At 64.2% G+C, this 45,857-nt stretch carries 30 protein-coding genes and 1 tRNA gene; 13 read left to right on the top strand and 18 right to left on the bottom strand.

The features are described from left to right. Window positions 1–237 precede the first annotated feature (237 nt). From EN804_RS33035 to EN804_RS33050, 4 genes are read right to left on the bottom strand one after another with little or no spacing between them, the layout of a single operon-like run. Entirely contained in the window at window positions 238–1,404 is a 1,167-nt protein-coding gene (locus EN804_RS33035) for an FAD-binding oxidoreductase (protein ID WP_135922175.1), read from the bottom strand. 27 nt (window positions 1,405–1,431) lie between these two features. After that, window positions 1,432–3,048 (bottom strand): ATP-binding protein, encoded by a 1,617-nt coding sequence (locus EN804_RS33040; RefSeq protein ID WP_135922176.1) that lies wholly within the window; start codon window positions 3,046–3,048, stop codon window positions 1,432–1,434. Next, window positions 3,039–3,731 (bottom strand): response regulator transcription factor, encoded by a 693-nt coding sequence (locus EN804_RS33045; protein WP_127276548.1) that lies wholly within the window; start codon window positions 3,729–3,731, stop codon window positions 3,039–3,041. Before EN804_RS33045 ends, EN804_RS33040 begins: the two co-directional genes overlap by 10 nt. A 3-nt stretch (window positions 3,732–3,734) precedes the next feature. Beyond that, complete coding sequence (locus tag EN804_RS33050) at window positions 3,735–5,279, bottom strand: DUF4173 domain-containing protein (protein WP_135922177.1); 1,545 nt, start codon at window positions 5,277–5,279, stop codon at window positions 3,735–3,737. A 651-nt stretch (window positions 5,280–5,930) separates the two neighbouring features. On the opposite strand from EN804_RS33050, the gene EN804_RS33055 reads away from it, so the two are divergent. Both EN804_RS33055 and EN804_RS33060 read left to right on the top strand, forming a co-directional pair. Beyond that, complete coding sequence (locus tag EN804_RS33055) at window positions 5,931–6,821, top strand: CoA ester lyase (protein WP_127280998.1); 891 nt, start codon at window positions 5,931–5,933, stop codon at window positions 6,819–6,821. A 37-nt stretch (window positions 6,822–6,858) separates the two neighbouring features. Then, window positions 6,859–7,065: a DUF1737 domain-containing protein gene (locus tag EN804_RS33060; protein ID WP_027145959.1), complete on the top strand. Its 207-nt coding sequence runs from the start codon at window positions 6,859–6,861 to the stop codon at window positions 7,063–7,065. Between the two features lie 94 nt (window positions 7,066–7,159). Here the strand turns inward: EN804_RS33060 and EN804_RS33065 are convergent, their stop codons facing one another. Continuing rightward, the gene (locus EN804_RS33065) at window positions 7,160–7,582 is read right to left on the bottom strand and encodes a metallopeptidase family protein (protein WP_127280999.1); all 423 of its coding nucleotides are present in this window, start codon (window positions 7,580–7,582) and stop codon (window positions 7,160–7,162) included. A 177-nt stretch (window positions 7,583–7,759) separates the two neighbouring features. Between EN804_RS33065 and EN804_RS38350 the strand changes: the two genes are divergently transcribed. Genes EN804_RS38350 through EN804_RS33080 form a run of 3 tightly spaced genes read left to right on the top strand, consistent with a single transcriptional unit; the run spans window position 7,760 to window position 13,570 of the window. After that, window positions 7,760–8,803 (top strand): hypothetical protein, encoded by a 1,044-nt coding sequence (locus EN804_RS38350; protein ID WP_135922178.1) that lies wholly within the window; start codon window positions 7,760–7,762, stop codon window positions 8,801–8,803. Beyond that, entirely contained in the window at window positions 8,745–10,223 is a 1,479-nt protein-coding gene (locus EN804_RS33075) for a DUF6504 family protein (RefSeq protein WP_127872757.1), read from the top strand. Before EN804_RS38350 ends, EN804_RS33075 begins: the two co-directional genes overlap by 59 nt. Continuing rightward, a complete protein-coding gene (locus EN804_RS33080) occupies window positions 10,220–13,570 on the top strand; it encodes an error-prone DNA polymerase (protein WP_135922179.1) in 3,351 nt (1,116 codons plus the stop codon). The genes EN804_RS33075 and EN804_RS33080 overlap by 4 nt, the downstream gene beginning before the upstream one ends. Before the next feature lie 235 nt (window positions 13,571–13,805). Here the strand turns inward: EN804_RS33080 and EN804_RS33085 are convergent, their stop codons facing one another. From EN804_RS33085 to EN804_RS33100, 4 genes are all read right to left on the bottom strand, one after another. After that, entirely contained in the window at window positions 13,806–14,048 is a 243-nt protein-coding gene (locus tag EN804_RS33085; RefSeq protein ID WP_135922191.1) for a Trm112 family protein, read from the bottom strand. 71 nt (window positions 14,049–14,119) lie between these two features. Next, a complete protein-coding gene (locus EN804_RS33090; RefSeq protein ID WP_127281055.1) occupies window positions 14,120–14,791 on the bottom strand; it encodes an LON peptidase substrate-binding domain-containing protein in 672 nt (223 codons plus the stop codon). A gap of 107 nt (window positions 14,792–14,898) precedes the next feature. Continuing rightward, the gene (gene trxA, locus EN804_RS33095) at window positions 14,899–15,906 is read right to left on the bottom strand and encodes a thioredoxin (RefSeq protein WP_135922180.1); all 1,008 of its coding nucleotides are present in this window, start codon (window positions 15,904–15,906) and stop codon (window positions 14,899–14,901) included. An 84-nt stretch (window positions 15,907–15,990) separates the two neighbouring features. Then, window positions 15,991–16,488, bottom strand: a complete 498-nt coding sequence (locus tag EN804_RS33100) for a prolyl-tRNA synthetase associated domain-containing protein (RefSeq protein WP_127281199.1) — start codon at window positions 16,486–16,488, stop codon at window positions 15,991–15,993. Window positions 16,489–16,804: 316 nt separating this feature from the next. On the opposite strand from EN804_RS33100, the gene EN804_RS33105 reads away from it, so the two are divergent. After that, a tRNA-Gly gene (locus tag EN804_RS33105) sits at window positions 16,805–16,879 on the top strand. Window positions 16,880–17,361: 482 nt separating this feature from the next. On the opposite strand, the gene EN804_RS33110 is transcribed toward EN804_RS33105, so the two are convergent. After that, window positions 17,362–18,891 carry a lytic transglycosylase F gene (locus EN804_RS33110; protein ID WP_135922181.1) on the bottom strand — a complete coding sequence of 510 codons (1,530 nt, stop codon included), beginning with the start codon at window positions 18,889–18,891 and terminating at the stop codon, window positions 17,362–17,364. A 902-nt stretch (window positions 18,892–19,793) separates the two neighbouring features. Here EN804_RS33110 and EN804_RS33115 point away from each other — a divergent pair. The 4 genes from EN804_RS33115 to EN804_RS33130 all read left to right on the top strand — a co-directional run bounded on the left by EN804_RS33115 (window position 19,794) and on the right by EN804_RS33130 (window position 24,186). Then, window positions 19,794–21,671, top strand: coding sequence for an adenylate/guanylate cyclase domain-containing protein (locus EN804_RS33115; protein WP_135922192.1), 1,878 nt, complete (start codon window positions 19,794–19,796; stop codon window positions 21,669–21,671). A 139-nt stretch (window positions 21,672–21,810) separates the two neighbouring features. Continuing rightward, window positions 21,811–23,142 carry a hypothetical protein gene (locus EN804_RS33120; protein ID WP_135922182.1) on the top strand — a complete coding sequence of 444 codons (1,332 nt, stop codon included), beginning with the start codon at window positions 21,811–21,813 and terminating at the stop codon, window positions 23,140–23,142. A 27-nt stretch (window positions 23,143–23,169) separates the two neighbouring features. Next, complete coding sequence (locus EN804_RS33125) at window positions 23,170–23,766, top strand: hypothetical protein (protein ID WP_127276719.1); 597 nt, start codon at window positions 23,170–23,172, stop codon at window positions 23,764–23,766. A gap of 42 nt (window positions 23,767–23,808) precedes the next feature. Continuing rightward, the gene (locus EN804_RS33130) at window positions 23,809–24,186 is read left to right on the top strand and encodes a hypothetical protein (RefSeq protein WP_135922183.1); all 378 of its coding nucleotides are present in this window, start codon (window positions 23,809–23,811) and stop codon (window positions 24,184–24,186) included. 226 nt (window positions 24,187–24,412) lie between these two features. Here EN804_RS33130 and EN804_RS33135 read toward each other — a convergent pair whose 3' ends face one another. Further along, window positions 24,413–25,219: a SapC family protein gene (locus EN804_RS33135; protein WP_135918067.1), complete on the bottom strand. Its 807-nt coding sequence runs from the start codon at window positions 25,217–25,219 to the stop codon at window positions 24,413–24,415. 321 nt (window positions 25,220–25,540) lie between these two features. Between EN804_RS33135 and EN804_RS33140 the strand changes: the two genes are divergently transcribed. After that, window positions 25,541–25,816 (top strand): hypothetical protein, encoded by a 276-nt coding sequence (locus EN804_RS33140; protein WP_135922184.1) that lies wholly within the window; start codon window positions 25,541–25,543, stop codon window positions 25,814–25,816. Between the two features lie 229 nt (window positions 25,817–26,045). On the opposite strand, the gene EN804_RS33145 is transcribed toward EN804_RS33140, so the two are convergent. The 6 genes from EN804_RS33145 to EN804_RS33170 form a co-directional block, all read right to left on the bottom strand. Next, window positions 26,046–26,564 carry a GNAT family N-acetyltransferase gene (locus EN804_RS33145; RefSeq protein ID WP_246693520.1) on the bottom strand — a complete coding sequence of 173 codons (519 nt, stop codon included), beginning with the start codon at window positions 26,562–26,564 and terminating at the stop codon, window positions 26,046–26,048. Window positions 26,565–26,581: 17 nt separating this feature from the next. Beyond that, the gene (locus EN804_RS33150) at window positions 26,582–27,820 is read right to left on the bottom strand and encodes a hypothetical protein (protein WP_189524609.1); all 1,239 of its coding nucleotides are present in this window, start codon (window positions 27,818–27,820) and stop codon (window positions 26,582–26,584) included. Window positions 27,821–27,850: 30 nt separating this feature from the next. Further along, window positions 27,851–28,384, bottom strand: coding sequence for a tail fiber protein (locus EN804_RS33155; protein ID WP_135867719.1), 534 nt, complete (start codon window positions 28,382–28,384; stop codon window positions 27,851–27,853). 10 nt (window positions 28,385–28,394) lie between these two features. Continuing rightward, window positions 28,395–28,904, bottom strand: a complete 510-nt coding sequence (locus EN804_RS33160; RefSeq protein ID WP_135867720.1) for a tail fiber protein — start codon at window positions 28,902–28,904, stop codon at window positions 28,395–28,397. 12 nt (window positions 28,905–28,916) lie between these two features. Then, window positions 28,917–29,414 carry a tail fiber protein gene (locus EN804_RS33165; RefSeq protein ID WP_135922186.1) on the bottom strand — a complete coding sequence of 166 codons (498 nt, stop codon included), beginning with the start codon at window positions 29,412–29,414 and terminating at the stop codon, window positions 28,917–28,919. 193 nt (window positions 29,415–29,607) lie between these two features. Next, window positions 29,608–41,871, bottom strand: a complete 12,264-nt coding sequence (locus EN804_RS33170) for a hypothetical protein (RefSeq protein ID WP_189524610.1) — start codon at window positions 41,869–41,871, stop codon at window positions 29,608–29,610. A 307-nt stretch (window positions 41,872–42,178) separates the two neighbouring features. Here EN804_RS33170 and EN804_RS33175 point away from each other — a divergent pair, with 307 nt between their 5' ends. After that, entirely contained in the window at window positions 42,179–42,709 is a 531-nt protein-coding gene (locus EN804_RS33175) for an invasion associated locus B family protein (RefSeq protein WP_246693521.1), read from the top strand. 70 nt (window positions 42,710–42,779) lie between these two features. Further along, on the top strand, window positions 42,780–44,024 hold the full coding sequence (locus tag EN804_RS33180) for a Xaa-Pro peptidase family protein (protein ID WP_135922188.1): 1,245 nt from the start codon (window positions 42,780–42,782) through the stop codon (window positions 44,022–44,024). A 226-nt stretch (window positions 44,025–44,250) separates the two neighbouring features. Here EN804_RS33180 and EN804_RS33190 read toward each other — a convergent pair whose 3' ends face one another. Continuing rightward, window positions 44,251–45,687, bottom strand: coding sequence for an amidase (locus tag EN804_RS33190; RefSeq protein ID WP_135922190.1), 1,437 nt, complete (start codon window positions 45,685–45,687; stop codon window positions 44,251–44,253). Window positions 45,688–45,857 lie beyond the last annotated feature (170 nt).

Genomic DNA, 45,857 nt, shown 5'->3' on the forward strand with positions numbered 1-45,857 from the left:
CCAGCTCATCCACGGTTTAAGCCACCTGAGGGGTGACGGGCTCTCGACCGCCGCCACGGATCAGGCAAGCACCTGGTCCGTGGCACCTCAACAATGCACGATTCCAAACACACAAGGGGTGTTCCAGCTTGGCAAGGACGGAGATCTGTCACGCACCCCTCAACCGTCTCGGCGCTGCGCGCCGATCCACCTTCTCCCACAAGGGGAGAAGGGAGAGGCAGGCCCAGGCCAGGCGCCTCAAATCACATTCAATTCCCGGAACGCCCGGCCCTCGGCCACCCGTTCGTAGCCAAACGCCGAGCAATCGATCGTCCGGTAGCCGCCATGCACGATCAGTTCCGCCAGCGCCTTGCCGACCGCCGGCGCTTGCTGCAGGCCGTGGCCGGAAAATCCGTTGGCGAAGAGGAAATTCGTCACTTCGGGGTGCGGGCCGATCACCGCGTTCTGGTCGAGCGTGTTATAGTCATAATGCCCGGCCCAGGCACGCGTCGGCTTGATCGCCTCGAAGGCCGGGATGCGGGTTGCCAGCACCGGCCAGATCACCTCTTCGAACAGCGGCCAGTCGACGTCGAAATCGCCGGGATCGGCCGGGCCGTCGCCCTCTTCCGGTTCGGCGCCGCCGGTCAGGTAGACCGAGCCTTCCGGCCTGACATAGATGCCCGAGGGATCGACCAGCAGCGGCATGTCGGCATATTTCTCGCGCGCCTCGAAGACGAAGACGTTGCGCTTGCGCGGCTCGACCGGCAGCGCCAGCCCGGCAAGGGCGGCGACCTTGCCGGCATTCGGCCCGGCGGCGTTGATGACGGTGCCGGCCTCGATCCGGTCGCCATTATCGAGGCTGACGCCGGTGACGCGGTGGCCCTGCCGCTCGATACCGGTGACCGAAGCGCTGATGAAGTCGATCTTCTTCTGCCGCAGCGCCTTGCGGAACAGCGTCAGCATCGCATGCGCGTCGAACCAGCCCTCGCCCGTCCGGCCATAGGCGCCGGCGGTGATGCCTTCCGCCGACAGCCAGGGGAAGCGGCGCGTCAGCTGGTCGGCGTCCTCGAGCAGTATGTCGGCGCCTTCGGCGACCTGCGCCTCGTGGTTGGCCCTGAGGATCGGCAGCCCCGCCTCGCCGGCAAGGATGAGATAACCGCCCTCGCGAAAACCGATATCGGCGTCAGTGCCGAATTCTTCCTTCAGCCGCCGGAACAGTTTCAGCGTGAATTGCGACAGGCGGATGTTTTCCGGAATCGAGAATTGCTGGCGGATCGAGGCCATGGATAGCGTCGTCGCCGCATGGGCGAATTGCGGATCGCGCTCGATCAGCGCGATCGAGCCGGAAAACCCTTCCTCGCGCAGATAATAGGCGACCGAGGAGCCGACGATGGCTCCACCGATGATAACGATGTCGTAGCGCACTTTTTTCTCCGATCCGCCGTCCACAGTCTACGCGACCGGCAAAGTGATCTCGAAGCGCGTGCCGCGCTCGGAGTCAACCAACCTGATCGTACCATCATGCGCTTTCAGGAGGGCCAGCACGATGCCGAGGCCCATGCCGGTGCCGCCGGTAGAGCGCCGCGTGGTGAAGAACGGCTCGAAGATGCGCGCCTGGTTGCTTGGCGAAATGCCGGCGCCATCGTCGCTGACCAGCACGGTCGCCTTGCCGCCGGCGCTTGCGGCAGTGATCGAAACTTGCGTCGCGCCGTGCCTGGCCGAGTTGTCGATGAGATTGCCAAGCACGATTGCTCCGTTCTCGGCCGAGATGCGCAAGGCCAGATCGCCGCCGGCCTCGACGCCAACCGCCAGCCTGGTGTCGACGGGAAGCAGCGCCAGCGCCGACCTGACCGAGGTGCTTTCGCCGCTGGGCGCGAGGTTTTCGGCCCGCGCCAGGTCGAGCAGCCGCCGGACCAGCAGGTTGAGCCGTCCGGCATCGGTGACGATATTGTTGGAGAAGCGCCGCCGCTCGTCATCATCCATCGCCGCGCCGGAATCGCGCAGCAGTTCGGCCGCGCCCTGGATCGCCGTCAACGGCGATTTGAGCTCATGCGAGACGTGGGTGGCAAAGGTCTGGATCGAATCCGAGCGCGCCTGCAGTTTCTCCGCCATGTCGAGAAACGCGGCGGACAGTTCGGCCATTTCGCGCGTGCCATGGTGGTCGAGCGGCCGGATCGCGTCGCGCTCGCCGGCGGCGATGCGCTGGGTGCGGTCGATCAGCGCATAGATCGGCCGGCTGACAGTGCGCAGGAAGACGAGGCCGATGAGCAGCGTGCCGCCGAGGATGGCGATCGCCGCCGCCGTCACCTTGCCGCGTTCGCCATAGAGATGTTTTATGATGTTGTTGGGCGTCCGCGAGACATAGACCACGCCGGCGACCTTGCCGTTGACGGCAACCGGCAGGGCGACGAAGACGCGCACCTTGGTGCCGCGGCTGACCGAATAGAGCGGCGGCGCCGGCTGGTTGGGGATGCGCAGCCGGAGCGCGCTGGCATAGCGCCCGGCAAGTGCGGCACGCACCTCCTCGACCCCGGCAAGCGACTGCCCGATTTCGTCGCGCCCGGCAATGACGACACCTGCGGGATCAAGCAGCCGGAAACCGGCCAGCGTGGTCTTCTGCGTCGCATCGAGAATGCCGGTCAGGCGCGCGCCGATCGCGGCGAAAGCGGGATCGGCCGTGGCGGGCATCCCGGCAGGCCGGGTCGCAAGCACGTAATCCGAGGCGAGATCGAGCCGCGGCTCGATCGGCCGATAGGGCGATTCGGGATTGGCGCTTCGGCTCGCGCCGCCATTGGCCCCAGGCATCGGCGCGCCGAGCTTTTCCGGCAAAATGCCGGCGTCGCGCACCTCCTGCGCATAGATGGCGGCGATGGCGGCACCCTGCGCGATCAGCTCCGCCTCGGTCTGGCGGATCAGCTGGTTCTCATAGAGGCGGAAGAAGAACAGGCCGACCAGCGGCAGCGCCATCACCAGGATCAGGATGGCGACGACAACCGTGGCGAGACGAGGCCGCCATTTGCGGCCGATCCACTTGCTGCCAATCCATTTGCTTGACGTCGTCAGCCGCATCGGCCGAGCCGGAAGCCGACGCCATGCACCGTCTCGATGACCTCCGGGCAACCCACCGCCGCCAACTTGGCGCGGATGTTGCGGATATGGCTGTCGACGGTGCGGTCGGCGACATGGATCTTGCCCGCATAGGCACTGGCCATCACCGCCTCGCGGTCGAGCACATGGGTGGGCCGCGCCAGAAACCCTTTCAGGATCGAGAACTCGATCCCCGTCAGGGCCAGCGGCTTGCCGTCGAAGGCGGCCGCGTGGCTGGCCGGCGCCAAGGTGAGCTTGCCCTGCGCGAACTGCCTGTCGTCGGCGGGTTCGGGCGCGACGGGGCGGGCGCGCCGCAGGATGACGTTGACGCGGGCGACCAGCTCGCGCGGGCTGAACGGTTTGGTGACATAATCGTCGCCGCCCATTTCGAGCCCAAGGATGCGGTCGATCTCCTCATCTCGCGCGGACAGGAACAGCACCGGCACGTCTGATGTGTGGCGCAGCCGCCGGCAGACCTCCAGCCCGTCCATCTCAGGCATGCCGATGTCGAGCACGACAAGGTCGGGCGTGCGCCGTTCGATCGCCTGCAGGGCGGCGGCGCCATCGGCCACGGCAGCCGTTTTCATGCCGGCCTTTTCCAGCGCGAAGCAGATCACTTCGCGGATATGCGGGTCGTCGTCGGCGACGAGGATGTGATGCGGCATGGCTCAGCGATCCGGCACGGGTTCTGCGACACCAGGAACAATGATCGGCTGCCTGCTGTCGAGATAGCGAAGCAGGCGCCAGTCGCGAAAGCTCCAGCTCCGCCAGTTTTCCTGCATGCTGCGATACCAGCCTTCATCGACACCGCGCAACCTTGCCAGTTCGCCGACGGCGCCGGCATCGGCCGTCTTACGCTGACGATCGAAGAAGCGGTCGAGCGCCGGAAAGGCGCCCGGGCCGAGCGAGCGCAGATACCAGGCGTCGAGGGGAATGCCCTGGCCGGTCATTTCAAGGGAATGGTCGACATTGTAATTGGCGATCAGCGCGGCGAAGTTGATGAAACAGCAGGCATAAAGCGCCAGGGATAACGTCAGAAGATTGGCGGAGAGCAGCCATTCATTGGATTTTCCGAGCGCGATGCGGGCGATGATCAGCGCAAGCCCGGCCGCCACCAGCCCCATCCAGACGAAAGCAGCGACGCGCCAGCAGGTCAGCGCATAGATGCCGACATAGAGGTCGAGCCGCAGGATCGACGAGGCGACCAGCACGATGTTCTGCGCTACCAAGGCATAGACCAGGCGGCGGATAAGCGGATCGGCCGATGCCTCGCTGCCGGGCCTCAGCGCCGCAAGGACAAAACCGGCGGCGAGCAGCGCGGTGACAACAAGCGGATAGGCGCCTCGATGCGCGTAGGCGGCGTAGCTCAAGCCATCGGGAAGCGCGACCCCGCCCCACAGATAGGTGGCGTCGAGCCCGCTCTGCATCGCGAACAGGATGTTGAAGACAACGAGCGCTCGAAGGATAGCCGCCTTACCGAAGGCGATGTCCTCGACAACATGCCTGTCCGGGCCAGCCGCCGGCTGGGCATCGGCAGGGGGATGATCTGGCCGGAAAATACGCCGCCGGAATCGGGGCAGGCGCGGCCGCAGAAAGGCCCAGACGCCGGCAAGCACGAACAGCCAGAAGGCAATCCGCGTCAGCTGGATCAGGTCGAGCAGCCTGATGAGATCGATCAGCGACAGCCAGTATTCGATGACCGGATTGGCGGCGCCGAACAGGGCGACGAAGACGGCGCCCAGCGTCAGCGGCATGACCCAGACCGCGATCGCCGCCAGCCTTATGCGATGCCCGCCGAACCGCCGCGCCGCCCTTCGCCACTGGAGAAAATCGCCGAGGAACCGGACCGGCGCCGCCAGCCCGAACAGCACGACCTGGCCGGTAATGCGCGCCATGCGGTGCCGCAGCCGGCCACTCAGCGAAAGCGCGAACGCCACCAGGGCCGCGAGCGCGATCGAGACGGACAAGGGGCTGACAGTCTCGGCCAGCGGCAGCAGCGCGACAAGCAAGGCGGCTGACTTGAGCCACACCTTGCCATCGTTGAACGCGGCGGGATGCACGGCCACCACCGCCGCGGCAATCAGGATGGCGAACAGGAGAACCGTGATGCCGGCGGGCTGGCCGTAGAACAGGAAATCGGCGATCGCGACCAACAGCAGGGCAACGCCGAAGCGGCTGCGATAGCTTGGCGCCGAAGTGAGCAACACTGTCATGACCTGATCGTCCCCATGGCTTCCAGTCGGGCCGTCGGAGGGCGTCTGCGGACGAAAGGGATGAGGGTTGCCGTCGCACGTGGTGGATCGGCCAGCCACCAGCCTTCGCTGCGCAGCCTGTGGGGCAGGGACCAACGGGGTTTTGCTCGCTTTTGCATGCCGCCTGTCTCGCAGGCCGGCCGGGTGGCGATGCGGCGGATCGGAGGAGGTTTTCGGCAGGCGTGTGCAGTTTTCGTGCAGGGCTGGTGCGCTGCCCGCCATTCTTTGCGGACGCGTTGGCGTACCCCAGCCAGGCTCCTTTCCTCTCCCTCCGGAGGGGGGAGAGGTGGCTCGGCGAAGCCGAGACGGAGTGGGGGAACCACCTGGCAACCGCCGCAAACGGACATAGGAAAGGGCACCGGGCGCAAGCATCGCATCGCCTTGCGCCCAAAGGTCGACCCCACTCCGTCGAGCTTCGCTCGACACCTTGCCGGGGCGAGCCGCGGGTCTCGCCCGTCCTTCGGACCCCCCGATCGACGGGGGAGAGGAAGGGCGCCCTTCGGCAACGGCTGCGGAGGACAGGCAAGGGACGGCGCAAGCTTTCGCGGTTGGCTCGTATCAGGTATCGGTCGGACGCTTGCCTCGCCCGACCGCAACCGGCATAGATCGGGCATGGAAACCTACCGTCCGCGCCGCTCCGTGCTCTATGTCCCGGCCTCCAACGACAAGGCGCTGGCCAAGATCGCGCAGCTTGCCTGCGACGCCGTCATCATCGATCTGGAGGACGCCGTCGCTCCCGCCGACAAGATCGCCGCGCGCGAGAAACTGGCCGGCATTTTCGCCAATCGCCCTGGTGCCGACCGCAATGGCCGGCGCTGCGAGATGGTGGTGCGCGTCAATGCGCTGTCCAGCGAATGGGGCACTGAGGATCTTGCCGCCGTGGCCAAGGCGGAACCGGACGGCATCCTGCTGCCCAAGGTCGACACACCGCGCGACGTGCTCGAGGTCGGCGATGTGCTGGACGACAATTTTGCCCCCGACAGCGTGAAACTATGGGCGATGATCGAGACGCCCAAGGCCATGCTCAACATCGGCGCCATCGCCGAACTCGGCCGCGACCCCGCCTCGCGGCTGGATTGTTTCATTGCCGGAACGAATGATCTGATCAAGGATACCGGTGTCCTGGCGACGCCCGACCGCGCCTATCTCCTGCCATGGCTGATGCAGATGCTGCTGGCGGCGCGCGCCGGCGGCCTCGACATGCTCGATGGGGTGTTCAACGATTTTCGCGACCCGGACGCGTTTGCCCGCGAATGCACGCAGGCCGCCGCCATGGGCTTTGACGGCAAGACGCTGATCCATCCATCGCAGATCGAGACCGCCAACCGCGCCTTTGCCCCGTCGGCGCAGGCACTGGCCGAGGCGCGCGCGGTGAAGGATGCCTTCGCGCTGGCGCAAAACAGCGGCAAGGGCGTCATCGCGCTGAACGGCAGGATGGTCGAGCGGCTGCACCTGGCTCAGGCCGAAAAACTGCTGGCGAAGGCGGCCGCCATCGGGGCATGATATTCGCCGACTTGGGATACACGACAGGAATTGGACGATGAAACTCTACCGCTTTCTCACCGCCCCGGACGACGCCAGCTTCTGCCACAAGGTGACGGCGGCGCTGAACAAGGGCTGGCACCTGTTCGGCTCGCCGACCTATGCCTATGACAAGAAAGCCAAGACCATGCGCTGCGGCCAGGCCGTGGTGAAGGATGTCGACGGCCAGGAATACGGGCCGGATACTAAGCTCAGCGACTGGTAGGGGGAAAGCGCCGCGGCCCTCTCTCTTCGTCATCCTAGGGCGAAGCAAGGAGCGAAGCGACGCGGCGCAGACCCTAGGATGACGAAGGCACAGCCTATTCAGCAGCCTCTTCGATCTTTTCCATATCATCGTCCGACAGGCCGAAATGGTGGCCGATCTCGTGGATCAGCACGTGGGTGACGATGTCGCCCAGCGATTCCTCGTTCTCGGCCCAGTAGTCGAGCATGGCGCGACGATAGAGCGTGATGCGGTTGGGGCCTTCCCCGGTTTGCGGGTTCCAGCGTTCGGCGATGCCGCGCCCCTCGAACAGGCCGAGCAGGTCGAACGGCGTCTCCAACGACAAATCGTCCATGATCTCGTCGGTCGGGAATTCGGCGATCTGGATGACGATCTCGCCGGTCAGCTTGCGAAAATCCTCCGGCAGATGGGCGTAGGCCTCCAGGGCCAGGAACTCCAATTCTTCCATCGAGGGCGCAAGTTCGCCATGCCAGGTGCGGGTCTTGTAGATGCGGGCCATGCTTTGTCCTTTAATCCCGGCATATAGGTGTTCGCACCGGTCGAGGCAAATGACGCCTATACGCCGGCGTCGCGCCGGGAGAGGAATAAATTCCTTATGACTCTGCTTGACTCTTCCAGCGCCCTCTGGAATCAATAGGAACATAACAGGAACAATTGTGAGTGGAAGCTGACCGTCATGGCGATGACCGCCGTGGCGCGGGAGACTGTTTTTGCCCTGCGCCGCCAGATCGCGAAAATCGAGGGAACGCTGCCCGAGCGCCTGCAGGCGCCGGCGGCGGCGCCCCTTGATGCCGGCGCCAGCGCTGACCCCACGCCAGGCAGCGATCTGACGATCATCCGGCGCGGCCTTGCCGCGGCCTTGCCGGATGCCTTCCTGCCCATCGGCGTCGAGCGGCTCGATGCCGCGCTCGGCGGCGGCCTGCCGAAAGCCGCCCTGACCGAAATCCATGGCCTGGAAACCCGCGATGCGGGAGCCGTGGCCGGCTTCGCCCTGTCGCTCGTCAGCCTGATCCTCAACCAGGCGCAGGGGCTGCCCATCTTATGGATCGGGACATCGGAAATTTTCCACGAGGCCGGCTTTCCCTATGCCAGGGGGCTGCATGCCGCCTTCGGCATCGAGCCCGGGCAATTGCTGTTTTCCGAGGCGCCCAGGCTTATCGATGCGCTGTGGATCGCCGAGGAGGCGGCACGCATGACGGCGCTTGCCGCCGTCATTCTGGAAATCCGCGGCAATCCGCAGCGGCTGGACCTGACCGCGACACGCCGCCTGCATGCGCGGGCGCAAGGTGCCGGCCGGCCGGTGTTCCTGCTGCGGCAGGCGGCCGAGCCGGAACCGACGGCGGCGCCTATCCGCCTCATCGCCGCGTCGGCGCCGGCCGTGCCGCGCGCCACGGTCGCCGGGCCGCTCGCCGGTTCGATCGGCCACCCCGCCTTCACCATCAGCATCGGCAAGAGCCGCACGGCCTTGCCTGGACAATTCATACTGGAGTGGAACCCCGATGAACGCGTATTCGACGAAAGAAGGGGCGAGGAAGAGCGGGCAGAGAATCCTGTCCCTGTGGTTTCCCTATCTGGCGGCCGAAAGGATCCTGCGGCAGCGTCTGGGGAAATCCTGGCGTTCCCGACCCTCGGATCATCCGTCGCCATCTCACCCACCGCTCGTGATCAGCCACCGCCAGGGCAACGCGCAGCGCATCTCAGCCCTCGACGAGCGGGCTGAGGCGCTGCACCTGAAGCGCGACATGGGGATTGCCGATGCGCGCGCCATGCATCCGTCGATCGACATCGTCGAAGCCGATCCGGAGGCCGACCGGCGCCTGCTCGAGGGCCTTGCCGACTGGTGCGACCGCTACACGCCGCTGGTGGCGCTGGACAGCATCGACGGCCTGTTCCTCGACGTCACCGGCTGCACCCATCTGTTCGGCGGCGAACGCGCCATGCTCGACGAAATCCTGTCGCGCTTCTTGCATCAGGGTTTCGACGTCCGCGCCGGGCTTGCCGGCACGCCCGGGGCGGCCTGGGCGGCGGCACGCTTTTGCGGCGACCGCATCGTTCTATCGGGCGAGGAGGAAGCCTTGCTTGCTCCCTTGCCGCTGGCCGCCCTTCGCATAGCGCCGGAAACCCGTGCCAGCCTGGAAAGCGTCGGGCTGCGCACGGCGGGCGCCGTCATGGCCGCGCCGCGCGCGCCGCTTGCCCGCCGCTTCGGCGCCTTGCTGCTCCAGCGCCTCGACCAGGCGCTTGGCCGTCTCGACGAAGCGATCTCGCCGCGCCTTCCCGTCGCGCCGCTTTCGGTCGAACGCCATCTCGCCGAACCCGTCACGCTGACGGAGGAGATAGAGCGGCTGGTGGGCATGCTGGCGACGACCTTGAAGACCGACCTCGAACGCCGCGGCGAAGGCGCCCGGACACTGGCGCTGCTGCTCTTTCGCGTCGACGGCGCCGTCAGCCGCATCGCGCTCGGCACCTCGCGGCCGATGCGCGAACCCTTGCTGATCCGGAAATTGTTCCATGAAAGGCTGGCAGCACTCGAGCAGCATATCGATGCCGGCTATGGCTTCGACCTGGTGCGCCTCTCGGTGCTGGCTGTCGCCGCTTTCGACACGCAGCAGACCGATCTGACCGGTGAAGCGGCCGACGACGGTGCCGACATCGCCCTGTTCGCCGACCGTATCCGCGCCCGTCTCGGCGAGAGCGCGGTTCTCCAGCCTGTCCCTGTGGAAAGCCATCTGCCCGAACGCGCCGTCGCCATCGTCCCCTTCAGCGAGGCGCCGCGCCGGACCACGCCGCCGAAGAAGCCGGACAGGATGCAAGCGCCGATGACCATCTTCCCGCCGGAACGCCCGATCCGGCTGTTCCGCGCGCCCGAGCCCATCGATGTGCCGGCCACCGAAATGCCGGAGGGACCGCCGCTGCATTTTCGTTGGCGCCGCGCGCTCTACCGCGTCACCCGTGCCGAGGGTCCGGAGCGCATCGCCGCCGAATGGTGGCGCGAGGCGCCGAGCGATCCGGCGGCATCGACACGAGACTATTTCCGCATCGAGGATGCCGATGGCCGCCGCTACTGGCTCTACCGGCAAGGCCTTTACGGCAGCGCCTCGCAGATCCCGCCGCGCTGGTTCATGCACGGGGTCTTCGCATGAACGCGCTGACCGTCATTCCCTATGCCGAGTTCGGCATCCAGTCGAATTTCTCCTTCCTGCGCGGCGCTTCCAAGCCGGAGGAACTGGTGGTCGCGGCCAAGCTCATGGGTTTCTCCGCGATCGGGCTCGCCGACCGCAACAGCGTGGCCGGCGTGGTGCGCGCCTGGCAGCAGGCCAAGGTCGAAAAGCTTGCCTATCATCCTGGCTGCCGGCTGGTTTTTGGCGACGGCACGCCGGACATTCTCGCCTATCCCAGGGACCGCACGGGCTGGGGGCATCTGTGCCGCATGCTCACCCAGGCCAATCTGCGCGACGAGACCGAAAAGGGCGCCACCTTGCTCCAGCGCGGCGACTTGCTCGAATGGGGGGACCGGATGTCGCTGGCGGTCTTGCCCGATCTGGCGCAGGACGCGCAGGACAGTCTGGCCTTGCTGCGGGAACTCGAGGGCCGGCTCGGCAGCGCCCTGCGGCTCGGCGTCTCGCCCTGTTATGCCGGCCATGACCGCTTCAGGATCGAGCAGGCGGCGGCGTTTGCCGAAAGCACCGGCATTCCGCTGATGGCGACCAACGACGTGCTCTACCACACGGCCGAACGCCGCCCCTTACAGGATGTGCTGACCGCGATCCGCCTCAATGTTCCGGTCGCCGAGGTAGGGCTGGAGCTGACCGCCAATGCCGAACGCCATCTGAAGCCGCCGCTGGAGATGGCGCGCCTGTTCCGCAGGCATCCGCGGGCGCTGGCGGAGACGCTGCGTTTCGGCGAAGAGCTGACCTTCTCGCTCGGCGACCTTCAGTACAATTATCCCGATGAGCCGACGGAATCGGGCCTCGGCCCGCAGGCGGAGCTGGAGCGCCTGGCCTGGGAGGGAGCGGCCCGGCGCTTTCCCGCTGGTGTCCCCTCCAGCGTCATAAAACGCATTCAGGAAGAACTCGCCCTGATCGAGCGGCTGAATTACGCCCGCTATTTCCTGACCGTCCATGACATCATCAAATTCGCCCGCGGCGAAGGCATTCTCTGCCAGGGCCGTGGTTCCGCCGCCAATTCGATCATCTGCTTCTGCATCGGCATCACCGAGGTGGGACCGGACAAGATCGACACGCTCTTCGAGCGTTTCATCTCGGAGGAACGCAACGAGCCACCGGATATCGATGTCGATTTCGAGCATGAGCGGCGCGAAGAGGTGATGCAGTACATCTATACGAAATACAGCTCCAAGCGCACGGCGCTCGCCGCCGCCGTCATCAGCTATCGCGGCCGTTCGGCGCTGCGCGAAGTGTCGAAGGCGATGGGCCTGTCAGAGGATGTCCGGGCGTCGCTTTCCGGCTCGATCTGGGGCTGGTCGACCTCGGAGCTCGGCGAGAAGGAAGCCAGGGCCGGCGGCCTCGACCGCAGCGATCCCATATCGCGGCATGTGATGGAACGCGCCAACGAGATCATGGGCTTCCCCCGCCATCTCTCCCAGCATGTCGGCGGCTTCGTCATCACCAGGGACCGGCTCGACGAAATCGTCCCCATCGTCAAGACGGCGATGGACGAGCGCAAGATGGTCGAATGGGACAAGGACGATCTCGACGCGGTGAAGATCCTCAAGGTGGATATACTGGCACTCGGCATGCTGACCTGCCTCCAGCGCGCTTTCACCTTGCTCGAAACCCAATACGGCGTCAGAGACGACTATGGCAGGCCATTGACCCTGGATACGATCGCCAAGGAGGATCCCCGCGTCTACGACATGATCTGCCGCGCCGATACGCTCGGCGTCTTCCAGATCGAATCGCGCGCCCAGATGTCGATGCTGCCACGGCTGAAGCCGCGCGAATTCTACGATCTTGTCATCGAGGTGGCGATCGTGCGGCCAGGCCCGATCCAGGGCGATATGGTGCATCCCTATCTGCGCCGCCGCCAAGGCAAGGAAAAAGCCGAATATCCCAAGCCGGAGCTGGAAAAAATACTCGGCAAGACGCTGGGCGTGCCGCTGTTCCAGGAGCAGGCGATGAAGATCGCCATCGTCGCCGGCGGCTTCAGGCCGGGCGAGGCCGATGAACTGCGCCGCGCCATGGCCACCTTCAAGCGCACCGGCACCATCGGCAATTACCGCCAGCGCATGATCGACGGCATGACAGGCCGAGGCTACGAAAAGGACTTCGCCGAGCGCTGCTTCAAGCAGATCGAGGGTTTTGGCGAATATGGCTTTCCCGAGAGCCACGCCGCCTCCTTCGCGCTGCTCGTCTATGCCTCCTGCTGGTTCAAGACCTTCTATCCCGACGTGTTCTGCGCCGCGATCCTGAACTCGCAGCCGATGGGCTTCTATCAGCCGGCGCAGCTGGTGCGCGACGCCCGCGACCATGGCGTCGACATCCGCGAGGTCGACGTCAATTTCTCCGTCTGGGACTGCACTTTGGAAAAGGCGCCTTTCGACCCGGCCCGCATCCTGCCGCGTCATGCCGGGATGCGCGGCGTCATCGAGACAAGCCATGCGCTGCGGCTCGGCTTCAGGCAAATCAAGGGACTTTCCAAGGAACGCATGGAGGCTTTCGTCGCCCGGCGCGGCGCCGGCTACTCGACCGTCAGGGATGTCTGGCTGCGCTCCGGCCTCAATGTCGACGAGATCGAGAAGCTGGCGCAGGCCGACGCCTTTCGGTCCATCGGCCTCGACCGCCGCGCAGCACTGTGGGAGGTCCGCGCGCTCGACGGCAAGAGCGCCGCCGAGAAACTGCCGCTGTTCGACCAGCCGGCGCTCAGCCTGCGCGAGCTGGAGCCCGAGACGAGACTGCCGAAAATGCCGCTCGGCGAGCATGTCATCCACGATTACCGCTCGCTCGGCCTGTCGCTGAAGGCGCATCCGGTCGCCTTCCTGCGCGAGCGGCTCGACCGCGCCGGCGTCACCCCCAATGCCAGCCTGCCTTCCGTGCGCGACGGCAGGCGGGTCTCCGTGGCCGGCCTGGTGCTGGTGCGCCAGCGCCCCGGCAAGGGCAACGCGATCTTTCTCACGCTGGAAGACGACAAGGCCGTCGCCAATGTCATCTTCTGGGAAAGGACCTTCACCCGCTTCCGGCCCATCGTCATGGGCGCCCGGTTTGTGAAGGTCACCGGGAAGCTGCAGTCGGAATCAGGTGTCGTCCATATCGTCGCCGAGAAGATCGAGGATCTGACGCCCTGGCTGACCGTGCTGCTGGAGAAAGTGAGCGGGGCCGGGGCGCCGGGTGCCTCCTCTGCGGCCGCGAAGGCAGAGGCTCCTGATCGAGATAGCAGACCCGCGCCACGCAATGCGCCGGCCGGACAGGATCTCGCAACGCTGTCGGAAGAGGCGGAACGCGTCATGCCCAAGGGACGGAATTTTCAGTAAGCACGTGGGAACAAGCCGCGTGGACGCTCTACGGCGCCCCCCTCTGCCCTGCCGGGCATCTCCCCCACATGGGGGGAGATTAGCAGCGTCGCCGCCCCGCCTCCTCTGACAAAGTTGAAGGTTGGCGAAAGCCGAGGTAACAGCCAATCTCCCTCCTTGTGGGGGAGATGCCCGGCAGGGCAGAGGGGGGCGCTGGCCCGCCAGCCTCTCGCAACTCTACTATCAGCTAAGAACTCTAACTCGGCCCGCCCAGCTTCGGCGGCGACAGCACGTCCTCGGCCGAGATGGACCGCGCCTCCGAGGGCAGCATGATCGGGATGCCGTCGCGCACGGGATAAGCGAGCTTGGCGACCCGCGAGACCAGCTCGCCACGCTCGGGGTCCCAGGCCAGCGGCCCCTTGGTCAGCGGGCAGGCCAGCAGTTCCAGCAGCTTCGAGTCGACGCTGGTTTTCTTTCCGTCACGCCCATCCGCCGCCATCAGATCCTCTTCCGGTTTCACGCCGACAATATGTTGAGATTCAGGTCAGCCCGGCTGAATATCGGCACATCCTACTGCAGGCTCGAGCCAAAATCCTCATTCTCGCGCGCCAGCGTCATCTCGGTGATGGCGATCAGCGTCTCGGCCCGCGTCTTCAGGTCCGCGGCTTCCAGCAACGCCTGCTTCTCGGCCGGTCCATAGGGCGCCATCATCGACAGCGCGTTGACCAGCATGGCGTTTTCGGCCCGGCTGACGCTTTCCCAGTCGGCTTCCAGATCGTTGGCCTGCAGATAGGCGCGAAAGGCCCGCAGCAACGCCGGCCGGTCGATTTCATCAGCCGCCTGCTCCTCGTCGAGATCGGCCAGGAAGGGTGCCGGTTTGCACTGGCGGAACGGCGTCTTGACCGTCAGCTCGTGGGCGATGCGGAACCGGCACACGCCTTGCAGCGAAATCAGGTAGCGGCCGTCGCCGGTCTCTGAAAAGGCGATGATGCGACCGATGCAGCCGACATTGCAAAGCTCCGGCTCGCCATCCTCGCGCAATGCGCCATTGAGACCGGGCTGGATGATGCCGATGAGACGCGAGCCGGCGACCGCCTCGTCCACCATCTGCAGGTAGCGCGGCTCGAAGATGTTGAGCGGCATGCGGCCGCCCGGCAAAAGGAGCGCGCCCTCGAGCGGAAAGATCGGGATCGTCAACGGCAAATCCTTGGCGAGCCGGTAATGCGCGTTTCCCGCTTGCACCTCATTCCTCCGATCGCTTCCATGGCGAAGCGTCAACCCTGCCCTGTCCTATCTGGCGCTCAGGCCCGACGCCGCAAGCCTGTGCGACAAAACAACCGATAACCGGCTCAGGAAAACAGCAACGCCGACAATTTGCGGCGCGCGGCAAGCGTCGCCTCGTCGGTCATGCCCCAGGCCTCGAACAGTTGCAGCAACTGGGTCCTGGCGCCGTCCTCGTTCCAGGCGCGGTCGGCCTTGATGATGGCCAGCAGATTGTCGGCGGCCGCGGTGCGATCGCCCCTGGCGTTCTGGATCATGGCCAGATCGAAACGCGCCTGATGGTCCTTGGGATTTTCTGCAAGCCGGCGTTCGAATTCGGCCGGGTTGCCGAGTTCGGCCGCCTGCGCGGCAAGCGCCATCTTGGCGCGCAGGGCGGCGAGCGCCGGCGCGTCCTTCTTGGCCTCGGGCGCCGTTGCCAGCAACGCCTCGGCGCCTTCCGTGTCGCCGGCTTCGAACAGCAGCTCGCCCAGCCCGCCAATCGCCTCGACCGTCTCCGGCGCCTGCGCCAGGATGGCGTCATAAATGTCGGCGGCGGCCTGCATGTCGCCGGCGTCGCGCGCTTCCACGGCCGCCGCCAGGGCCTCGGCCACCGGCGGCGCGCCATTGCCCTTGCCGCCGACCTTGGTGATGAATTCGTTGATCTGGCTATCGGGAATGGCGCCCATGAAGCCGTCGACCGGTTGGCCGTCCTTGAAGGCGATGACCGCCGGAATCGACTGGATGCCGAGCTGGCCGGCGATCGAGGGATGGTCGTCTATGTTCATCTTGACCAGCTTGACCTTGCCGCCGGCGGCCTTGACCGCCTTTTCCAGCTGCGGCGTGAGCTGCTTGCAAGGGCCGCACCACGGCGCCCAGAAATCGACCAGCACCGGCTGGCGGCGCGATTCCTGGATGACGTCGGCGGCGAAGGCGGCGGTCGTCGTGTCCTTGATGACATCGCCGGCGGGGGCGCCCGCGGGCGCATCGCCAAGCGCTGCCTTCGCCGGCGCCGTGGCCGTTCCGCCATACTGCACCGTGGTGGCATACTGGCCGCCATTGTTTCCGAATGATCCGCCAAACGGATTGTTGTCGCTCATCTCGTCACCCTTTCGGTCGCGCTGCCGGCCCGCGGCTCGGCGCCATGTCTCAATTGGAAATCGGCTTCGCCATCCATGTGGCGATCATGCCGAGACTTTCAAGATAGCAGCATCGTGCCCGGTTGCCTCGACGAATCTGATGAGATCGGCCGCCGCGATCGACGTCGTCGCCTCGTTGGTCAGCGGATGCGCGTTGATGACGGCATGCGCCATCAAATCCTTGTCGAGCACCAGCTTGACCCTGTTTTCCCTGTCATTGATGACGCCGAAGACGGTGACGGCGCCCGGCGTGACGCCCAAAAGCTCCATCAACATTTCCGGCTTGCCGAAGGAAACCCGGCTGGCGGCGCCGATCGACTGATGGATCTGCTTGAGATCGACGACCGCGTCCTCGCCGACGGTGACCAGGAAGAAATTGTCCTTCTTGTCCTTCAGGAACAGGTTCTTGGTGTGTCCGCCGGCGATTTCGCCGCGCAGCGCCTGCGAATCGGCCACCGTATAGAGCGGCGGGTGGCGTTTCGTCGAAACGGCGATGCCCAGTTCGGCGAGAAAGGCGAAAAGCTCGGCTTCGGTCTTCGGCATTGGATTTCTTCTTCGGCTGGTTTGCGGCCATGCCGTTTATCGCATCGGCCACGGAATCGGAATCATTTTTGCGCAAGCCTGGTGCGCGCCGCCGCGAAAGCCGGTTATTCCCATGCACGCGGCGATGGTGCGCGCCGCGACGAGGCGGCAACGGTCGGGCCGCCGCCCAACACGGCCCCCAGATCCGGCGAGAAGCCTTGTCACGGCGGCTTGCCTGCATCATGGCGCCGGGCAGCAAAAAGCCTGTTATTTCCCTGTTGCAATCGCCGCGCTCTTCAGCCATATAGGCCCGGCTTGCGGCCAAGACGCCGTGTGAGCGGGTGTAGCTCAGGGGTAGAGCACAACCTTGCCAAGGTTGGGGTCGAGCGTTCGAATCGCTTCACCCGCTCCAGTTTCCTCAAGGGAATCAAGCATCGAAAAGCCGCGGTTCGCCGCGGCTTTTTCGTTTTCTGTGGCGGTTGAAGCGCAGCCACCTCAAGCCTGCGAAGGGCGGTGGCGCCGGCAAATCGGATGGGCCTGGGCTTCCGCCCGCATGAGCCGATGCAGCGGCAGGGCGTCCATGTCGCGGAGCTCCATCCAGCATCAGGAGCCTGCCGTCCCGGGAGGCCGGGTCATGGTCGAGCTGATCAACGTGGCGGCCAGACGAGCTCACGCGGCAATGGATCGCGTTGGTATTGGCTATCGCTGCCGTGAGCGTCGCTCTCTTCAAAAATGACCGACCGGTGACAGGCCGTCAAACTATTCATCGGTGGCGGCGCAAGTCGCGGCCTCGTCGCCCCAGTCAGTTCATGGCCTGCAGATGCCGGTAGGAACGGTCGGTCAGCTCTTGCATATCCATATCATTGAGCCAGCCATGCCGAAATACGAGCTGATTTACTCTGACTGCGCCTTGTTCACGCCACGCCGCGCTTTCTGCTCCTCGAGCAGCGTATAAGCCACAAAATATTTGTAGATATTTCCGACATACTGAACCGTTTCGCGCCCAACCACCGTCGCGGCGCCGTTCTCCACATTGCCGAACCATAGATCGGGGTTGAGGCCCATCGTCTTCGCGGCACTGCGAAATTTGCGCAAGTTGCCGGGCCCGGCATTGTAGGCGGCAAGCGTCAACAGCGCCCTGTTGACTGGGTCGAGTTCGGCATCGTTCACATAGGTTGCCGACAAATAACGCATGTATTTTGCGCCCGCTTCTATATTGCGATCCGAGCTTTCCGCTATGCCGCTGATGCCTATCGCCTTATCGGCAGCAGTCGACGGCAACATTTGCATGATGCCGACGGCGCCCCGAGAGCTGCGTTCGCTCTGGTCGAGACGCGATTCCTGGTATCCCTGCGCGGCCAGCAGCAACGCATTGAGTTTGTAGGCAGCGCTATATTTCTCGAAGGCGTCGCGCAGAGCCTGGAATTTATCGACCTCGGACTGCTCGTAGGCGGAACGCACCATCTTGTCATCCTGGTAGTAGCGCTTCTTCAAAATGTTGCCGAAGGTCGTCCCGACCTTGTATTGCTTGACGAAAGCGTTGAGCCTTTTCATCAGTTCCGGGCTGTTCTTGCGGACCGCCCAGGCGATTTCCCCGTCCTGCGCTATCGCAATGTCATCGTGCAGTTCGATGTTATCGAAGACCCTGGACCAGATCCGCGCCTTGTGGCCGTCGACCACGCACCAGGGCAGCAGGCCGGCATTGACCATCTCCAGAAGATCCTCATCCTCGAGATTTTCGTCGATCGGCGCGATGCCGATCTCGGCTTGGCCCGCCGCGCGCCGGTCGCTGTTGAGCTTTTGCAGATGCTCGAAATAGCTGCTGCTCGCGCGAACGCGGATTTCCTTGCCGCCGAGATCGTCGATGGCGGCGATTTTCGGCGCGGCCGGGCCGGTGACCAGGATTTCTTTCACGCCGCTCGCCAGGGGATCCGTGAAGTCGACGATCTGCTGCCGTGATGGGGTAATCGTCAGATTTGCCGCGACAATGTCTCCGCGCCCTTCGATGAGCGCGGGAAGCAGCCGGTCCCGGGCCACCGGCACGAAGGCCACACGAATTTTTTCGATTTCCTTTTTCTTGTTCTTGTTGATCTGCCGCTCAAGCGCCTGGCCAAACTCGACCGCCGTGCCAAGTTGCTCACCACGGTCGATGAAGTAGATCGTCTTGCTGTAAGGGACCAGGATTCGGATAAGACGTCTCTTTTCCATTCCGCCGTAGTCGCCGGTCCAGGCGTCAAATCCGGGGCGCAAAGCGGCCTCTTTGGACTGTGAGAGATTGGGGAAAAGCAGCGAGGCCAGGGCAAGCACGATGAGGGCCGGCACGATGCGCGCTACGGCCCTCCGGAAGATCAAAGCCGCGCCACGGCTGTTTCGCCTTGTCACCAGAAGGAAGAACTGAAAAGTATCGAGTATCAAGTCGGCCATTATCATCCCGGTTCACCCCTCTGCTTCGCCGAGCCATCAGATCATGGATCGAACGTCATCTGAGCCAACTGTTGCTGGAGTATGGTATTCGAGTTTTCTTGTGCACGACAAAAGCCCGCATCTTGGCCAAGTCGAGCCAGGTGGCGGAAACTCGGCCAGGAGCATGTGTTCTCCATTGAGGCATGCTCATTGGAAGCGATCGGCCATTTGCCACGGAACAAAGAAACGCCAGCGCGCCAACCGGCGCGATCCACGCGCAATGAAGTTGACATTGCCCCCAGCCTCCACGACCCTTGCACCGGCGTACCCCACCGATGCCACCCGCTCCTTCATTGCGATCCGCATGGCGGTGCCTGGTCGCCAGCTTGCGGTTCGCTGCCCTAAATAGCAGTTTTGGCGTTGCAGCGCCACGCCCAAGGGCGGCCCGCAAGACCGTCGCGGCGATGGAACTGCTTTCGGACAAGATCATGCTGCAGCAAGAACTGGATCACGACGACGTTTCGACAGTCACACTGACCTGAAGGCATGAAAGCCGCCGCATGTAGGGGGAATTGCGGCGAAAACAACCAGTTGATGCATGTCGCCCGGAAGTGTCCTCGTTCCGGAACCACGACATGGACAAATCAGAACCTTGAGGCAAGATGGCGATGGAGCAGGCCGAGCGCGCCGGTTTTGCGCAGGTCGAGGAACGATGTTCTGGGTCACTCCCCGTTCGTTGCTATTCCCGTGAACGACGTCGACCGTACGGCCGGACCGCTTGGATTGCGACTGGCGCCGCGCCACCCGGTCGGCAACCGTATCGGGACCGGCGCGAGCGACCGTTCAGCGACGTTGGCGCCGAGGAGGTAAATCAGTTAAAACTAAATCAGGCGGAATTATTGTCCGCGATTTCAGGAGACGACATGTCCGAGGAGCATGTTGAGCGTCGGCTGGCGGCGATCCTGGCGGCTGATGTGGTCGGCTATAGCCGTCTTATGGAGGCCGACGAGGAGCACACGCTCAATCTCCTTCGGCAGCATCGACGGGAGTTCTTCGATCCGACCGTCACCAAGCACGGTGGGCGCATCTTTAAAGTGATGGGTGACGGCTTCCTGGTGGAGTTCGGCAGCGTAATCAATGCGGCGCGCTGCGCGGTCGAGATCCAACGCGGCATGTCCGAGCGGAATGCCGGCATCCCCGAGGCCCGGCATTTCAAGTTTCGCATTGGCATCAACCTTGGCGACATCATCGTCGACGGTGATGATTTCCATGGCGACGGCGTCAATCTTGCGGTGCGGCTGCAGGGGCTCGCAATACCCGGCGGCATCGCCTGCTCGGAAGTGGTGCGCCATGAGGTCGGCAACAAGCTGGGCGTCGACTTCGCCGATCAGGGCGCCAGGACCGTCAAGAACATTGCTCAGCCGGTGCACGTCTATTTCGCCAACTGGGACCAGGGCGTCTCGCAAGTCGAGACGCATATTGCAGTCGAGAGCGTCCAGACACTGGTGCGGTCCGACAAACCGTCGGTGGCGATCCTACCCTTCGCCAATCTGAGCAATGACCCCGACCAGCAGTATTTCAGCGACGGCATCACGGAAGATATCATAACCGACCTCTCGAACGTCTCCGGCCTGTTCGTGCTCAGCCGCAATACGGTGTTCGCCTTCAAGGGCAGGACCGACAAGATGGAACGCATCGTCAGGGAACTTGGCGTCGGCTACATTGTCGAGGGCAGCGTCCGCAAGGCGGGAAACCGGGTCAGGATCAATGCCGAGCTGATCGAGGGCGCCACGGACGGACACGTCTGGGCTGCCCGCTTCGACCGCGACCTCACCGACATCTTCGCCGTGCAGGACGAAATCGCCAAGGCGGTCGTGGCGCAGCTCAGGGTCAGGCTCCTGCCCGAGGAGAAGAAGGCTATCGAGCTGGCACCGACGGACAGTGTCGAAGCCTATACGCATTATCTTCGAGGCCGCGATTACAGCCACATCGCGACCAGAGCGAACCACCTGATGGCCAGACAGAGCTATATCAGGGCCATCGAGCTTGATCCGGGATATGCCCGCGCCTATGCAGGCTTGGCGGTCTGTGACGTACGCCTTCAGTCGATCTACGGCTCCTCGATCCAGGTAGACGACATTCTCGCCACCGCCGACAAGACCCTGGCCCTGGACCCGAATCTGGCCGAGGCGCATTCAGCCAGGGGCTTTGCCCTGTCCCTCGCCGACCGCCGTTCCGAGGCCGCGGCGGCGTTCGAACAGGCTCTCACGCTCGACCCCAACTGCCACGAGGCCAACCGCTACTATGCCGAGTTCTGCGTGACCGGCGGCCAGTTCGAGCTCGCCGCGACGTATTTCCTGCGCGCGATGGAGATCAAACCGACCGACTACGGCGCACCGGTCATGCTGGTGAACGTCTTCCGCACTCTCGGCCAACAGAACGACGCGGAGCTTTATGCGCGGATCGCATTGGAGAGAGCGGAAGAGGAACTCCGTCTGCATCCGGAGAACGCCAATTGTGCCTGCCTGGGGGCGATCGTGCTGGCCTTCCTTGGTGAACGCGACAGGGCCGCGAAGTGGCTTGGCCGGTCTCTGGAAATCGACCCTAGCGATATCAACGTCCAATACAACGCCGCTTGTACCTATGCGTTGCTGGGGGAATTCGAACGTTCGATCGACCTTTTGGAAGTGTGGCTGCCGCAGGCTGGCGCCGAGATGAGACTCTGGTTCAGGAACGATTCCGATTTCGCCTCTGTTCACAGTCATCCCCGCTACCAGAAGTTGCTCCAGCTCCTGCAGTAGCGATGCGCATTGTTCTTGGGGCAATTTTGTTGCCGACAATCAAGAACCGTCCTTCAGGAAGAATTAACCTGACAAACCAACGCCCTCGCCATCTCACGGATATTATGGTATGTTACTAATATAACCGAGAGGTGGGGGAATGGGTACCCGGTTCAGGCTGTTTGTTCAGCCTCCGTTCGAAGACCCTACGTCAAGCCCTGAGATCATTGCGGTTTCTTCCCCGCGAGGCAGCGTCGGACCTGGCCCGTCCGACGATCGTATGTATGTCGTCGAGCCGGTCGGCAAGACGCGGCCCTATGGCGTCAACCACGGCCCGTTGGGCACGCCCGTTATCTCCCTGCCGCCCTGGACGCGAGCGATCCTCGATCCGGCCGTTCCCGATGAGGAAGGCAATTTCGATCATTATCAGCCCTCGACGCCCGGCTTCGAAGCAGCCCACGCGTTCGGGTGCGCGCGCTTCACCCTAGACGTTTGGGAGCGTTACATCGGCCAGCCGCTCACCTGGCATTTCCACGATCACTACGATCGCCTGGAAATCTCGATCCTACCGGGTTGGGACAACGCCCAATACGGCTATGGCTTCCTTGAGCTCGGCAGCCAATTCGTGAAGGACGGACGCACGCTCCCGTTCAGCCTCGACTTCGATATTATCGCGCACGAGGTTGGCCATGCATTCGTCTACAGCGTCCTTGGCATACCGGACCCGGGCGCTGAGTTCCCCGAATATCTGGGCTTTCAGGAGGCCTTTTCGGACTGCGTTTCGTTGATCGCGGCCATGCATTTTCCCTCCGTGATCGATAATGTCCTGACGGTGACGCGTGGGAATCTCTACATCGCCAACCAACTCTCTCGCTTCTCGGAATTCTCGCCGCACCGCCAGATACGCGAGGCCAACAACAAACTGACGATGGCCGACTTTGCGGACGGCTGGACCGACGAGCATGCACTGTCACAACCTCTCACGGGCGCCGTCTTCGACATTCTGGTCGATGTCTTTCACGAGAGCTTGGTGGCTCGAGGACTGATCTCGCCGGAGGCCGAAAATCTTGCCGACCTCGCCGAGATCGATCCGGCCGCCGAGCTGCCGATCCAGGAAGTCTTTGACCGCGATTTCGCTCGCAATCCGGAAGGCTTCGTCGAAGCGCTGCTCGACGCGCGGGATATCGTGGGTACCTATCTCGCCGAGACCCTTTGGGCTCTCGCCCCGGATTTCCTGGACTACGGTGACGTGGCGAGAACGATGCTCGCGGTCGACGACAGCATGACCGGAGGAGAACTATCGAGGATCATCTTCCGGGATTTCGACCGAAGAGGGATTTTTCGCTACCGTGCCGGGCCTCGCCTGACGAAGCCAAACCGAAAGAGCCATGTTCATGAGGGCCGAACCGCCCGTCCACTGGACCAGGCGCACCTGCCGGACATGAGCTATTTCGAGAAATATTGGATGTCCAGAAGTGGCGCCGATCTTTGATCGACATACAGATGATGGGGGTGATCCATGACCACTGAAACCATTCTAAATACCTCAGCCATACATTTGTTCGGTAGAGTTCTTGAAGATTTGAAGCTCAAGAAGAGGGTCGATGGGGGACGGCCTCCAAGGCTTGGCAACAATAGATTCCTGCAGAACCAGATCGACGCTTCCGGTAGCCTGCTAGCAAGGATCTATGCGTTCACCTTTGAAGCGCAGTTCTACGAGCTGGCCCGACCGACCATACTTCTTGTCCATGGGCCTGGCACTGTCGTTGATTATCCGGCCCCGGGGGACACCGATCTCAAGGTCATGAGCCGCGGTCCAAGCGACCCTGCCTATACCGGACTGTCATCGCAGATAGGCTCGTTCGCGCGCGGAATGCAGGTCTGGGTCTACGACAAGAGTGACCTGACAATGCGGCTGGAACTCGACACCGGAACGCTCGAAGATGTCCTGTTGAGTGCGGAGCTGGACCCGCGTTCGTTTGGTCGATCGGGCGGAGCAATGGGCAGATCCGGCGGTGCGATGGGGCGATCTGGCGGCGCCATGGGCAGGTCTGGCGGTGCGATGGGACGGTCCGGTGGCGCCATGAACCGCGGCGGGCGCGGCGATATGGACTAGCGTTTTCGATCGTTAATTGAGAAGGCCGAAGGGAGATGGGCCATGGCGAGAGTAGATATAGTACGTGTCGATACACCTGAAGGGAATGCTGTAAGAGGCGGAGATCCGGTTACGGTCAGTGTGACGGTAGCCCCAGACCGTGGTTGGTTTAACGACACGGAATACCTGGTAATTGACTTTATCGATGCTGGCACTTTAAAGAGCGAGCCATATCTAGTGGTATTCGACAACGACGTAACCATCGAAGATACGACGACAATTACCTTTAAAGTTAAAGCACAAGACGGGGCTTCACCCGGGGAATACTATGTTCGCATCAAGAATGAAACTTTCGAGGAAACCATCATAAGCGGCTCTGAGGATGGAACCATCACTGTGTCCCTGAAGTTGGTCACTTCCAAGCAAAAAAGCTGTGACTAGCCGTAAAGTCACAAGTCACATCGGTATCAACGGCTCTGCCCTCATGCCGGCGAAATCTTGCCGGGGTTCATGATGTCCGCGGGCCAAGCATCTGCTTGATCATGCGGCTTCCGCGGCGGCCTCCCCCAAGTCTTTCAGCTCGCTCCTTGTTACGAACGAACCTCGGCTCCCGGAAGGCCGTTCGACTTTGGGCGTTCTTGAGAGCCCCAACCATGAGCGCCAGAAATCAGCCCTTCGCCCCCTCCGCCTTGCGGACCGACGCCTGGTGCACCAGCGAGGTCCAGCTGTTGGTCGAGGCGAGGTGGCAATAGAGCAGGCCGAGCGCACCTGACTTTCTGAGGTCGAGAAAGGCCTCGTCGCTCAATTTGTTGAAGGCCGCTTCGTCGATCACCTGGAAATCGGTGAGGTTGAGCACTTCGCCGCCTTCCAGCGTCACCTTGCTCTGGCGCGGCGAAAACAGGCCGTGGGCGTCGATCTTGTCGACCATCTCGCGGGTAGCCCTGAAGTCGATCTGGAACTGGTTGCAGAAGGCGAGCGCCTGCTTGGTGGCCTCGGTCGGTTCGTTGCCGCTGAAGAACGGCAGCACCTTGTCGTCACGGAACGGTGCCACGAGCTGGTCGACGACGCGCTCGCTCGCCCGGTCGACGCACAGCGTCAGCCGGCCGGCCGACGTCGGGTCCTCGGCCAGGATGAAGGGATAGCGGCGGACATAGGCCGGGATGTAATGCGGCGCGTTCCACATGCCGTCGGCATCGACGAACAGGTTTTCGTCCTGGCGCACGCCGGTGATGATGACAGGCGCCTTGCCGGCGCCGATGAAGACGATCGGATAGGAGCGCATCGCCGCCGGCATCTCCGACGCCACCACCGGAATGGCGTGCGCCGAGCGCGCGAAGGAAAAATCGCTGCGCGCGGTCAGCCCCAGCGAGCCGTGCCGGATCGGGTTGAGCGCCTCTGGCCTCGTATAGAACAACGGCATGGCGTCGCCCCCCTTTGCCGGCGCCGTCCCTGTTTTCGCACCACTCTCAGCCATCGTCCGTCCTTTTCTCCCGCAAGCCGGTCAAAGCCGGCCAATCCGCGTCCGGCTTCGCTGCCGAAGCCCTGTCTTGTCACGCCAGGCGCGTATCGAAACAAAGTACTACAGCGTCGCCGGCACGCGTAAAAGGACATGGGCTGCCGTATTTTGCGGTTTGCGGCGGTGAATTGTCTTGGGCGCCGAGCGCTTCGCGCGATGGCGCACAATCCCAGGAAAGTGTTCGACGTTCTTCCGTCCTGGACTCCGGAAATAATGAGTTCTGGACAGCTCGCGGCGAAGCGGCGACAGTGCCGCGCAAACGGCTTTGAGGCGAGCGCAATGGCGGCGGCGGCGGATTTCGAACAGGCGATCGGGCAGGCGTTCATCATCGAGACCACAGGCGGGCGTATCTCGCTCGAACTGAGCGCCGTCAACCGTATCGCGGCCAGCCCGCGCCCGGGCGGCGGTTTTTCCCTGCTGTTCCGGGGACCGCGCGGGATCTCGCTGCCGCAGGCGACCTACAGCCTTGCCGGCACCAGCGGGGTCCACGACATCTTCATCGTGCCGGTTGCGGCCGACGCGGCCGGCCGGACCTACGAAGCGGTGTTCAATTAACGCCGGTTTTGAGCTGCAGGGCCGAAAGCGACAATCTTAGCCGTCGGCGCCGCCCCTCACTGTCCTGCCGGACATCTCTCCCCGTAAACGGGGCGAGAGCGGCTGGCCGCAACGCCGGCGCATTTTCTGCAACGCTTGTGATTGGCGAAAGCGGCGATGACAGCGCCCCTCGCCCCGTTTACGGGGAGAGGATGCCGGCAGGCAGGTGAGGGGCAGCGCCAACCAACGATCATGGATCCGCCGGCGCGCAAGCCATCAAATCGTAGACGCCCTTGTCCTCGACGACGACAAAGCCGAGATCGACATAGAGCCGCCTTGCTGGGTTGTTCTTCTCGACATGGATCGACGTCGATTTGCCGGCTAACCATGCCTCGTTGATGAGGTCCCACAGCAACGCTGAGCCGTAGCCCTTGCGGCGATGGGCGGGCAAAAAAGCGATGTCGATGATGCGGTGTTGGCTTGGCCAGCGCTCGACATAGAGCCGGCCGATGTCTTGCCCGGCATGGCTCACCACGAGCCAGTCGGCCTGCGGATAGTGCTTGTGGTAGTGCGCGTGCTGCGCCTGGAACTGCATGTCGAGAAAGGCGGCCTTCTGCGCCTCGCTCCAGTCCGTCACGGCGAGCTCTTCCATGCGGGTCGAGGCATAGAGCCGCGACAGGAAGGCAATGTCCGCCTCCGCGGCGGCACGGAAAGCGAGTCCGGCCTGCCGTGACCGGGACCACGCCGGAGCGGGATAGACCAAAGCCACGCCGCTTGCGGTCAACGTCAGACCGGCGGCGTCAGGTCGCGCACCACCGCGATCTGCTTGAGGTTGCCGGTGGCCAGAGCCGTCCAGCTCCACTCCCATTCGGAACTGTCCATGGCCATCTGGTTGATCGTCCACAGACCATTGGTCCCATCGTTCGTGATCATCATGCTGAACAAGGCAAGGCGACCATCGGCATTGTAGTCGAGCGACAGCCGTGTGTTAGCGCCGGAGGCGCTGAAATCACGCCATCCAGACCAGTTTTGGGTGGCCGCGTCGTATTGGGCGTTGAACGAGTGGACATGCTGCTGGTCGGAGGCGACCAGCATGATGTCACCGTCCCCCTGGATGCCGGCGCAGAGCGTGTATCTGGGAACCCTGCTGTAGCCGGGCGTCGCCCAGTTCGTCCAGGTGTCGGAGCCCGCCGGCAGTTGCTTGGTATGCAGGACCTGGCCCGGCTGCGTCATGGCAAAAAGATTGGTGGCGCCCATCGGGCCGACGATCGGCGCCATTTCCGTGAAAGGATAGCCGGCGTCGATCTGCACCCATGGCGTCCAGTCGGCCACCGTCAGCGCTTGGGCCTTGGCCTGCTGGCAGCGATAGAGATGAAGGGCTGAGTTGATGCCGAAGAGCGCAATGCGGCCGTCCGCCTGGCGCAGCGCCGTGACCGCCACGAGCTGGCCGGTCAGTTGTATCCAGGCGCTCCAGGGCTGTGCGGGCGGCCTGAGCTCGTCGACGGTGACGACGATCGGCGTCGTGGTGCCGGGCGGCGTGATGGTTTTCTGCACCTGAACGATCACGTCCGGGTTCTGGTAGATCCACCAGATGCGGCCCTGATTGTCGGTGAGGAAGATTTCGACGCGGCCGTCAGCGTCGCGCGCCATCGAGAGTTTCTGGTAGCTTGTTGCGCCGGGCGGGGCGCCGATGCCGACCGGCGGATTCCATTTTTCGACCGGGCCGACCTGGTTGGCGTCCTCCGTGATGAAAGACAGGTTGGTGGTGCCGGTCGGTTGGGCCACCACGGCGACGCGCCCGTCCTTGGTCAGGCCTGCGGTCATGATCACCCAGGCGCCGGCGGCGATGGGAGACCATGCGGCAGGCCACGCCCCGTTGGGCGCGACTTGAGCCTTCTGGATCAGCCGTCCCGCCGCGGAATCGATGCCGACGACCATCAGCCGCGACAGTTCGAAGAACGACACGCCTGGCACGTGCCCGGTTGGCGCCGCATGGGAGGGTAAGTGAGCGTCTTCGTTAGCCATGGTAACGGCCCCGCCTTGTTGGCTCGAAAATCAGGTTCTCGGTGGGAACACGCCCTGCAGGGCGATGCAGAAATTGCAGGTGAGATAAGGCTGCAGATTGTTGTGCGGCTGGTCACCGCCGGCAGGCGCGAGCATGTTGTCGTTCATTGGCGTCAGCGCGGGTATCGGCGTCCCTGGAACATAGGCGAAAGCGCCACCCGACTTGCCGAGAATTCTCGACGGGCTGGGCACCTGGACGTCGGCGACGTCCTGGGTTCCGACCATAACGTTGTGCGCATGGATCGGTATTTCGCTTTGGAGCAGCGTCACCGTCTCCGAGCCGCTACTCTCCCCGAGATCGTGCAGTGACAGACCAGGTCCCTGACCGGGGTGCATTGGCGCGCTGCCCTGGAGATTGGGCAGCGCGAAGTTCGACTTGCCGTCGCCGCCATAAGTCGTGCCGAGCAACGAGAACAACGCCGTGTTCTGCGACAGCGGCAAAATCTGCCCGTCGCACAGCGCCCAGCCCTTGGGCGCGAAATTGAACGGGAAAATGCGGATTTCCGCAACGAACGGATCGGCCATGACGGTCCTCTCAGGTCTGCGACGGGAAAATGCCGAACAGCGAGATGATGAAGTTGATGCATAGATACGGCTGGAAATTGCTATGCGGCTGGCTGCCGCCGACGGGTGACACCATGGTCGCGGCCATCGGGCCATCGGGCGCTTGGCCATCGATGTACATGAAGATCGTCCCCGTCGTCTGGTCGAGGACATTCCCGCCCGGATTGGTCCCGGTTCCGGTTTGGCCCGATGCCAGCATGGGATGCGAGTGAGCCGGGATCTGCTGGATCGACAGCGTGATTTCCTCCGCGCCGCCGGTCTCGGCCAGGGTGAAGCCGTTGCCCTGATGGAGCGGTAGCCGGCCACGCAGGTCGGGCAGCGCGAAAGTGCTTTCGCCGTCGCCGCCATAGGTGGTGCCGATCAGTTGGAACAGCGTCTCGTTTTCCGAGATAGGCAGCAGTTGTCCTTCGCAGAGCATCCACCCGGCCGGCGCGAAATTGCCGGCAAACATGCGAACTTCGCCAACATAGGGTTGTGCCATGATCGCGTTTCCTCAGGTCTGCGACGGGAAAATGCCCTGCAGGGCGATGCAGAAGTTCAACGTCAGGAAAGGCTGCATATTGAGGTGCGCCTGCGAACCGCCAACATTGGCGATGCTGGCAGGGTGCAACGAGGTCAGGCTGGTAGCCTGCGCATAGCCATTGTTGAAAGCCCCCAGGAAATTCCCGGAGTTCAGGGGCACCGTGCCGTTGGCGTTCGTCGCTCTCGCCTGGTGAACATGGGTCGGCAATTCCGCAATCGACAGCGTGTGGGATTGCTCGCCGCCCCGCCCGCCGAGGTCATGCCCGTTGCCGGCATGGATCGGGACCCTGCCCCGGAAATCCGGCAAGCCGAAATTTACCCGGCCGTCGCCGCCAAAGGTCGTGCCGAGCAGCGAAAACAGAGCCTGGTTCTGATTTATGGGAAGCAGTTGGCCGTCACAGAACGCCCACCCCTTGGGCGGGAAACCGAAGGACATGATGCGGATTTCGGACAGAAACGGCTCTGACATGCGATACCCTCCCACTGCCGCTTCGGACTATACACGTCACGAATTATAAGTCTACTGGCAATACTTATTCCGGATAAATTTTCATAAATATCCACCGGATCGCTTACTAGCAACTTCAAGTATATTGTTAACTATATACTTTACAAGCCTCGGTTGAGGCGTATGTAAGAATCGAGTTCGTCGCCCGTTCAGACTATGGCGTCGAATAGAAGCCCGCCGTACCACCGGAGCCGATCGTGACACTGACGGTGCCGCTGTTGATGGCTTGCACATAGCTCATGACAGCCGCGGCATCGGTTGCCGCGCCCGCGTAAGCCGCGGCGCCGCCATGCAAGCCAACATGGACATCGAACCGCGTGCGGAGACGGATGTCTGTGCCACCATTGGCACCCGAACCTGTGAAATTGTTGGCCAGGCCGCCAGCACCGCCGAGGGTCAGCGAGACCGTCTGGGCGTCTCCAGCAACCGTGCCGGCGTTCAGTTCGAAACCGTGGTTGCCGAATGTGCCTGGATTGCTGGCGGTGTTGCCTTGTACCACGGCCGTCAGCTTCTGGTTGCTGCCATCGACCGCATCACCCGTCTGCAGCAGAATGCCATCATTGTTGTACTGATAGAGCAGGTTGTTGGTGATCGTCACGCTGGAATCGGCGCCGCCCAACGTGACGAAGCCGATATCGCTGCCCTGGGCCGATCCGCTGTTCGCCACGCCGGCGACGCCGATCGTGTTCGAATCGATCGTGCCGTTGAACGAGCTGGCGCCGGAGCCGGTGCTGATGCCCAGAGCCGTGCCCAGCGCATCGCGCATCGTATTGTGGGCGATGTTGAAGGTCAGGTTCGCCACGTCGCCGGCGCCGCCCGAACTGATCGTGATGCCGCCGCCGCCCGAGACGATGTTCTGGTTGTTGTTCGACAGCGTGTTGCCGAGCGCTCCAGTGGCGCCGCCGAACACCAGATCCGACTGGACGTTGCCGTGCAGATCAAGCTGGAACAGGTCGCCGCGCGCGGAGGTGAATGTCGAGCTCTGGACGGTCGCGTTGAAGACGCCGTTCGTCGCCTGGAACACCAGCGCGTCGCCTGACGAGTTTCCTGCGGCGGCGTTGGTCGCGAAGGTCGAACCGGTGATGGTGATCCGGTTGAGAGTCTCGCCATTGTTGTTAAAGACGTGGAATGCGTCCAGCGCCGCGCCGGTGAAGGTGGAATTCGAAACCGTAGCGGTGCCCTTGAGGCCGGTGAAATAGGCATTGCCTTCGCCGACGCCGGCAACGCTGGTGCCATTGCTGCCGTTGATGATCGTATGGTCCAGCGTGAAGCCGGTGACGTTGTTGCCCAGAATGCCGTAATTCTGGAAGTCGTTCATCTGCAGGCCGTTGAGCTGCACATCCGTCGTGCCGTTCAGGTAGATGCCGACGCCTTGCGCGGTGCTGCCATCCGCGCCTGTCTTGCTGGAGATGACGCCGCCGCCGGAGGCGCCGACCGTTGCACCATTGCCGGTCACATGCAGGCCACCCAGGGCACCCGTGGTGTCGAGGATAATGCCGGTGGCACTGCCGCCGCTGGAACTGATGCGCTGGAACGTCAGGTCGCTCGCACCGACCGTCGTGTTGGCGACGTTGAGTGCTGTGGCCGTGCCCGAGCTGATCACGCTGCCAGTGCCGGTCGCACTCACGGTGCCGCCGCCCGTTGCGCTGAAGCCGGCGACGTTCGAGCCGGTCAGCGTCAGCGTGTTGGTGAAATTGATCGTCGATCCGCCGTTGCTGGAAAGCGCTATGCCGGCGCTGGAGCCGGTTGCCGACACCGTGCCGCTGAAGGTGGCCGTGCCGCCGGTGCGGCCTGCGATGCTGATGACGTTGCCGACGGCGCTCGTCTTGGCGATCGACCCGCCATAGGTGATGGCCGCGGTGCCGCCGCTGACATCAAACGCGGTGCCCGAGGCGCCGCTCAGCGCACCGGTGCCCAGGTTCACCGTGCCCGTGACGTTGGTCAGGGCGACATTGTTGACGCCGCCGCCCGAAGTGGTCGAGGTGAAATTGATGCCGGCCGCGATGCCGTTGAGGTTGATCGCTTGGGCGGCACTCGCGCTGATCGAGCCGGTGGTGACATTGACCGTCCCGCCATTGGTCGCGGTGAAGGCCGTGTTGGAGCCGCCCGTTGTGACCACGAGGTTGGCGAAGCTAACGGTCGAGGCCTGGCCGCCATTGTTGATCGAGACGGCGGCGCCGGTGGCATTATTGTGGGTGACGGCGCCGGTGAAGCTGACTGTGTTGGCTGCTGTCGCGCCGGAGATGACGACGCCGCTGGCGCCGATGTTCGACGTCACCGCGCCGGCAAAGCCGAAGCTGCCGCCGGTGCGGTTGGTGATGCTGACCGCGGTGCCGATAACGCTGGTGACCGAGCTCGTGCTGTCGAAGCCGAACGCCGCATTGCCGCCGATCACGGACAGGCCGCTGCCGCCCGTGGTATCGACATTGGTGGCGGTGACCGTTCCTGAGGCCGCGCCGAACTTGATGCCGGTCGCGGCCGAGGCCGCGATGAGGGAGACATTGGTCAGCGTCGTCGTGCCGGTTGCGCCGGCGCCGAAGTCGATGTCGGCGGCCGTGACGTTCCTGATCGTCATGTTGCTGATCGTGGCATTCGCCGTCGCGCCGCTGATGCCGATCGCGGCATTCACGCCCGCGCCGTCGTCGCCGTTGATGGTAAAGCCGTCGATGATGTTGCCGCTGGCCGAAAGCGTGATGACGCTGCTGCCATCGGCGCTTGTCAGCGTGGTGGTGCCGCCCGGCGTCTGATCGGCGATGGAGATGGTGTTGCTGGCCAGCTGGATCGTCGACGGCACCGTCAGCGCCAGGTTGATGTTGCCATTGTCGAAGCCGCGCACCTGCTGGCCGGTCAGCAGGTTCAGCGTGTCGTTGCCATTGGTGCCCTGTGCGGTGATGGTGCCGCCATCGTTGACGAGGACGATGATGTCCGTTGCGGCCGCGTTGAATTCGGCGTCGGCCAGCGTCGCCAGATTATTCTGGTCGCGGCCGCTGCCGTCGCCGGTCGACGCCGCGCCGACGAAATAAACCTTGCCGACACCGAAGCCGAGGCCAGGCGTGGCCTGGAAGTTCACATCCTTGAAATTGTAGGTGCCCGCGGCCGGCGCGACGGAAGCGTCGATGCCGACACTGGCACTGATGGTCGACAACTGGTCGGCGGTATCGCCGTCGCCAAAGGTGAAGGCGACGTTCGTCGTGCCGTTCAGGAACACGCCGGTGTTGACGCCCGCGATGCTCGAACTGTTGCCGGCGAGGTTCGCATCGCCGAGCCGCACCGTCTGGCCGCCGGTGGCGCCTCGCAGGTCGACGCCGATCGAGGTGCCGGCGGCGGCGGCATTGGTGACGTCGAAATCGTTGGCCGTGATCGCCGCGTTGATCGTCGAACCGTTGAGGTCGAAAGCCACGGCCGCGTTATCGTTCAGGCCGATGTCGAGACCGGTGAAGGAAAGCGCCGCACCCTGCGTGCCGGTGACGTCGACGCCGCGAGAGGTGATGCCCTGCAGACTGACCGTGCCGAGCGCTATGGCGCCGCCGCCCGAGGAGGCGACATTGGCCAGCGAAATGCCGGTCGTGGCGCTGGTGGTGGATACCGAGGAGAAGTTGAGCCCCGCCGCGCCGATCGTGATGCCGCTGAGGTTCAGTGCGGTGCCGCCGCTGGTGGTGGCGATCGTGTTGCCGCTTCCGCCGGCGGTAACAGTGCCGGCGCCCGTGGCGCTGAACCCCGTGCCCGCCGCCGTGGTGATCGCCAGCCCACCGGCGCCGAAATTGATCGCCACAGGGGCGCTGTTGCCGCTGATCGCGACGCCCGCGCCGGTCGAGCTCATAGCGATGGTATAGCTTGCGCCGTTGATGTTGAAGGTGCCGCCGGTGTTGTTGACTATCGTAATGCCGGAACCCGCACCGGTGAAATTGTTGGATGCCCCCGAGGCGGTCACGGTGCCGCCGGTATTGTTGTTCAGGTAGATACCGTTGCCATTGGACGTCAGGTTGCCGCTCAGCGAGACGAGCCCGGCCCCGGCCAATCGGTTCTGGACTTCAAGGGCTGTGCCGGCGGTGGCCGACATGGTGGCGCTGCCCGAATAGCTGACTGCCGCCGTGCCGCCGCTCACGATGAACGAGACAGCCGCGGCGCCGGTCAGCGCGCCCGAACCAAGGTTAACCGTGCCGCTGGTGTTGACAAGGTTCACATTGGTGCTGCCGCCGGCGGACGAGGTCGAATCCAGGGCGATGGTTGCAGAGACGTTGGACAAGGCGATCGCCGTGCCGCTGGTTGAATTCACGCTTTCGGTGCCGCCAGTGGCGGTGATGCCCATCGTGGCGCCACCCCCTCCGGAAATGCCGACGCCGGTCGTGGTATCGATCGTTACGCCGCCGGTGAAGCTGGTCGTGCCGCCGGTCTGCGTAAGGCCCGCGCCGCTCGTCGTGTCGATGTCGGCGAAGCCGGTGACGTTGAGCGTACCACTGGCCCAACCGATGCCGCCGCCGGTCGACAGTACGTTGTTCACCGTCACCGTGTTGAAGTTGAAGGTGCCGGCATTGGTGTTTATCGCGCTGATGCCGGCGTCCGCCATGCCGGAGATGTTGGTGGCGCCGGTGACGGTGAAGGTCCCGGCGACGCCGTCGAAGATAATGCCGCTCGCGCCGCCGGTCGCGATGACGCTGCCGATCGTCATGCCAACCGTCAACGGGTCGAGATCGATGGCGGTGCCACTGGTGGTGTCGACCGAGCCGCCGCTGCTGTTGAGCGCAAAAGTGGTGGCTGGCGGACCCTTGGCATCGACCAGCAGGCCGGTGCCGTTGTTGTTGAAGACAGTGAACGTGCCGAGATCAAGCGTGCCGCTGGTGCCGGTCAGGCTGAGGCCGTTGCCCTGCACCCTCGCGGCTGTCGTGCCGATGTCGAGCGTACCCACCGAGACGGTGCCGCCGGCGCCGGTCGAATCGAAGGTGACATTGCTGAAGGCGAGGCCGCCGCCGGTACCGCCGGTGACCGTGTTGCCGGCAAAAGATCTGACAGCGATCGAATTCTGCGTGGCGCTGATGTTCTGGCCGGCAAAGGATGCGGCCAGCGCGGTTCCGGTCGATTGCAGCGTGTTTCCGTCGATCGACGCCAGCAGAGTGTTGGCCGGCGCGCCAGTGGTCGCGAAGTCGAGCGCCCGGCCGCCTGCGGCGATGTCGTTGTTCCAGATGAAGAAACTGGAGGCTGCTGTCGCGTTGACCGAAATGCCTGCGCCGGTGCTGGTGTTGCGGATGATGAGATTGTCGACGCCGCCGCTAAAGATGCCCGAGCCTGATGTCGCCAGGTTGATCACCGAGGTGGCGTTGTTGCTCTGCAGGATCGGCCGCAGCGAATCGATGCCGCCCGGCGCCGAGACGATCGGCGAGTTCTGCACGGTGGTGAAATGGAACGCTGCGCCGGCGCCGCCGCTGGTGTCGACGCCAAGCTGCGAGACATCGACGGCGGCATCGCCGCTCTTGAAGGCGAGCAGCACCTGGCCGTCATCGAGCTGGAACGTGGTTCCGGCGAGGTCGATCGTCGACTGGCTGCCGCCGGTGGTCTGGTCGATCAGCACGATGACATTGGCGGTGGTGGACGCCTGGGCGCCAGCATAGCTGCCCGGATTGGCGAGGCTGCCGTCGCCGGTGCCGCCTTCGGTGACGTAGTAGACGCTGATCGACGACAGGTTCGAAATGTCGCCGGTGAAATTGACGTCGTTGAAATTGTAGTCGCCATTGGTCGGCAAGCTATCGGTGGCGTGGATGACCTGACCGCCGGTGGTGGCGATCGACGATTCAGCCGGACCCTGGCCGTCGCCGAAGACCAGCTTGGCGTTGGTTGCGCTGGAGAACTGCACGCCATAGCCGACATTGGCGATGGTCGAGGTCTGGCCACTCGGACCGGGGTTGTTGTTGACGAGGTCGCCGAGCTGGATCGTGCCGGTGCCGGTCGTGCCGGCCATGTCGATGCCGATCGTGCCGGCGAAGCTGCCGCCATCGACGTCGAAATCGCCAGCCGTGATGTTGCTGGCGCCGAGCGCGGCGCCGCTGAGGTCGAGGCCGATCGCGTTGGTGGCGCCGAGCCCGATGTTGAGGCTGGTGAAATCAAGCGTCGAGCCGATCGTGCCGGAAATGTCGACGCCACGCGAGGTGATGCCTTCCAGGTCGACCGCGCCGAGGCTGACGGCGCCGCCGCTGACATTGTTCAGCGCAATGCCGGTCGCCGCCCCGGCGACCGTGATGGAATCGAAGGTGACGCCGCCGGCGCCGATCGTCGCGCCGTCGAGGTTGAGCGCGGTGCCGGTCGCGGTGGTGATGGTGTTGCCGGTGTCGCTGACACTGACCGTGCCGGCGGAGGCTACATGGAAGCCCGTTGCGGTCGTTGTCTTAATGGCAAGGCCGCCATTGCTGAAGTCGACCGTGCCGTTCGGATTGCCGGTCAGGCTGACGCCGTCGGTCGCGCCCGAGTCGATCTGCTTGGTCGTGCCGGAGAAGGTGACCGTCGCCGCCGTGCCGTTGTCGATGCCGGCAACGACGATATTGCCGCCGGCGCCTGTGAGGCCGTCCGCCAAATTGCCCGACAGCGTCACCGAGCCGCCGGTCAGTTCCTGGATCGAAACCGCCGCGCCCGTGCCGTTGCTGGCGATGGTGCCGCCATAGGAGATAACGGCGTTGCCGCCGCTCTGATCGGTCGCCGAGCCGACATTGAAGGACGTGCCCGCGCCGGTGTTGGTCAGCGTGCCGGTGCCGAAAGCGGCTGTGCCGCTGAGAGCCTGCAGGTCGATGCCGTTGCCCGAGCCGAACGTGGCGTTGGTCGAGGCGAAGTTGATACCAGCGGTGATGCCGTCGAGCGCCGCCGCTTGGGCGCCCGTGGCGCTGATCGTGCCCGTCGTTACATTGACCGTGCCGCCGCCGGTGGCGGTGAAAGCCGTCGCGCCATTGGTGGTGATGTCCACATCCGCGAAGGTAATGGTGGAGCCGGTGTTGTTGGTCAGCGAAACGCCGTTGCCGCCGATGGCCGCCTTGTCGGTAAAATTGACCAGGCCGCCGGTGCGGTTGGAGATCGTGACACCGCCGCCGGTCAGCGTGCCGGCCGGGCCGCTGTTGGGCAAATTGCCGCGCGTGAGCGTGATGTTGCCATTGCCGCCATCGGCGGCGAGCAGCGTGCCGGCGACGTTGACGTTGTTGTTGGTGATCGACACGTTGGTGGTGAGGCCGTCGACCTTGAAGGCGGTCTGGCCAACGGCGACATTGCTGACCGTGACGCCGTCAACGACGATGCCGCCGGCATTGCCGAAGCCGACCGCGCTCTCGTCGATGAGGAAGACCGAGCCGCTGCCGCCGCTGAAGTCGAAAGCGGTGTTCTTCACCTGATTGCTGCCGAGCAGGTGCAGGGTATCGCTGCCCGTGCTCTTGACCACGCCCTCGTCGCCGGTGACGTTGCCGCCGGTTGCCCCGAGATTGCCCTGGACGTTGATCGGCTGGACCGTGCCGGAGGTGAGGATCGAGTTGCCGTTGCCGAAGCCGGTGATCGACTGGCCCGAATCGAGCGTGAACGGCGTGCCGCTGAGATCGACCGTGCCGACAAAGGCGAAGACCACACCGCTGCCGCTCATGGCGTCGGCGGCGGTCACCGAAATGGTGCTCACATCCGCGCTCAGCCCATCCGTGCCGGCGGCGATGACGCCGCCGTTCTGCGAGACCATGATGGTCCCACCAACCGCGCTGGCCAGATGCGCGCTGCCGGTGAAGGCGACATCGTTGAAATTGTAATTGCCGAGCGCCGGATTGAGCCCGATGGTGTTGACCGTGTAGCCGCCGGCTGCCGCACTGATGGAGGACTGCAGGCCATTGCCCGCATTGCCGTCGCCGAAGGTGAAGTTGGCATTGGCCGATGTCGCCGTGGTGCCGCCCGACGACAGTTCGACGCCGACGCCGACATTGGAAATGCTGGAGCCGGCCTGGAAGGTGATGGTCTTGTCGGCTTGCGTCGACGACAGGTCGATGCCGCGCGAGGTCAGGTCGCCGTTGCCGGTGATGGTGGTGACGCCGAAATCGGCCGTGGTCGATGAACCGCTGAAGTCGATGCCGGTCTGGTTGGCGCCGACATTGCCGATGGTCGTGGTGCCAAAGGTCACACCGCCATTGGTGCCGCTGAAATTGACGCCAGCGGTGTTGGCGCCAGAACCGAGCGTCACATTCGTTGTGCCGAAAGTCACCAGGCCGGGATTGCCGCCGATGTCGATGCCATTGCCTCCAGCACCCGATACCGTCACCGCGCCGAAGTGGGCTTCAGCGTTTACGTTCGAGACGGAGACGCCATTGCCGGTCGCGTTGGTGACCGTCAATGGCGCCGTCGCGTTGAAGGACGAATCGATGCCAAGGCCGGCGATCACCGCGCCGCCGCCACCGCTGGCCGTCAACGCCGAGCCGGTGAAGCTGATCGCGCCCACCGTCGGAGCCGTGGTCGAGCCGATTGCGAAAAGGTTGCCGGTAGAGGTCGAGGTGACCGCGCCGGTGAAGGCAACCGAACCACCGGTGATGCCGTCGATCTTGACTGCCGTGCCGGGCGTGCCAGCCGAGCTGTTGATGGTCGCGCCGATGGTGATCGCGGCGGTGCCGCCGGAGACGACGACGCCATCGCCCGTGCCGCTGTTGGTGATGGTGCCGCCGATGCCGATCGTGCCGGTGTTGTTGGTCAGGCTGACATCGGCGCCGGCGATATTCGTGGTGACGAGATTGTTGACGCTGACGGTCGCGGCACTGTTTTGAACCAGCAAGCCGGGGCCTCCGCCGACCACCGTGTCGATCTTCGTCGTGCCGTTGAAGCTGTAGACGCCGCTGGCGACCTTGTTGAGGCTGATGGCGACGCCGCTGATACGGTACAGGTCGACGCCACCAAAGGTGACGTTGCCGCCGCTGGTGTTGCTGATGGCGATGCCGGTCGAAGCTCCCCCGCCGGAGCCATCCACGGTGACGCTGGAGAAGTTCACCCCGGCAGTCCCGATCGTCATGCCGGCGATCTGGATGCCCTTCTCGTCCGGTCCGAGACCGGTCGCTACCGTGTTGCCGGAGCCAGTTACCGTCAGCGTACCGCCATTGACGGCGCTGAAGGCGAAGCCGCCATCCGCGGTCAGGTCGAGCCCGCCGGTGAAGTTGATCGTGCCGCCGGTGTTGCCGGTCAGGTCGATCGCATTGGCCGCGCCGGTGCTGGCGGTGATCGTGCCGCCGAAGGTGGCGGTGCCGCCGGTCATGTTGGAGATTGTCACCGCGCTTGCGGCAGCGGTCTGATTGATGGTGCCGTTGAAGGTGACGTTGGGCGTGGAGCTGCTGATCGAGAAGGCGTTGCTGCTCGTGCCGGTGATGGAACTGCCGGCCCCGAAAGTCAGGGTTCCACTCGAGTCGTTGACGATAGAGACGCCTATGCCGCCGCCGGTAATATCGAGGTCGTCGAAAGTGGCGGTGCCATCGAAATTCTTGGCGGACAGCCCGACATTGGTGGCATTGCCGATCGTCGTGTTGCCGGTGAAATTGACGGTCGCGCTCGAGGCGACAAGCTCGATGCCGGTTTGGCTCGCATTCTGGACATTGAGATCGTGGACCGAAACCGTGCCGGTCACGCTGCCGAGGAAAAGACCTGTGTCGACATTGCTGAGGGTCACGCCCTGGATCGTCAGGCCGTTGATCAAGGTTGCGTTGATGCCCGCGTCGCTGCCGCCCGAAATGTTGAAGTCGAGTAGCGAATTGCCGTTGGCCACTGTCACGACACCGCCGGAGCCGGAATTGGTCAGCGTCGCCGCGCCGCCGCCCGGATCCGAAACGACCTGGTCGTGCTGGACATTGTTGCCGGTGATGTTGACCGGAATGCCGCCGAGCGAGAAGGAGCGGCCATTGCCGAACGAGGCCAGCGTCTGGCCGTCGCTGAGCGAGAAGCCTCCGGCCGCATCGATGGGAGATCCTTCGTTGACCAGCACGAAGATCGCATTGTTCTGGGTGTTGGCGTCGGCCAGGTTGATCGCGAGCAGGCTCGATGTCGAAGAACCGTCACCCGACGAGCCGACGCCGCCGACGAAGATCACATTCTGCTGGTCGAACAGCTGCGGGCCGCTGAAGGTGGTCGAGCCGAACGCGTAGTGGCCGAGCATCTGGTTGAGGCCGCGCGCGTCGAGCGAAGCGGTGCTGCCGGCAATCGAACCGCCGCCAAAGCTGAATTCGGCATTGGCCGAATGGGCCAGCGAGCCCGCTATGCCGAAGCGCACACCGGTGTCGACACCCGAAATGGAACCGCCATTGGTGATGATGATCGAGGCGCCGCCGGTGGTGTCGGCGAGGTCGATGCCGATGGTGCCGGCGGCGCCCGGGCCGGTGATGTTGAGCGACTGCGCGGTGAAATTGGTCTGGCTGCCGGAGAAGTCGAGACCAGTATGGCCGAGACCCAGCCCGGAGATGACGATGTTGCCGGCAACCACAGCCGCGTTGACGCCGGAAAACACCATGCCGTCGCCGCCGGGCGTCGCGATGCTGATGTCGCCGAAGCGGATTGTCGCCGGCGAATCCGTGATCTGGATCGCCGCTCCGGTCGTGTTGGAAATCGTCGTCGAACCGTTGACGGTGAAGCTGCCCGAGACGTGGTCGAGCACCACGCCCGACGTGCCGCCGGTCTGGCTGATCGAATCCAGCACCACATGCGCGGTGATCGGGTCGATGTAGACGCCGACGCCGCCATTGCCGGAGATAGTGCCGCCGGTGGTGGTGAAACTGCCGCCGCTCGACGTGCCCTGCACGGTGATGCCGCGGTCGGTATTATCAAGCGCATTGACCGTCGCGAAGGTGTAGGTGCCCTGGCCGGTGATATCGAGGCCGTCGTCGAGATTGCCCGACAGCAGCGTCGTGCCGGTGAAATTATAGGTGCCGTTGTCCTCGATATGCAGGCCGTCGAGACCGTTATTCGTGGACGTGAAATCGGACGCCTTGACGTTGGTCGAATTGCCGGTGAACTCGGCGCCGTTGCCGCCGGCGCCCGTCACCGTGACCTTGGTCAGCGTCGTGCCGGTGACGTTGTTGCCGAGGATGCCGTCGGCGCCGCCGGTGATGGTGATGCCGTTCAGCGTGTTGCCGGTGCCGAGCGTGATGACGTTGTTGGCGACGTTGGTGCCCTGGATCGTGCCGTCGCTGCCGCCCAGATTGAAGGTGGCGGTGCCGCCGCCGGACAGTTTCGCGGTGACGCTTTGGCCACCGCCGATCACGGTCTGGCCAGTGGCAAGTGTCACGCCGGCAGTCGTCAGATTGCCACTGCCACCCAGGGCAACGACAAAACCGCCATTGCCGGCCTTGGTGACCGCGTCGTCCAGTGTCGTCGGGTCGGCCAACGTACCCGCACCGGCCAGGCCGCCATCGGCGAAGTAGAATTTTCCGAAGGCGGCATTGGTGGCGGCGTTGATGGCGACGCGCGTCGTCGAGCCGCCGATCTTGTCCTGCGACTGGACCCTGACGCCGATATCGCCGCGCACCCGCTCGTTGACGCGCTTGCGCAGGCCTTCGCTGACCGGATAGACCGGGTCCGTGCCGATGGCCCCGGTAGTGTCCGAGCCATGGCCGGGGTTGAACGGGATGTTCAGCCGCACGCTGCCGGCGAACTGGGTGTCGTCACGATTGTCGTTGCGCACCTCGCCGGTGAAGGTCAGCGACGTTCCGGTGCCGAAGACATCACCGATCTCATATTCGATGCCGGCCTTGGCGCCGGTGACGCTGCCGTCATCGCCGTGCGGATCCTCGAAATGATAACCGCCAATATCCAGCCGCAGCGAATGCTTGTCGGGCAGGTTGACCGGAACCTGGGCGCCGATCTCGCCTTCGATGCCCCAGGCCGCGTAATCGCGATGGTCGAGCACCGAGATCTGCTCGATCAGCTGGTTGGAGACCATCGACAGGGTTGAGCTGGTCGAGTGGTCGGTCGAGTCGCCCTTGATCGGCACGAAGACGTTCACATGCGCGTCGAAATTCGGCGTGATCGCCTCGACGCCCAGCGTGCCGCCGGTGAACTGGGTGCCGCCGTAGCTCTCGGCATTGAAATAGGCGTAGCCGCCGAGCATCAGGTCCGGGTTGACGATGCGGCGGATGCCGAGGCCGATATCCTGGCCGAAGGCATCCTTGAAATCGTGCTTGGCCCGGACATCCAGGAACAGCACCGATTCGGCGGTCTGCTTGATCGGGATGAAGCCTTCGAGCGCAGCGTTGCCGCCATTGTTGTCGGCGCCGATAATGGCCCGGATCTGCGGCTGCCAGAGACCGGCATCGTCGCCATAGGCAGCCGCGCCCGAGAGCGCCAGTGCCAGCGACGTAAGCGCCGTCGTCTTCCAGAGATGCCTGGCAATGCTCGAACGGCGATAGCCGGCGCGCAGGTGGAAACCCTCCCCACGCGCCGCCATCCCACCAACTTGCCGAGACTTCTCGGTAGTTCCCATCCCCTGGCGAGCCCTTCTGGGACTACACGTCCCGCGTGCCGATATTTACTGGAATTCTATTGTATAGCGAGTCCCTAAAGATCCGGCTGCTGTGGTCGTCCGCCAAAGTTCTTCCCTGTGGCAATATGGACACAGTAAATTTGCCGGCTTGCTTGGCTGGACTCACGGCTTCCAGGCCGGGTTGGAGTGTTGTATCAAGCCGTACTGCGGGAATACCAGCCGGGGCACAAGGAATATGACAGTTGCTTTAGCGCGAGCTAATATTTCAGGCTTGGCCGTAGGTATTGTCACTCTGTGGCTCATCCTGTCGGTCGCTGGACCCGTACGTGCCGAGGACGCCGCCAAGCCGGCCCAGCCCCAACCGGCCCAGTCAAAGCCGACCGACGCCAATCCCTGGGCGGTGAACTGCTCCAGCGGCTCGGCGAACACCGAGCTTCAATGCCAGCTGTCGCAGAACCTGACAGAGGCCAAGACAGGACAGCGCGTGCTCACCGTGACGGTGCGCCGCGACAATGCCAATGGCAGCCTCGCCATGCTGCTCGCTTTGCCGCACGGCCTGTTCCTGCCGTCCGGCGCCAGCTATCAGGTCGACCAGGGGCAAAAGACCACCATCGCCATCCAGACCAGCGACCAGAACGGCGCCTATGCCGCCACCCCGCTGCCGCCGGAACTGGTCAAGGCGATGAAATCGGGAACCAATCTGAACGTCGGCATGGAATCCGTCACCCGCAAGCCGGTCACCATCCCGGTGTCGCTGGCCGGCTTCACCGCCGCGCTTACCAAGCTGGAATCGATCAAGTAGCCCTTGTCGGCCGCTTGATTGTCCGTACCCTTAATGCTCCGTTGCCGGTTCAGGCATATGGAGAAATTTCATGACGGGCTTTGTCGACCGCCAGCGCGCCTCGCATTTAATGCAACGCGCCGGCATCGCGGCGCTGGTGCTCTGCGCGCCCGAGGCCTTCCATTATGCGACCGGCGCGTCGATCGGCCCGGCCGGCCTGTTCCGGCGCGCCGGCGCCGGCTTCGTCGTCATCCCCGCCCGTCAGGACCTGCCGATCGGCGTCGTGGTCGCGGACTTCAACGCGGCGCAGCTGCGGACCTCGGCGCCCGAAATGGTTGTGCGTTCGCACCCGATCTGGATCGAATCCGCGCCGGTCGAGACAGGGCCTCACAGCCTTCCTCTGGCGGAGCGTATCGAGGCTGGCCTGGCTTCGCTCGACCGCGCGCCGGATTTCTCGCGGCCCGCCACTTTCGATCTCGCCGGCTCGGTGCGCCAGCTGCAAGCCATGCTTCTCGATTTCGGGCTGGGGCGCGCCACGCTCGGCCTCGACCTCGACTTCATTACCGCCGCCGATTTTGCCGTCATCCGGGCGTTGTTGCCGAACTGCCCCGTCGTCGACGGCTCGCCCGTGCTGGACCGGCTGCGCGCCGTCAAGTCGCAGCGCGAGATCGACCTCCTGCGGCAAGGCATCCTCCTGTCCGAGGCCGGCCTGGAGCGGTTGCAGGTCGATGCCATGGCCGGCATGCGCCAGGGCGACCTCGTCGCGCTCTACCGGCAAGGCGTCGCCACGGCGGCGGCCGGGCTTTCGCATCCGGTCATCACGGCCGAATATGTGACGCTCGGCGCCCAGGCTAAGGGCGCGGACGCCGGGGCCGTGGCTGGCGATCCGCTGAAATGCGACATGGTCTGCACGGTTGGCGGCTACGCCTCCGACATGTCGCGCAACTTCACCTTCGGCCCGCCTTCTGCCGATCAGTCCGAACTGCACGCCATCGCCGAGCGCGCCTTCGAGGATGGCCTGGCCGAGCTTGTCCCCGGAAACACGCTCGCCCATGTGCATCGCGTCGCCACCAACAGCCTGGCGCGGCAAGGCCTGCGCTCCTACCGCCGCGGCCATTTCGGCCACGGCGTCGGCCAGTCGGTTTTTTCCGAACAATGGCCGTTCATCGCGGCCGGCAGCGATGTCGTGATCGAGCCAGGCATGGTGCTGGCCTTCGAGATCCCGCTCTACATCGACGGCCTCGCCAGTTTCAACCTCGAGGACCAGTTCCTGATCACGCCGGATGGACCGGTCGCAATGAACCGGCTGCCGAGGCGGCTGGAGAGAATTGGGTAGCGGTCCCTATCGCCGTTGGCACTCTACGGCGCCCCCCTCTGCCCTACCGGGCATCTCCCCCACGAGGGGGGAGATCGACTGTCGTAGCCGCCGTCGCCAATCTTCAACATGGCAAGAAGAGGAGCCGGCGCCGAAGCCGCCAATCTCCCCACCCGTGGGGGAGATGGCCGGCAGGCCAGAGGGGGGCGCCGTAGAGCGCGAACGCCGATGCTTAGGCCCTTGGCTGCTAAGCACTCACCGGCGGCCGCCTGTCCCTCCAAGGCATTTCCTCTTCGAGCTGCGCCGACGCCGCCAGCACTGTCGCCTCGTCGCCGTAGCGGCCGACCAGCTGCACGCCGATCGGCACGCCGCCTTTCGACCAGCCGAGCGGCAGCGAGATCGCTGGCTGGCCTGAAATGTTGAACGGGAAGGCAAAGACGGCGTCCGTCCATTTGGCGTTGTAGCGGTCGATGTCCGTCTCCGACATGTCGTAATAGCCGAACGGGCGCGGCAATTGCGTCAAGGTGGGCGTGACGAAAAGATCATGGCCATTGAGGTCGCCGACAATGTCGCGGCCGACCTGCCTGAGCTGCTCGACATCGCGGATGTGCCTGATGCCGCTGGTGGCGCGGCCGCGCTCGATGATCGCCCAGGTCACCGCCTCGACATCGCCTGCCCTTACCGGCCGGCCGATCACCGTTTCGAGATAGTCGAAGGTCGCCGCCGTCTGCACGCATGTCATGTTGGTGTAGGTCGTCCACACGCGGTTGGCATCGAGCGGCATGTCGTGCTCCTCGACATGATGGCCAAGCCGCTCAAGCGTCGCCACGGTGGCCAGCACCGTAGCCTTCACCTCCGGATCCATGGCCGTGCCATTGGGCGGCGTGACGGTGAAGCCGATGCGCAATCTTTTCGGCGCGCTCGCCGACAGGCTGAGCCAGGACGCATCCGGCACCGGCGGCGTGTAGGGGTCGCCGGGCAGCGCGCCGGCGACGGCGTCGAGATAGGCCGCCGTGTCGCGCACCGTGCGCGAGCAGCAGAGAAAATAGGCGCCGCCATACCAATAGTCGCCGAATGGCGCGAGGCTGACGCGGCCACGCGACGGCTTCAGACCCACAATGCCACAACAGGAGGCGGGAATGCGGATCGAGCCGGCGCCGTCGCTGGCTTCCGCGATCGGCACCATGCGCGAGGCGATGGCCGCCGCCGCGCCGCCGCTCGATCCGCCTGGCGTGATGCCTTCCTTCCACGGGTTCTTCGTCGTGCCGTAGAGTTTTGGCTCCGTCGTGATCGACCAGCCGTTTTCGGGCGCGTTCGACTTGCCGACCAGCACCAGTCCCGCCGCCTTCATGCGGCGAACGACTTCGGTGTCGAAGTCGGCGACGACGTCTTTCAGATAGAGGCAGGAATTGGTGTTCGGCGCGCCTGTCCAGGAGGAGGCCAGTTCCTTGAGCAGGAATGGTACGCCGGCAAAGGGAGCCGATCTGTCGACTGTGCGCGCCTGCGCGCGCGCCATGTCGTAGAGGCGGTGGATGACCGCGTTGAGCGACGGATTCAACCGCTCGACCAGCGTGATCGCCGCCTCGACCAGCTCCGCCGGCGAAACCTGGCCGCCACGCACCAGCGCGGCCAGGTCAAGCGCGTCTGAGTCAGCGTAGGTTTTCAACAGACTGTCGGTGATCATGTCTCTCTCCCAAATTTGCCAAGGCTGGCGCCGCCCCTCATCCGCCTGCCGGTGTCCAGCCGATAGATGGGTAACAGATTGAACCGGATACATAGGTAACAGTTCTCCCCCTATGCATCCGCCGCAGCGCCAAGCGGTTTGGTTGGCGCGGCGCTGCGGCGGACGAGCTT

This window comes from Mesorhizobium sp. M8A.F.Ca.ET.161.01.1.1 (genome assembly GCF_004792105.1).
Classification (GTDB): domain Bacteria; phylum Pseudomonadota; class Alphaproteobacteria; order Rhizobiales; family Rhizobiaceae; genus Mesorhizobium.

Coding starts and splice junctions, on each gene's coding strand:
- EN804_RS33040 (WP_135922176.1), bottom strand. CDS start 3,048: ATGCGGCTGACGACGTCAAGCAAATGGATTGGCAGCAAGTGGATCGGC.
- EN804_RS33045 (WP_127276548.1), bottom strand. CDS start 3,731: ATGCCGCATCACATCCTCGTCGCCGACGACGACCCGCATATCCGCGAA.
- EN804_RS33050 (WP_135922177.1), bottom strand. CDS start 5,279: ATGACAGTGTTGCTCACTTCGGCGCCAAGCTATCGCAGCCGCTTCGGC.
- EN804_RS33055 (WP_127280998.1), top strand. CDS start 5,931: ATGGAAACCTACCGTCCGCGCCGCTCCGTGCTCTATGTCCCGGCCTCC.
- EN804_RS33060 (WP_027145959.1), top strand. CDS start 6,859: ATGAAACTCTACCGCTTTCTCACCGCCCCGGACGACGCCAGCTTCTGC.
- EN804_RS33065 (WP_127280999.1), bottom strand. CDS start 7,582: ATGGCCCGCATCTACAAGACCCGCACCTGGCATGGCGAACTTGCGCCC.
- EN804_RS38350 (WP_135922178.1), top strand. CDS start 7,760: ATGGCGATGACCGCCGTGGCGCGGGAGACTGTTTTTGCCCTGCGCCGC.
- EN804_RS33080 (WP_135922179.1), top strand. CDS start 10,220: ATGAACGCGCTGACCGTCATTCCCTATGCCGAGTTCGGCATCCAGTCG.
- EN804_RS33085 (WP_135922191.1), bottom strand. CDS start 14,048: ATGGCGGCGGATGGGCGTGACGGAAAGAAAACCAGCGTCGACTCGAAG.
- trxA (WP_135922180.1), bottom strand. CDS start 15,906: ATGAGCGACAACAATCCGTTTGGCGGATCATTCGGAAACAATGGCGGC.
- EN804_RS33100 (WP_127281199.1), bottom strand. CDS start 16,488: ATGCCGAAGACCGAAGCCGAGCTTTTCGCCTTTCTCGCCGAACTGGGC.
- EN804_RS33110 (WP_135922181.1), bottom strand. CDS start 18,891: ATGGCCGACTTGATACTCGATACTTTTCAGTTCTTCCTTCTGGTGACA.
- EN804_RS33115 (WP_135922192.1), top strand. CDS start 19,794: ATGTCCGAGGAGCATGTTGAGCGTCGGCTGGCGGCGATCCTGGCGGCT.
- EN804_RS33120 (WP_135922182.1), top strand. CDS start 21,811: ATGGGTACCCGGTTCAGGCTGTTTGTTCAGCCTCCGTTCGAAGACCCT.
- EN804_RS33125 (WP_127276719.1), top strand. CDS start 23,170: ATGACCACTGAAACCATTCTAAATACCTCAGCCATACATTTGTTCGGT.
- EN804_RS33130 (WP_135922183.1), top strand. CDS start 23,809: ATGGCGAGAGTAGATATAGTACGTGTCGATACACCTGAAGGGAATGCT.
- EN804_RS33135 (WP_135918067.1), bottom strand. CDS start 25,219: ATGGCTGAGAGTGGTGCGAAAACAGGGACGGCGCCGGCAAAGGGGGGC.
- EN804_RS33140 (WP_135922184.1), top strand. CDS start 25,541: ATGGCGGCGGCGGCGGATTTCGAACAGGCGATCGGGCAGGCGTTCATC.
- EN804_RS33150 (WP_189524609.1), bottom strand. CDS start 27,820: ATGGCTAACGAAGACGCTCACTTACCCTCCCATGCGGCGCCAACCGGG.
- EN804_RS33155 (WP_135867719.1), bottom strand. CDS start 28,384: ATGGCCGATCCGTTCGTTGCGGAAATCCGCATTTTCCCGTTCAATTTC.
- EN804_RS33160 (WP_135867720.1), bottom strand. CDS start 28,904: ATGGCACAACCCTATGTTGGCGAAGTTCGCATGTTTGCCGGCAATTTC.
- EN804_RS33165 (WP_135922186.1), bottom strand. CDS start 29,414: ATGTCAGAGCCGTTTCTGTCCGAAATCCGCATCATGTCCTTCGGTTTC.
- EN804_RS33170 (WP_189524610.1), bottom strand. CDS start 41,871: ATGGCGGCGCGTGGGGAGGGTTTCCACCTGCGCGCCGGCTATCGCCGT.
- EN804_RS33180 (WP_135922188.1), top strand. CDS start 42,780: ATGACGGGCTTTGTCGACCGCCAGCGCGCCTCGCATTTAATGCAACGC.
- EN804_RS33190 (WP_135922190.1), bottom strand. CDS start 45,687: ATGATCACCGACAGTCTGTTGAAAACCTACGCTGACTCAGACGCGCTT.